54 protein-coding genes and 1 tRNA gene (1 of these 55 only partly in view) are annotated in these 57,267 nt (G+C 59.2%); 43 read left to right on the top strand and 12 right to left on the bottom strand.

Translation table 11 applies throughout. The features are described from left to right. The 16 genes from DW003_RS06925 to hisE form a co-directional block, all read left to right on the top strand. On the top strand, positions 1 to 471 hold a 471-nt coding region (locus DW003_RS06925), incomplete at its 5' end, for an SIS domain-containing protein (RefSeq protein WP_370448112.1). A gap of 94 nt (positions 472 to 565) precedes the next feature. Then, on the top strand, positions 566 to 982 hold the full coding sequence (locus DW003_RS06930) for a PTS sugar transporter subunit IIA (protein WP_117637123.1): 417 nt from the start codon (positions 566 to 568) through the stop codon (positions 980 to 982). 16 nt (positions 983 to 998) lie between these two features. Continuing rightward, positions 999 to 1,469: a PTS sugar transporter subunit IIB gene (locus DW003_RS06935; protein WP_117564885.1), complete on the top strand. Its 471-nt coding sequence runs from the start codon at positions 999 to 1,001 to the stop codon at positions 1,467 to 1,469. Between the two features lie 8 nt (positions 1,470 to 1,477). Further along, positions 1,478 to 2,269 carry a PTS sugar transporter subunit IIC gene (locus DW003_RS06940; RefSeq protein WP_117640903.1) on the top strand — a complete coding sequence of 264 codons (792 nt, stop codon included), beginning with the start codon at positions 1,478 to 1,480 and terminating at the stop codon, positions 2,267 to 2,269. Next, a complete protein-coding gene (locus DW003_RS06945; RefSeq protein WP_118388242.1) occupies positions 2,259 to 3,095 on the top strand; it encodes a PTS system mannose/fructose/sorbose family transporter subunit IID in 837 nt (278 codons plus the stop codon). The genes DW003_RS06940 and DW003_RS06945 overlap by 11 nt, the downstream gene beginning before the upstream one ends. Before the next feature lie 83 nt (positions 3,096 to 3,178). Then, on the top strand, positions 3,179 to 4,015 hold the full coding sequence (locus tag DW003_RS06950; RefSeq protein WP_118388244.1) for a sugar phosphate isomerase/epimerase: 837 nt from the start codon (positions 3,179 to 3,181) through the stop codon (positions 4,013 to 4,015). 169 nt (positions 4,016 to 4,184) lie between these two features. After that, positions 4,185 to 5,900: an ATP phosphoribosyltransferase gene (gene hisG / locus DW003_RS06955; protein ID WP_118388246.1), complete on the top strand. Its 1,716-nt coding sequence runs from the start codon at positions 4,185 to 4,187 to the stop codon at positions 5,898 to 5,900. Positions 5,901 to 6,005: 105 nt separating this feature from the next. Then, positions 6,006 to 7,442, top strand: a complete 1,437-nt coding sequence (gene hisD, locus DW003_RS06960) for a histidinol dehydrogenase (protein ID WP_118388248.1) — start codon at positions 6,006 to 6,008, stop codon at positions 7,440 to 7,442. A 1-nt stretch (position 7,443) separates the two neighbouring features. Continuing rightward, entirely contained in the window at positions 7,444 to 8,559 is a 1,116-nt protein-coding gene (gene hisC, locus DW003_RS06965) for a histidinol-phosphate transaminase (protein ID WP_187361912.1), read from the top strand. Continuing rightward, positions 8,560 to 9,147: an imidazoleglycerol-phosphate dehydratase HisB gene (hisB, locus tag DW003_RS06970; RefSeq protein WP_118388252.1), complete on the top strand. Its 588-nt coding sequence runs from the start codon at positions 8,560 to 8,562 to the stop codon at positions 9,145 to 9,147. A gap of 137 nt (positions 9,148 to 9,284) precedes the next feature. Beyond that, a complete protein-coding gene (locus DW003_RS06975; RefSeq protein WP_233545541.1) occupies positions 9,285 to 9,986 on the top strand; it encodes an imidazole glycerol phosphate synthase subunit HisH in 702 nt (233 codons plus the stop codon). Then, positions 9,983 to 10,726 (top strand): HisA/HisF-related TIM barrel protein, encoded by a 744-nt coding sequence (locus tag DW003_RS06980; protein ID WP_118388256.1) that lies wholly within the window; start codon positions 9,983 to 9,985, stop codon positions 10,724 to 10,726. The genes DW003_RS06975 and DW003_RS06980 overlap by 4 nt, the downstream gene beginning before the upstream one ends. A 3-nt stretch (positions 10,727 to 10,729) precedes the next feature. Continuing rightward, positions 10,730 to 11,512 carry an imidazole glycerol phosphate synthase subunit HisF gene (gene hisF, locus DW003_RS06985; protein WP_117759418.1) on the top strand — a complete coding sequence of 261 codons (783 nt, stop codon included), beginning with the start codon at positions 10,730 to 10,732 and terminating at the stop codon, positions 11,510 to 11,512. A 147-nt stretch (positions 11,513 to 11,659) separates the two neighbouring features. Next, positions 11,660 to 12,001: a phosphoribosyl-AMP cyclohydrolase gene (gene hisI, locus DW003_RS06990; protein WP_089573591.1), complete on the top strand. Its 342-nt coding sequence runs from the start codon at positions 11,660 to 11,662 to the stop codon at positions 11,999 to 12,001. After that, positions 11,998 to 12,225: a hypothetical protein gene (locus DW003_RS06995; RefSeq protein WP_089573590.1), complete on the top strand. Its 228-nt coding sequence runs from the start codon at positions 11,998 to 12,000 to the stop codon at positions 12,223 to 12,225. Before hisI ends, DW003_RS06995 begins: the two co-directional genes overlap by 4 nt. A gap of 15 nt (positions 12,226 to 12,240) precedes the next feature. After that, positions 12,241 to 12,558: a phosphoribosyl-ATP diphosphatase gene (gene hisE / locus DW003_RS07000; protein WP_117646209.1), complete on the top strand. Its 318-nt coding sequence runs from the start codon at positions 12,241 to 12,243 to the stop codon at positions 12,556 to 12,558. Between the two features lie 27 nt (positions 12,559 to 12,585). Here hisE and DW003_RS07005 read toward each other — a convergent pair whose 3' ends face one another. From DW003_RS07005 to DW003_RS07015, 3 genes are all read right to left on the bottom strand, one after another. Continuing rightward, a complete protein-coding gene (locus DW003_RS07005) occupies positions 12,586 to 13,497 on the bottom strand; it encodes a PHP domain-containing protein (protein WP_118388258.1) in 912 nt (303 codons plus the stop codon). A 120-nt stretch (positions 13,498 to 13,617) separates the two neighbouring features. Next, on the bottom strand, positions 13,618 to 13,968 hold the full coding sequence (locus DW003_RS07010; protein ID WP_233545542.1) for a nitrous oxide-stimulated promoter family protein: 351 nt from the start codon (positions 13,966 to 13,968) through the stop codon (positions 13,618 to 13,620). A gap of 68 nt (positions 13,969 to 14,036) precedes the next feature. Continuing rightward, positions 14,037 to 17,603: an ATP-binding cassette domain-containing protein gene (locus tag DW003_RS07015; RefSeq protein WP_118388259.1), complete on the bottom strand. Its 3,567-nt coding sequence runs from the start codon at positions 17,601 to 17,603 to the stop codon at positions 14,037 to 14,039. A gap of 382 nt (positions 17,604 to 17,985) precedes the next feature. On the opposite strand from DW003_RS07015, the gene larC reads away from it, so the two are divergent. The 6 genes from larC (at position 17,986) to DW003_RS07045 (ending at position 23,398) form a co-directional block, all read left to right on the top strand. Further along, complete coding sequence (gene larC / locus DW003_RS07020) at positions 17,986 to 18,471, top strand: nickel insertion protein (RefSeq protein WP_118289223.1); 486 nt, start codon at positions 17,986 to 17,988, stop codon at positions 18,469 to 18,471. Between the two features lie 55 nt (positions 18,472 to 18,526). After that, positions 18,527 to 19,075, top strand: a complete 549-nt coding sequence (yfcE, locus tag DW003_RS07025; protein ID WP_118289222.1) for a phosphodiesterase — start codon at positions 18,527 to 18,529, stop codon at positions 19,073 to 19,075. A 2-nt stretch (positions 19,076 to 19,077) separates the two neighbouring features. After that, a complete protein-coding gene (gene mazG, locus DW003_RS07030) occupies positions 19,078 to 19,938 on the top strand; it encodes a nucleoside triphosphate pyrophosphohydrolase (protein WP_118289221.1) in 861 nt (286 codons plus the stop codon). A 188-nt stretch (positions 19,939 to 20,126) separates the two neighbouring features. Further along, positions 20,127 to 21,416: a phosphopyruvate hydratase gene (eno, locus tag DW003_RS07035; RefSeq protein ID WP_118388261.1), complete on the top strand. Its 1,290-nt coding sequence runs from the start codon at positions 20,127 to 20,129 to the stop codon at positions 21,414 to 21,416. A gap of 195 nt (positions 21,417 to 21,611) precedes the next feature. After that, the gene (locus tag DW003_RS10075) at positions 21,612 to 22,373 is read left to right on the top strand and encodes a septum formation initiator family protein (protein WP_233545543.1); all 762 of its coding nucleotides are present in this window, start codon (positions 21,612 to 21,614) and stop codon (positions 22,371 to 22,373) included. Positions 22,374 to 22,393: 20 nt separating this feature from the next. Next, on the top strand, positions 22,394 to 23,398 hold the full coding sequence (locus DW003_RS07045) for a hypothetical protein (protein ID WP_118388263.1): 1,005 nt from the start codon (positions 22,394 to 22,396) through the stop codon (positions 23,396 to 23,398). A 141-nt stretch (positions 23,399 to 23,539) separates the two neighbouring features. Here DW003_RS07045 and DW003_RS07050 read toward each other — a convergent pair whose 3' ends face one another. From DW003_RS07050 to DW003_RS07060, 3 genes are all read right to left on the bottom strand, one after another. Next, on the bottom strand, positions 23,540 to 24,826 hold the full coding sequence (locus DW003_RS07050; protein WP_233539713.1) for an ATP-binding protein: 1,287 nt from the start codon (positions 24,824 to 24,826) through the stop codon (positions 23,540 to 23,542). Positions 24,827 to 25,315: 489 nt separating this feature from the next. Further along, a tRNA-Leu gene (locus DW003_RS07055) sits at positions 25,316 to 25,400 on the bottom strand. A gap of 31 nt (positions 25,401 to 25,431) precedes the next feature. Next, the gene (locus DW003_RS07060; RefSeq protein WP_089573579.1) at positions 25,432 to 26,055 is read right to left on the bottom strand and encodes a hypothetical protein; all 624 of its coding nucleotides are present in this window, start codon (positions 26,053 to 26,055) and stop codon (positions 25,432 to 25,434) included. A gap of 163 nt (positions 26,056 to 26,218) precedes the next feature. Here DW003_RS07060 and DW003_RS07065 point away from each other — a divergent pair, with 163 nt between their 5' ends. Next, positions 26,219 to 26,506 carry a PTS sugar transporter subunit IIB gene (locus DW003_RS07065; protein WP_055252380.1) on the top strand — a complete coding sequence of 96 codons (288 nt, stop codon included), beginning with the start codon at positions 26,219 to 26,221 and terminating at the stop codon, positions 26,504 to 26,506. Positions 26,507 to 26,517: 11 nt separating this feature from the next. Next, complete coding sequence (locus DW003_RS07070) at positions 26,518 to 26,892, top strand: VOC family protein (RefSeq protein WP_117779021.1); 375 nt, start codon at positions 26,518 to 26,520, stop codon at positions 26,890 to 26,892. A 75-nt stretch (positions 26,893 to 26,967) separates the two neighbouring features. Here DW003_RS07070 and DW003_RS07075 read toward each other — a convergent pair whose 3' ends face one another. The 3 genes from DW003_RS07075 to DW003_RS07085 are packed head-to-tail and all read right to left on the bottom strand — an operon-like array spanning position 26,968 to position 29,593. Beyond that, a complete protein-coding gene (locus tag DW003_RS07075; RefSeq protein WP_118388265.1) occupies positions 26,968 to 28,263 on the bottom strand; it encodes a cell wall metabolism sensor histidine kinase WalK in 1,296 nt (431 codons plus the stop codon). Beyond that, on the bottom strand, positions 28,247 to 29,032 hold the full coding sequence (locus tag DW003_RS07080; protein ID WP_118388267.1) for a response regulator transcription factor: 786 nt from the start codon (positions 29,030 to 29,032) through the stop codon (positions 28,247 to 28,249). Before DW003_RS07080 ends, DW003_RS07075 begins: the two co-directional genes overlap by 17 nt. 18 nt (positions 29,033 to 29,050) lie before the next feature. After that, positions 29,051 to 29,593, bottom strand: a complete 543-nt coding sequence (locus DW003_RS07085; protein WP_089573575.1) for a DUF4342 domain-containing protein — start codon at positions 29,591 to 29,593, stop codon at positions 29,051 to 29,053. 499 nt (positions 29,594 to 30,092) lie between these two features. On the opposite strand from DW003_RS07085, the gene DW003_RS07090 reads away from it, so the two are divergent. Then, positions 30,093 to 30,767, top strand: a complete 675-nt coding sequence (locus DW003_RS07090; RefSeq protein ID WP_199665670.1) for a type IV toxin-antitoxin system AbiEi family antitoxin domain-containing protein — start codon at positions 30,093 to 30,095, stop codon at positions 30,765 to 30,767. Between the two features lie 18 nt (positions 30,768 to 30,785). Continuing rightward, positions 30,786 to 31,673 carry a nucleotidyl transferase AbiEii/AbiGii toxin family protein gene (locus DW003_RS07095; protein WP_118388365.1) on the top strand — a complete coding sequence of 296 codons (888 nt, stop codon included), beginning with the start codon at positions 30,786 to 30,788 and terminating at the stop codon, positions 31,671 to 31,673. A gap of 69 nt (positions 31,674 to 31,742) precedes the next feature. Here the strand turns inward: DW003_RS07095 and DW003_RS07100 are convergent, their stop codons facing one another. Further along, positions 31,743 to 33,182 carry a hypothetical protein gene (locus tag DW003_RS07100; RefSeq protein ID WP_118388269.1) on the bottom strand — a complete coding sequence of 480 codons (1,440 nt, stop codon included), beginning with the start codon at positions 33,180 to 33,182 and terminating at the stop codon, positions 31,743 to 31,745. A gap of 289 nt (positions 33,183 to 33,471) precedes the next feature. Here DW003_RS07100 and DW003_RS07105 point away from each other — a divergent pair, with 289 nt between their 5' ends. The 9 genes from DW003_RS07105 (at position 33,472) to DW003_RS10100 (ending at position 43,880) form a co-directional block, all read left to right on the top strand. Continuing rightward, on the top strand, positions 33,472 to 34,389 hold the full coding sequence (locus tag DW003_RS07105) for a hypothetical protein (RefSeq protein WP_117767002.1): 918 nt from the start codon (positions 33,472 to 33,474) through the stop codon (positions 34,387 to 34,389). A gap of 38 nt (positions 34,390 to 34,427) precedes the next feature. Further along, a complete protein-coding gene (locus DW003_RS07110) occupies positions 34,428 to 35,912 on the top strand; it encodes a VirD4-like conjugal transfer protein, CD1115 family (RefSeq protein ID WP_158573195.1) in 1,485 nt (494 codons plus the stop codon). A gap of 114 nt (positions 35,913 to 36,026) precedes the next feature. After that, positions 36,027 to 36,629: a ClpP family protease gene (locus tag DW003_RS07115; RefSeq protein WP_118388272.1), complete on the top strand. Its 603-nt coding sequence runs from the start codon at positions 36,027 to 36,029 to the stop codon at positions 36,627 to 36,629. 74 nt (positions 36,630 to 36,703) lie between these two features. Then, positions 36,704 to 37,537, top strand: a complete 834-nt coding sequence (locus tag DW003_RS07120) for a hypothetical protein (RefSeq protein ID WP_118388274.1) — start codon at positions 36,704 to 36,706, stop codon at positions 37,535 to 37,537. Positions 37,538 to 37,624: 87 nt separating this feature from the next. Further along, the gene (locus DW003_RS07125) at positions 37,625 to 38,062 is read left to right on the top strand and encodes a hypothetical protein (RefSeq protein ID WP_118388276.1); all 438 of its coding nucleotides are present in this window, start codon (positions 37,625 to 37,627) and stop codon (positions 38,060 to 38,062) included. A gap of 568 nt (positions 38,063 to 38,630) precedes the next feature. Next, a complete protein-coding gene (locus tag DW003_RS07130; protein WP_118259909.1) occupies positions 38,631 to 39,854 on the top strand; it encodes a DNA cytosine methyltransferase in 1,224 nt (407 codons plus the stop codon). Next, positions 39,847 to 41,655: an McrB family protein gene (locus DW003_RS07135; protein WP_118388278.1), complete on the top strand. Its 1,809-nt coding sequence runs from the start codon at positions 39,847 to 39,849 to the stop codon at positions 41,653 to 41,655. Before DW003_RS07130 ends, DW003_RS07135 begins: the two co-directional genes overlap by 8 nt. A gap of 3 nt (positions 41,656 to 41,658) precedes the next feature. Then, entirely contained in the window at positions 41,659 to 43,110 is a 1,452-nt protein-coding gene (locus tag DW003_RS07140) for an LlaJI family restriction endonuclease (protein WP_118388280.1), read from the top strand. Positions 43,111 to 43,685: 575 nt separating this feature from the next. Then, complete coding sequence (locus DW003_RS10100; RefSeq protein ID WP_118388284.1) at positions 43,686 to 43,880, top strand: DUF4357 domain-containing protein; 195 nt, start codon at positions 43,686 to 43,688, stop codon at positions 43,878 to 43,880. Between the two features lie 35 nt (positions 43,881 to 43,915). Here DW003_RS10100 and DW003_RS07155 read toward each other — a convergent pair whose 3' ends face one another. Next, a complete protein-coding gene (locus tag DW003_RS07155; RefSeq protein WP_117766982.1) occupies positions 43,916 to 45,841 on the bottom strand; it encodes a hypothetical protein in 1,926 nt (641 codons plus the stop codon). A gap of 248 nt (positions 45,842 to 46,089) precedes the next feature. Between DW003_RS07155 and DW003_RS07160 the strand changes: the two genes are divergently transcribed. The 3 genes from DW003_RS07160 (at position 46,090) to DW003_RS07170 (ending at position 48,172) form a co-directional block, all read left to right on the top strand. Further along, positions 46,090 to 46,431 (top strand): hypothetical protein, encoded by a 342-nt coding sequence (locus DW003_RS07160; protein WP_118388286.1) that lies wholly within the window; start codon positions 46,090 to 46,092, stop codon positions 46,429 to 46,431. Between the two features lie 127 nt (positions 46,432 to 46,558). Then, positions 46,559 to 47,383: a hypothetical protein gene (locus DW003_RS07165; RefSeq protein WP_118388288.1), complete on the top strand. Its 825-nt coding sequence runs from the start codon at positions 46,559 to 46,561 to the stop codon at positions 47,381 to 47,383. A 114-nt stretch (positions 47,384 to 47,497) separates the two neighbouring features. Further along, entirely contained in the window at positions 47,498 to 48,172 is a 675-nt protein-coding gene (locus DW003_RS07170; RefSeq protein WP_147352190.1) for a hypothetical protein, read from the top strand. 72 nt (positions 48,173 to 48,244) lie between these two features. Here DW003_RS07170 and DW003_RS07175 read toward each other — a convergent pair whose 3' ends face one another. Then, positions 48,245 to 49,831 (bottom strand): hypothetical protein, encoded by a 1,587-nt coding sequence (locus DW003_RS07175; protein WP_118388292.1) that lies wholly within the window; start codon positions 49,829 to 49,831, stop codon positions 48,245 to 48,247. Positions 49,832 to 50,053: 222 nt separating this feature from the next. Here DW003_RS07175 and DW003_RS07180 point away from each other — a divergent pair, with 222 nt between their 5' ends. The 5 genes from DW003_RS07180 to DW003_RS07200 form a co-directional block, all read left to right on the top strand. Beyond that, positions 50,054 to 50,791 carry a hypothetical protein gene (locus DW003_RS07180; protein WP_118388294.1) on the top strand — a complete coding sequence of 246 codons (738 nt, stop codon included), beginning with the start codon at positions 50,054 to 50,056 and terminating at the stop codon, positions 50,789 to 50,791. 42 nt (positions 50,792 to 50,833) lie between these two features. Further along, a complete protein-coding gene (locus DW003_RS07185) occupies positions 50,834 to 51,040 on the top strand; it encodes a hypothetical protein (protein WP_118259925.1) in 207 nt (68 codons plus the stop codon). A gap of 61 nt (positions 51,041 to 51,101) precedes the next feature. Next, positions 51,102 to 52,871: an AAA family ATPase gene (locus tag DW003_RS07190; protein WP_118388296.1), complete on the top strand. Its 1,770-nt coding sequence runs from the start codon at positions 51,102 to 51,104 to the stop codon at positions 52,869 to 52,871. A 624-nt stretch (positions 52,872 to 53,495) separates the two neighbouring features. Further along, positions 53,496 to 56,840, top strand: a complete 3,345-nt coding sequence (locus DW003_RS07195; RefSeq protein WP_118388298.1) for a CAP domain-containing protein — start codon at positions 53,496 to 53,498, stop codon at positions 56,838 to 56,840. Positions 56,841 to 56,936: 96 nt separating this feature from the next. Further along, positions 56,937 to 57,267: the 5' portion of a hypothetical protein gene (locus DW003_RS07200; protein ID WP_118388300.1), read on the top strand. The gene runs 35 nt beyond the window's last position; the window shows 331 of its 366 coding nt (coding positions 1–331); its start codon is at positions 56,937 to 56,939; its stop codon lies beyond the right edge, outside the window.

The following is a 57,267-nucleotide window of genomic DNA, read 5'->3' on the forward strand; positions in this document are numbered from 1 at the left end:
CGCTTCGAGCCGCGCGCCGAGGAGCTCGCCAAGAAGTACGCCCTGGCCCCCTACACCATGTTCATCGGCTCCGGCGCCCTGTGGGGCGAGACGATCCTGTTCTCGATGTGCATCCTGGAGGAGATGCAGTGGAAGCGCACCCGCTACATCACCTCGGCCGACTTCTTCCACGGCACCCTCGAGCTCGTGGAGCCCGGCGTCCCGGTCTTCCTGTTCATGGGCGAGGACGAGAACCGCAGGCTCGACGAGCGCGTCCGCGCCTTCCTGACCCGCGGCGTGACCGGCGACACCGACATCAACGTCATCGACACCGCCGAGTTCGCGATCCCCGGCCTTGACGACGAGTTCCGCGTCATCGTGTCTCCGTGGATCCTTTCCTCGCTGATCACCGATCGCCTTGCCGCTTACTACGAGACGGTCACCAAGCACAACCTCAACTATCGCCGCTACTATCACCAGTTCGACTACTAATCGGTGATACATAAGCTACTGATCAAGAAGCACCCTGCCCGGGCGCATGCGTCCGGGCATTTTTATGCCGAAATTCGCAAGAAAGGGGAATCGAATGAGACAGTTTATCGTGGCGTCCCATGCTCATTTCGCGTCTGGAATCGTCGAGAGCATCGGCCTGCTCTCCGGCGAGCGCGAAAACGTCCATGCGCTGTCTATGTATGTCGACGGAAACGAGGACCTGGTCAAGGAGGCTGCAGCGATTCTGGACGGCTTTGCCGCGGACGATGAGGTCGTAGTTTGCACCGACCTCTTTGGCGGCAGCGTCAACAACGAGTTCACCAAGATCGTCCAGACGCGCCCCAACACGCACCTGGTGACCAATATGAACCTGCCACTCCTTATTCAGCTGCTGTTCGTGCCCGACTCCACCCCGATCGATGAGGCCATTCGCCAGATCGTCGAGGCGGACGACACCAAGGTCAAGTACGTCAACGACCTGCTGGGGCAGGCCGAACTCGATGAGTTTTAATCGTTAGGAGCACATCATGATTCAGATGATTCGTGTAGATTATCGACTGCTGCACGGCCAGGTTGCCGTTAGTTGGACCTCGGCTCTGGGTGCCGACTGCATCCTGTTGGTGAGCGACACGGTCCTCAATGACAAGCTTCGTCTGCAGGCCCTGTCCCTTGCAAAGCCGGAGGGCTGCAAGGTCGTCGTCAAAAACACCGAGGATGCCGTCAAGGCGCTCCAGAGCGGTGTGACCGATAAGTACAAGCTCTTCGTGGTTTGCGAGACGATCCAGCAGGCCGGTGCCGTCGCCAAGGCGATGGGCGTCAAGAAGATCAACCTCGGCAACGTTGCCTTTAGCGAGAATGCCCGCCAGGTCTCGACGAGCGTGTTCCTTACGCCCGAGAACGAGGCCTACGTGAAGGAGCTGCTCGGCGAGGGCTACGAGCTGTTCATTCAGATGATTCCGGCAGATGCGAAGACTGACGCCGCGAAGGTCATCGGTTAGGGGCCATCATGGTTATCAAGACAATCCTGATTTTCCTTATTGCCCTTTTGGGTTATTCCGAGTGGCTGACGGGCACGAGCTACCTCCAGCGCCCGATTGTGCTCGGACCTCTGGTTGGCCTTGTCATGGGCGACATGGTGACCGGCACGATCATGGGCGCCACGATGGAGCTTGCCATGGTCGGCGCCATCTCGGTCGGTGCGTATAACCCGCCCGATACGATTTCCGGAACCATCCTGGGCGTATCGCTTGCCATGCAGGCCGGTGCGGACGCTTCGGCGGCCCTGACCCTGGGCATTCCCATCGCAACGATCGTCCTGGCGCTCGATACCGCCCTGGGCCAGCCGGTGATGCTGCTGCTGGTGCACCGTATCGACAAAAACGTCGAGGACGGAGACACCAAGGCCATCACGCGCAACATGCTTATCGCGGGTTATGCGCAGAGCTGGTGCGGCCTGCTGATTATTCCCCTGGCATTCTTCTTTGGCGCCGATGCCGTCGCCAGCCTGCTCAACATCATCCCCGATTTCGTTCAGACCGGCATGGATGTCGCCGCCGCCTTCTTGCCCGCACTCGGCTTTGCGATGCTGGCGCAGATGATTATGAACAAAACGGTGGCTCCGTTCTTCTTCGCTGGCTTCTTCCTCGTCGCCTACTTTGGCATTAGCACGACGGGCGTGGCGATCTTTGCCGCGATCATCGTCGTCGCGATGACGGTTTTGGGCGAGAAGAAAAAGGCGGAGCAGCCCGCAGTGGCAACCGAGGATCCTGCGATTGGGAGTGGGTTCGATGAGTTTTAAGTTTGAGTCTTCTTATGACGGGCTGATTTCCCGCGCAGACCTTAAGAAGCTGTTCTGGCGCTCGATTCCCTATGAGCATTCCTGGAACTACGAGCGTATGGGCCATATCGGCTTTATGTGGGCCCTTATGCCGATCCTTCGCAAGCTGTATCCGCAGGATGCAGACTTTAAGGCCGCACTCAAGCGCCATATGGAGCTCTATAACGTCACGCCGTACATCTCGACGCTCCCCATGTCCATTGCTGCCGCAATGGAAGAGGTCAACGCTACTGACGATAGCTTTGACACGAGCGCGATCTCTAATGTCAAGCTTGCTTTGATGGGACCGCTGTCCGGCGTGGGCGATGCCTTCTACTGGGGCACGCTGCGAATTTTGGCAACGGGTGTCGGCACGTCGCTGGCGCTGCAGGGCTCTATTCTTGGCCCGATTTTGTTCCTGCTCGTGTTCAACGTCCCTCACTACATCATCCGTTACCTGCTGACGTTTGTGGGATATCGCTTTGGCTCGGACATGATCAGCAAGGTCCAGGAATCGGGCATTATGGACACGATCGTCAAGATGGCCTCTATCATGGGCGCCATGGTGATCGGTGCTATGACCATGGAGATGGTCACCGTGGACATTCCGCTCATGGTCGGCGCGGGCGATGGCGCTCAGACGCTCGCCGAGCTGCTCAACGGAATCTTCCCGGGCTTTGTCACGATGGGGCTGTTTGGAACCGTCTATCTCATGCTCAAGAAGAAGATGAATCCGCTGCTCATCATGCTCGTGATCCTACTCGTGAGTATCGCCGGCGCGTTCTTTGGAGTGCTTGGTGTCCAGTAGGGTATCCGTCATAATTAAAACAATGTAAGAGGGGGCGTCGCGCACACTGTGCTGCGGCGCCCCTTTGCTGAAAGGTGGACAAGATGGAGTATCCGCAGCTTGCCGTCATGAATATCAGCCATCGCTATTTTGACCTTGAGGAATTCTTTTCATCGGCAGCGGCCTCGGGCTACACGTGTTGTGAGCTTTGGACCGGGGCGATGCATCTGTATGTCGATTGCCATGGATACGATTCGCTCGAGCAGGTGCGGGAGCTGTCGCAGCGGTACGGAGTTCGGATTGTGGGACTTTGTCCCGAACAGAACAACCCCAAGCCGTGGAATATCGCGGCGCGTGGGAATGAGGCGCGTGCCCGCACGCTCGCGTACTTTAAGAACGTTGTGGATATCGCGGCGGAACTTGGAGCCGAGCAGGTCATGGTCTCGAGCGGCTGGGCATTTTTGAACGAGCCGATCGAGGACGCGTGGGGTCGCAGCGCCTCGATGCTGCGTGCGATTGCCGAGCATGCGGGAGAACGCGGCGTGCGACTGGTGCTCGAAGCCCTACAGCCGGTTGAGTCGATGATCGTGAACTCGGCGGCCGATACGAAGCGCATGATCGAGGCAGTTGATCATCCGGCACTTAAGGCGTGTCTGGATATGGGCGCCATGGCGGTGGCGGGGGATACCATCGACGATTACTTCGATCTGCCTGGCGATGATGTCGCCCACGTGCATTTTGTCGATGTTGCGGCAGATGGCACGACGCATCTTGCCTGGGGTGACGGCGACCGCGATATGCGCGCTGACCTGGATAGGCTGGTGGCGCGCGGCTATCGCGGAGTTGTTTCGGCCGAGACCTATGACGGGCGCTATTTTGCCGACCCCGCAGCTGCCGATGCGCAGGTAATGGCAGAGTATCGTCGTGCGATTGGCGCCTAGGTGGGGTTGGGCTGCGGCAATCTGCCCCATGTTTCCAAATGAATACGGTGTGAGCGGCTGCGACGGATTTCCCCCGCAAACACTCTAGTATGCTAAAGTACCCAGAAGACCGGCGGAGCTATGCCGGTCTTCTGTTCTATACGAAGCACAGCATGAGGAGGCTCACCAGATGACGGCCACACCGTGGGGATTCCGGGACATATTGCCCGAGGAGGCTCAGGCGCGCGAGGAGATTGCGCTGACGGTGAAGGGCTGCTTCAGGGAGCATCATTACCTGCCGGTCGAGACGCCGCTGCTCGAGGACAAGGGTTCGCTCGAGGAGGGCGGCCGCATTGCGGACACGCCGTTTAAACTCTTTGACGATGATGGCCGCCTGCTGGTGGTCCGTCCCGACAACACGCTGCCGATCGTGCGTCTGGTTTCGACCCGCATGCGCGCGGCCGACTTGCCCTTGCGCCTTCGCTACGAGGCGCCGGTGGTTCGTGAGTGCCAGCGCAACGCCGGCGGCTCGCGCCAGTTTACACAGCTGGGCTTTGAGCTTATTGGTGCGGGCGATACTGCGGGCGATGTCGAGATTGTCTCGCTCGTGGCCGAGGCGGTGCGCAAACTGGCGCTGCCCGATGCGCGCATTATCGCAGGTAGCGTGCGTCCGTTTAAGGAACTGCTCGCGGTATGCGAGGATCGTGAGCTGGCCGCCGAGGCCCTGCGCTGCGTGCACGCCAACGACTTTGTGGGCCTCGATGCCCGCGTGGCGGCAAGCGCCGAGTCCGAGGCCGTCAAGGCCGCCATTAGCGAGCTGCCGCGTCTGCACGGCGGCGCCGAGGTACTCGACAGCGTGGATGCGCTTCTGGCTGCGGCGGGCATTGTCGCGCCGCTCACGCGTGAGCTGCGTGCCCTGGTCGAGGGCCTGGCTCCCGAGGACGCCCAGGTGCTGTCGTTCGACTTCTCTATCATGAACTCTTTTGATTACTACACGGGCTTGGTCTTTAAGGCCTATGCCGGTGACCTGCCTGATCCGGTGGGTTCGGGCGGACGCTATGACTCCATCTTTACCGGCGCATTTGGCGACGGTATCGAGGTGCCGGCGGCGGGCTTCGCCTTTTCGCTCGAGCGTCTAGAGGCCGCGCGCACCTCGGCCGAGGATGCCGCTTCCGACGGCGATCATGCCGTGGGCCGTGGCGCCGAGGGCCCGCTGCGCATCGCCGTACCCAAGGGCTCGCTCAAGGCCGACACGCTCGACGTGCTCGAGGCCGCGGGCCTGGACGTCTCTGAACTGCGTGACCCCGGCCGTCACCTCATCGTGCGCGGTCGCGACGCGCGTGCCGGCGAGGGCACGGTCGGAGATATCGAGTTTGTCATTGTGCGCCCCAGCGACGCGCCCGCCTTTGTGGGCTGCGGCGGCGCCGACTGCGGCATCTGCGGCTGGGACTCGCTCATCGAGGCCGACCTCAACCTGCTGCAGCTGGTCGATCTGGGCTACGGCCTGTGCACGTTTATCGAGGCGGAGCCCGCGTGGCGCGCCGGTCAGGCCGAGCGCAACTATGCCCGCCGCGGGTCGCTTCGCGTAGCCACCAAGTACCCGCGCATCGCGAGCGTCTGGTATGCCGAGCGCGGCGTGAACGCCGATATCGTTTCGCTGCACGGCAACATCGAGCTGGGCCCCATCGTCGGCATGACCGATCGCATTGTGGATATTACCGCGACGGGCGCCACGCTGCGCGACAACGACTTGGTCATCACCGGCCGCATTATGGACTGCACGGCCCGCTTCTTTGTCAATCCGGGTGCCGCGCGCCTGGATCCGCGCGTGCGCAACTTGGCCGATCGCCTGGCTGCTGCCGTGAAGGACAAGCATTTTGAGCCCGTTGCGGGCTCGGCACAATAGCGCGAGCACGCACGGGCGCCCCAACGTACGGGCTGCGGGTCGACTGGCGCCGCCGCCCGGCATCTCGTTTTCCAAACGCAACCTCGACCGATAGGGGATACCGATATGAAGACCATCAAGCTTGCTCCCGGTGAGCGCCTCGTTACCAACCAGCTCAACCGCAAGGGCGTGCTGCCGCAAAACATCGTCGACGCCGCCCGCGATATCGTGACCAACGTGCGCGCCAACGGCGATGCCGCGGTGCGCGATTACTGTCAGCGTTTTGACGGCGTTGAGCTGCAGAGCTTCCGTCTGCCGCAAGAGCAGATCGATGCTGCGCTCGAAGGCCTCGACCCGGCCTTTGTCGCCGCGCTCGAGAAGGCTGCGCGCCAGATCCGCGAGTTTCACCAGCGCGAGGTCGAGCAGAGCTGGTTTACCACGCGCCCGGACGGCACGATGCTCGGCGTTAAGGTGACCCCGCTTGCCGCTGCCGGCATCTACGTGCCGGGTGGCCGCGCGCAGTATCCTTCCACCGTGCTCATGAACGCCATCCCCGCCAAGGTGGCTGGCGTTAAGCGCGTGGTCATGGTGACCCCGCCGCAAAAAGATGGCCTGATTAGCCCGTATACGCTCGCGGCAGCCAGGCTTGGCGGCGTGGACGAGATCTATATGGTGGGCGGCGCCCAGGCCGTGGCCGCGCTGGCGTACGGCACCGAGACCATTCCGCGCGTCGACAAGATCGCCGGCCCGGGCAACGCTTTTGTCGCCGCGGCCAAGCAGATTGTCTCGGGCGACGTGGGTATCGACATGGTCGCCGGTCCCTCCGAGGTCTGCGTGCTGGCCGACGCCACGGCCAAGCCTATGGTGGTCGCGGCCGACCTGATGGCCCAGGCCGAGCATGATCCGCTGGCGGCCTGCTATCTGGTGACCTGCGACGAGCAGTTTGCGCGTGAGGTTGAGGCAGGTATCGACATCCTGGTGGCACAGTCCCCGCGTGCCGAGATTACGCGTGCCTCGCTCGATAACGAGGGCACCATCGTGGTGGCCGCCGACATGGCCGCTGCCGTCGAGGCGGTGAACACCGTGGCGCCCGAGCACCTGGAGCTGCATTGCAAAGATGCGATGGGCCTGCTCGGTGGTATCCGCAACGCCGGCGCCATCTTTGTGGGCGCTTGGAGCTCCGAGCCGCTCGGCGATTATGTTGCCGGCCCCAACCACACGCTGCCGACCGGTGGCACGGCCATGTTCTCCAACCCGCTTTCGGTCGAAGAGTTCGTTAAGCGCTCGAGCGTCATTTGCTATACGCCCGAGGGCCTGCTCTCCGACGCTCCCGCCACACAGCGTCTGGCCGAGGCCGAGGGCCTGTGGGCGCACGCGCTCTCTGCCGCCCTGCGCCGCCGCATGCTGAAGCAGGGCGAGGATGCCGTGAGCGCCGAGTCGCTGGCGGCGGCCGACCTGACTAAGGTTGCCTGGCCGGGCGACGCCGTGACGACGGTTGCCGAGGGTGTGGACCTGGCGGCTACAAGCGCGGATGGCGCCGGCGCGACTGGCAAGGAGGCCTGATATGGCCGAGCTCACGCCCCGTATGAAGGAGCTCGTCCAGCCCTACTTGGCCGGCATTGAGCCCTACGATCCCAACTTTACGCCCACGCGCATCAACCTTTCGGCCAACGAGAACACCTATCCCGTGCCGGCCGGCGTGCGCGAGGCGATCGATACGGCCCTGGCTGCCACGCCGCTCAACCGCTATCCCGATCCCATGTCGAATGACCTGCGCGACGAGCTTGCTGCTTGGCATGGCGTGACGCGCGAGCACATCTGCGTGGGAAACGGCGGCGACGAGCTGCTCTATAACTATCTGCTGGCGTTTGGCGGCGCGGGACGGACCCTGCTCAACTGCCCGCCGTGCTTTAGCGAGTACGCGTTCTTTGCGTCTCTGTGCCAGACCGAGGTGCGCGACGTGTGGCGCGACCCCGCGACCTTTGAGCTCGACCAGGCAGCCGTGCTCGCGGCAGCGCCGGCGTGCAACCTGGCAATCGTGACCTCGCCCAACAATCCCACGGGTGACGTGGCTCCGCTCGACTTTGTCGCGGCGCTGTGCGATGCGTGCCCCGGCATGGTCATGGTCGACGAGGCCTACGTTGAGTTTGCGGACGAGTCGTTTGGCGCGGCCACCACGGCGCAGGGACTTATCGCCGAGCATCCCAACCTGGTGATTCTGCACACGCTGTCCAAGGCGTTTGGCGCCGCCGGTACGCGTCTGGGTTACGTGATCGCGGCGCCCGAGGTTATCGAGGTGTTCGCGGCGATTCGCCAGATCTACTCGGTCAACGTGCTGAGCCAGGCGGCAGCACTTGCCTGCGTGCGTGCCCGTGATGCCTATGCGCCCGTGGTGGCGCAGGTCGCATCCGAGCGCGAGCGCGAGCTGGCCGCTCTGCGCGCGATGGCTGCCGAGGGCCTGCCCGTGGTGGCGTGGCCGAGCGCGGCGAACTTTGTGCTCGTACGCACGCCGCATGCCACGCGCGTGCGCGAGCGTCTGCGCGATGAGTATTCGATTTTGGTGCGCGACTTTAGCTATGCGCCGGGGCTCGCGGACTGTCTGCGCATTACCGTGGGTACGCCGCGGGAAAACGACGAGGTGCTGGCTGCGTTTGCCGCGCTGGTGAAGGAGGAGATGTAGATGGGCCGTTATGCCGAGGTAACCCGTAAGACGGGGGAGACCGATATTGTCGTCAAGCTCGACTTGGATGGAACCGGTACGTGTGATATCTCGACCGGCGTGCCGTTTTTCGACCACATGCTCAATGCCTTTGGCCGCCATGGCCTGTTTGATTTGACGGTGCATGCGGTAGGCGACGTGGAAGTCGACGCGCACCACACCGTCGAGGACACGGGTATTGTGCTGGGCGAGGCGTTCTGCCAGGCGCTGGGTGACAAGGCGGGCATTACGCGTTTTGCCGATGCGGCGATTGCTATGGACGAGACGCTCGTGATGGCCGCCGTTGATATCTCGGGTCGCGGCCAGGCCTATTGCGAACTGCCCGTACCGACTGAGCGCGTGGGCAGCTTCGATACCGAGCTGGCCGTCGAGTTCTTCTACGCCTTCGCGCGCGACGCCAAACTCACGCTGCACGTGCGCGAGCTGGCGGGCGGCAACTCACATCACATTATCGAGGCCGCCTTTAAGGCCGTGGGCCGCACGATGCGCCACGCCTGCGAGCTCGATCCCCGCGTGCAGGGCATCCCCAGCACCAAGGGCTCGCTGTAACCTGCCAAAAAGGGACAGGTTTATTTTGGCAGGTTTTATCTGCGGAAATGCCGTCTTATGTGGTGGGTGAACGTTTAACCGACCAAAATAAACCTGTCCCTTTTTGGCAGGTTTTGAATGGAAAAAGGGAGGGTCGCGTGGGCGAACCGAAGATCGTGGTGGTTGACTACCACAAGGGCAACTTGTCGAGCGTCGTGCGCGGGCTCGCGCGCGCCGGTGCTGCCGCCTGCACGTCGGACGATCCGGAGCAGATCCGCAACGCCGACGGCCTGGTCATCCCGGGCGTGGGTGCGTTCTATGACGCGATCGCCTTTATGCGTCAGAGCGGCGAGGCGGACGCGGTGCTCGACGCCGTTGCTGCCGGAACTCCGCTGCTCGGCATCTGCCTGGGCCTTCAGCTGTTTTTTGAGCGCGGCAATGAGGGCGTGCCGGCGGACGAGGATGCGGACGTGGACGACGATGCCTCCGAGCAGGTCGGTGGCCCCTGGGTCGATGGCCTGGGCATTATGCGCGGTTTGTGCACGCGCCTGGAATCGAGTCGCCTGAAGGTGCCGCACGTGGGCTGGGACCAGGTGCACATGACGCCCACCGGTGCGGCCGACCCGCTGCTCGCCGGTTTTGCCGAGGGCGCCAACATGTACTTCACCCACAGCTATGCGGTGGCCGACGACGCCGATGCCGCCGATGTGCTGGCGCGCACGCACTATACGCGGAGCTTTCCGTGCATCGTGCGCCATGGCAACGTGTGGGGCTGCCAGTTCCATCCCGAGAAATCCTCCGCGCTGGGTCAGCGCATCCTTAAGAACTTCGTGAGCATCGTCGAGGGGGCCGGCCGATGATTCTGTTTCCCGCAATCGATTTGATCGGCGGCAAGGTCGTGCGCCTGGAGCGCGGCGACCGCAGCCGCTGCAAGGTATATTCCGACGACCCCGTGGCTGTCGCCCGCTCGTTTGCCGAGCAGGGTGCGAGCTGGGTGCACGTCGTCGACCTGTCCGCTGCTTTTGGCGAGGACGAGGGCGCGTGCGCTGCCAACTCGGCAGCGATTAAGGCCATCTGCGGCGTCGACGGTCTGTCCGTGGACGTGGGCGGCGGCGTCCGCTCGCTTGCACGCATCGATGAGCTGGCCGGCTATGGTGCTCGCCGCATCGCACTGGGCACCGTGCTGGTGACCGAGCCGGGTTTTGCCGAAGTGGCAGCCCAAGGCTTTGGCGAGTTGCTGGTGGCAGACATCGCCGCACGCGACGGCCAGGTCAAGGTGAACGGCTGGCGTGACGGCGCGGGCGTGGCACTCGACGACGCCGTGGCGCAGCTCACCGAGCTGGGCTTTAAGCATCTGGTGTATACCGATATCGCGCGCGACGGCATGCAGACGGGCATCGATGTGGCAGCATATCGCCATGTTGCCGAGGTTGCGGGCTTTCCCGTCGTGGCCTCGGGCGGCATCTCGACGCTCGACGATATCCGCGCACTGGCCGCGGTGGGCGAGGATGCCATCGAAGGTGCCATTACCGGCCGTGCGCTCTACGAGGGCAATTTTACGCTGGCCCAGGCGCTGGCCGCCGCCCGAGGGGAGGAGTAGCCCATGCTTACCAAACGCGTGATTCCCTGCCTGGACGTCAAGGACGGCCGCGTGGTCAAGGGCGTCAACTTTGTGAGCCTGCGCGATGCGGGCGACCCGGTGGAGCTGGCCCGCGCCTACGACCGCGAGGGTGCAGACGAGGTCGTCTTCCTGGACATTACCGCGACGAGCGACAACCGCGCGACGACCATCGAGATGGCGGCGCACGCGGCCGAGGAGCTCGCTATTCCCTATACCGTGGGCGGCGGTTTCCGCGACTTGGCGGGCATGCGAACCATGGTTGCCGCCGGTGCCGACAAGGTGTCGCTTAACTCTGCCGCCGTGCGCGATCCGTCGTTGATCAGCCAGGCCGCCGCGGCGTTTGGCAGCCAGGCCGTGGTCGTGGCGATTGATGCCAAGCGCGTGGGCCTGCCCGGTCAGCCGGATGCCGACAAGTGGGAGGTCTTCACGGCGGGCGGTCGCAACGCCACGGGTATCGATGCGGTGGCGTGGGCCGAGGAAGCGGCTCGTCGCGGCGCCGGTGAGATCTTGCTCACCAGCATGGATCGCGACGGCACCAAGGCTGGCTTCGACCTGGCACTCACCCGCGCCGTGGCGCGCGCGGTGCCGATCCCGGTGATCGCAAGCGGCGGCGTGGGCACGCTCGAGCATTTTGCCGAGGGCGTGATCGAGGGCGAGGCCGATGCCGTGCTGGCGGCCAGCGTCTTTCACTTTGGAACTTTCAGCATTCGCCAGGTGAAGGAGTATATGGCCAGCCAAGGCATCCCTGTGAGGCTGGACTTCTAGTGCTGCGGCTTGCCCAGGCACCGCATCTTGCCGCTCAAACCGTCGCTCGCGTACCAAAGTACGCGTCGCTCCTCTTTCGCGGCAACCTGCGGCACCTGGACAACCCTCGCCGACCTGTGGGATTTCGTTTGTTACTTGGGAGAAATGATGACTGAGGTAATAAATGCTACCGAGCTTAAATACGACGCCCGCGGGCTGATTCCTTGCGTGGTTCAGCAGCATGACACCGGTGAGGTGCTTATGGTTGCTTGGATGAACGAGGAATCGGTGGGGCTGACGCTCAAGACCGGGACCACGTGGTTTTGGAGTCGCAGCCGTCAGGAGCTCTGGAACAAGGGCGCGACGAGTGGCAACATGCAGGAGGTCAAGGAGCTCTGGGCCGACTGCGATAGCGATACGCTGCTGGTCAAGGTGGACTCACCGGGCCCGGCCTGCCATACCGGCAACCGTACCTGCTTCTTTAAGCGCGTGGAAGGGGGAGTGCGATGAAAGTCGTGACGCCGTTCGAGGTCGCCGAATGCAACACCGAGCTCCTCCGCGCGGGCGTGCCATGCCGCGTGCACCTGACTGATGCCTGCGGGGCGCAGTCGCTTTGGCTCGAGGCCGAGAAGGAAAGGCTCGATGAGGCCCATGCCGTCATCGTCGAGTTCTTTGAGAAAAAGGGCGCAAAGCCTCGGTTCGATGAGGCCGGTACCTACTTTACGCTGCAGTAACGAGAGGAAATAACCATGGGAGTCAGAACAGCTAACGTGCAGCCGGGAAACATCGGTGAGACGCTGACGGGACTGGCCGAGGTGATTCACAGTCGTCGCGACGCATCGCCGCAGGAGAGCTATACCGCGCGTCTGCTGACCGACGTCGAGGACGAGCTTCTCAAGAAGCTTGCCGAGGAGGCGAGCGAGGTGATCATGGCCTGCAAGGATAACGACCACGATCACATCCGCTACGAGGCCGGCGACCTGATCTACCACCTGCTCGTGACGCTCGAGCGCTACGGCATCACCCTCGACGAACTGGCCGGCGAACTCAACGCCCGCCGCCACTAGTCATTGGGGACGTTCTTAAACGACTAGTTAGGCGAGGGGCGTGGATTCCCATTCGCCGGTGGGGTGGGGGATATCGAAGGCCCGGTAGCCGCAGTCGTAGGCGTGGGCCTGGGCCTCGCGGATGTTCCAGCAGATGTCGCAGGCGCGGTGCGCGTCCGAGCCAAAGGTGATGGGCACCTCGGCATGGGCGAAGCGGCGCAACAGCCCGGTCGCGGGGTAGTAATCGTCGAGCCCCTTGCGCGGTGCGGCGGTCGAGACCTCAACGCGGCGACCCGTATCGTGGGCGCATTCGGCCATCTGCTCCCAAAACGGCGCGGGGTCAAAGTCGGGTGCAAAGCCGTCCTTCGAAAAGCGCATGACCAGGTCGGGATGGGCCATCGCGTCAAAGTTGAGTGAGCTTTCGCAAGCACGGCACCAGTCGTCGACGTAGCACTCCCACACGCCGCGCACGCCTAAGTTTTCCCAAACATGCAAGTTGGTATCGTCGTCGATCCAACCGCAAAGGGAATCGGGTGTATCGGGGCACGCGACGTCCTCTGTCCCTGCCGTGCCCGCGGCGCCTGCCGCAATATCGCCCGGGTTGCCAATCCAGTGCACGCTGCCCAGACGTACGACGGCGCCCTGGGACCAGTGCTCTACCAAGGGCTCGCAGCCCTCGTACCAATCGCATTCAAAACCGTAGATAAAGGTGAGCTCCGGCGCAATCTGCGCGGCGAGTTTGCGGGCGTCCTCAAAGGCCAAACGATGTGCCGGCAAGTCGCCCTCGACGACCTGCACCTCGCAGTTAGCATCCATACTGGCGGGCAGGGTAAGGTGGTCGGTCGAGACCATGACGCGGCAGCCGGCGGCAGCAGCGGCACGGACGTTGTCCTCGAACGAGGCGTGCCCGTCCGAGAACGAGGTATGAGTATGGCAATCGACCAGCGGGCAGGCGGGCATGGCGACTCCTTTGCATTTGGTGAATCCGCTCCATTGTAATGGTGCAGCTCTCAACACGCCGCGCACGCCGGGTGCCGAAATCGAGTGGAAAGGCGGGGCGGCGCGTGCCGGCGCCGGCGACTACTTGCTTCGTGCCGCCGCGCGTTTGGCCTGCACTGTTACCATCGCGTGTCTCACGGCGGTGATGGGGCGATAGCGGATCATACGCGGTCCCGACCAACGCATAACCTCGCGGATCTTCTCGCGCATGGCAGGCCGGTAACAATGCGAAGGACATGCCGAGCAAAATGTCTTGGTGCCCATGTGCGGGCAGTGCTCAATGCGCGCGATGGCGTATTTCTGCAGCTCGGCGCATTCGGGGCAGAGCGTAATGGTTCGAAGGCCGAGTTTCACGCGCACGGACTCATCGCCGCCAGCCTGTTCGACCACATGCCCGCCGCCATGATGCCCACGACACCACAGCGCAATCATCTGCGACACCATTTAGGCCTCACGCTCACGTTTGCGTGCTAGCTCCGGTGTGTCGACTGGGCGCGCCATTAGCTCAGCCTCCCATGCTCGACCGAAAGCGAGAAATCGGCAAACGCGCAGGTGCTGGCACGGTGGCTCACGAGCACAATGGTCTTGCCGCGGCGCTTGAGCTCTTCGATTGCCTGCATCACGGACGCCTCGTTGAGAGCATCGAGCGCGCTGGTGGGTTCGTCGAGCAAGATGAAGGGTGCGTCGTTGAGGAAGATGCGCGCAAGGCCGATGCGCTGGCGCTCGCCGCCCGAAAGCGAGTCGCCCAGCTCGGCAACGGGCGTGTCGAGTCCCTGCGGCAGACGGTCGATGAGCGTGGTGAGTGAGGCGGAGCGGCAAGCGTCGAGCAGCTCGGCATCGGTGGCGTTGGCGTGCGCGACCAGCAGGTTCTCGCGTACGGTGCCGCAGAACAGATGCGTGTCCTGGGTCATATAGGCCTCGTGGCTGCGCAGGCTCGCCGTGTTGATGTGGCGGGCATCGACGCCGCTCACCGTGATGGTGCCGGCTGCGGGGTCCCAAAAGCGCATGAGCAGCTTAAGCAGCGTCGACTTGCCCGAACCCGAGCGCCCCATGATGCAGGTCATGGTACCGGGCGCAAAGGTGCAGGTCACGTCGTCGAGGATGAGACTCGCAGCGGTGTCGTTCGCGACCTGCTCTGTGGCGCCCGCACCGCCCGCGTCCACGCCGCCCACATAGCTAAAGCTCACATGCTCGGCTGCGGCGCCGGCAAACTCAACGTTCTGTCCATCGGCGACCTCGGCGCACTGGGGCTGCTCGTCGAGCAAATCGAGCACGCGTGCGCCCGAGGCGAGCGTCTCCTGCAGTGAGGCGCCCAGGCGGCTCACGGCCATCACCGAGCCAAACGACGACACAAAGGTAAAGACGGCGACAAACGCCGCGGCAAAATCAATCGTTCCCGCAGAAACCAGCTGCAGCGCACGCTCGAGCATCACCAGATTGGCCGCAAGAATAAGCGCATCGGCTACGGCCTCGCTGGCCGCCTGGCGGCGCTTGAGGCGCGCGTCCACGGCGCCGACTTGCTCGGTCAGCTTGCCCAGGGCACGGCTGCGATCGGCGCCACCGGCAAACTGGATAGTCTCGGACGCGCCGCGTAGACTGTCGAGCACAAAGGCACCCAGCTTACCGGCGCCCTCGCGGCTCTGGCGGCCGGTGGTGCCGCACGCCTTGGCCGAGGTCAGGGGCAGCAGCACGCCCAGGACCGCGTAGGCCACGAGCGCGATGCCCGCGAGCTCGGGGCTCACAGCCAGCAAAAAGCCCTCAAACACAACGGTGCAGACCAGAGCGATGGCAATGGGCGAGATGGTGTGCGCGTAGAAGACCTCGAGCAGCTCGATATCCGAGGTGACCAGGCTCACGAGCTCGCCCTTGCCGCGGCCCTCGAGCTTGGCGGGGGCGAGCTGGCGCAGGGCGCCAAACACCAGGTCGCGAATGTGCGCGAGCAGGCGGAATGCGATGTAATGGTTGCAGAGCTGCTCGCCGTAGTGGAGCGGCCCGCGTGCGATGCCGCAGGCGGCACAGGCCGCGCATGCTGCGATCAGACCAAGCCCCAAGGCGTTGCGGCCCAGCGCGGCCATAAGGCCAAGGGCGCCAAAGGCCGGCACGAACGCGGCGGTGAGCATACCAATGCTGCCCAGCGCGACGGCTAGCACAAGCCAGCCGGCAAGCGGTCGGACGAGCCCCATCATGCGCCATATGATGGACGGCGCCGAGCGACGGGCGCGGCCGGAGTCAGGCGCCGCGGTAGCGGAAGATGAGCCGGCACCGTTGAGGCCATCGGTACGGGCAGTACTGCCGCCAACAGCCTCAACCGCGCCGGCATCCTCGGCATCATCCTCCGCATACGCATATGCCGAGAGCTGCTCCTGGCTGTTCCACATGCGCGCATAGGCGCCCGCGTCCGACAGGAGCTCATCATGGGTGCCGCGCTCGGCAATGCGACCGCGCTCCAGCACCAGAATCTGATCGGCGTCCACGATTGTCGACAGGCGATGCGCCACCACGATTACGGTGTGCTCGCCGGCGAGCGATGCAATGACCTCGCCGATTGCGGCTTCGCTTGTGGCATCGACGTTGCTCGTCGCCTCGTCAAGCACATAGATCGGCGAGTCGTGCAGCAGGGCGCGTGCCATGCACACGCGCTGGCGCTGGCCACCCGAAAGGTTGGTGCCGCCCTCGTTAATCACCATGTCGAGCCCGCCGTTGGCCTGCACAAAGGCCGCCACGCGCGTGCGGCCGAGCGCGCGCAAAAGCTCGGCGTCGGTGGCGTTGGGCTGGGCGAGCAGCAGGTTGTCGCGCAGGGTGCCGGCAAACAGGTAGCCGTTGGTGGGCACCAGGGTGACGGCACGCATGAGTGAGGCGGCCGTGGCATCGCGCAGCTCGACGCCGCCAATGCGAACGCTGCCACGGTAGGCACCCTTGCGGCCCGCGATAATCCCCGCGAGCGTGGACTTGCCGCCGCCGCTTTCGCCCACGAGTGCCACGAGCGAGCCGTGCGCAATGGTCGCGCTGGCGCTGTCCAGCACCGTGCGGTTGCCGTATGCATAGCTCACGCCCGCGAGCTCGATATCGCCGCGACCGTCAAGCTCAACATCGCCGCGCTCGGGCTCGGGCGTATCCAAAATGCCAAACATGCGGCGCGAGGCGGCCATGCCGTTCATGGCCGTGTGGAACAGCGATCCCAGGCGGCGCATGGGCAAAAAGAACTCCTGCGACAGAAAGACGATGAGGAAGGCAGCCTCAAAGCCAATCTTGCCCGTGGCGAGCTGCAGCGCGGCTACGATAATGCCGAGCGCGGCGCCCATATAGACGACCAGGTCCATAACGCAAATGGAGCGCAGCTGCATCACCAGCAGGCGCATGGTCGCTGTGCGGAAACGCTCGGACTCTGCGTTGATGCGCTCGTGCCAGCTGCGATCGGCCTGGTAGACCTTAAGGGTGGTGAGACCCTGCACGGCCTCCAGGAACATGCCGCCCAGATCGACATAGCTGCCCCAGTACTCGGCACCGATCTTTTTGGCGTTGCGCATGACCATCATGATGGAGACGGGGATGACCGGAACGCAGGCGAGCAGCAGCGCGGCGGGAAGACCCGCCTGGCCCACGAGCAGTACAAACAGCGTGATGGGTGCCAAGCCGGCAAAGAAGAGCTGCGGCAGGTAGCCGCCAAAGTACACCTGGAGTTGCGTGGCGCCCTCGACGCTGGTCTGGACGGCCTCGGCGGTGGGGACGGTCTCGGTGTAGGAGGGGCCGAGTGCGGTGAGCTTGTCGTAGACGAGCGAGCGCACGCGGCGGACGGCTTTGAAGGCGGCCTTGTCACCGGAACGCTGCGCCAGATAGATGGCGGCGGCGCGCACGATGATGGCGCCGGCGAGCGGCGGAGTTGCCTGCGCGAGCGCGTCGACGGCGAGTGCAGCCGGCAGTCCGCCGGCAACGATGCCGCCCAGAATGCGCGCGAGGATCCACATCACCGTGATGTTTGCCATCAGCGCGATCCATTTAAACAGGACGCTCGCCACAATGTAGGGCGTTGCCTGCGGAACCAGGGAGAAGAGCCGCTTCTCGAACATGAAACCTCCTATGCCGTAACGGTGCCGGGCTGGGTCCTCGGCAGCCGCTTAGTTAGCCAAATGCAACTAGAGTAACATCGTGCAGCGGGTAAGTATGCCGAGGGTAATTTTTAGCCGATGAACTGCGTAGAAAGTTCAAAATTGTTGAGTGCGGCGAACTTTGTGGTGGACGGAATGCGGGCGCAATTTTGATCGTGTGCGGCCCGCTCCAAAACGTGTACGTCAGCCTCCAAAACCGACAAAAAATGACATGTTTGGAGGCTGACGTACATGTTTGGATAGGGGCAAGGGCGACGACGGACGAAAGTCACGCCTGTGCCACGTTCGATGTGCTAGCGTTTGGGTGAATAAAACGAGCCCGTGCGGAAAGGATCCGGACCGTATGCAACGTGGAAGTACATCTCCGCTGTCCCGCGAGACCGATGCGCCCGAAACCATCGTCAAGCTGGAGTGCGACATCGATGATGCGTCGCCCGAGGTACTCGCCTATGCCGCTGACCGCCTGCGCGAGGCCGGCGCCCGCGAGGTGCACTGGCTGCCCCTCTACTGCAAAAAAGGCCGCCCCGGCTGGCAGTTGCAGGTGATCTGCTCACACGAGGATATCGAGCGCCTGCAGACGATTATCTTTTTGGAGACCACGACCAACGCCATTCGTCGCCAGGTGATGGAACGCGTTTGCCTGCCGCGCCGATTCGAGCAGGTGACAACGCCTTGGGGCGAGGTATCCGTTAAGGTGGCGACCCTGCCCGATGGCAGTGAACGTGCGGCTCCCGAGTACGAGGACTGTGCTCGCCTTGCCCGCGAGCACAACGTGCCGCTCCAACGCGTGATGCAAGCGGCCCAAGCCGCGGCGTTGCGATTTGAGTGATGCGGGCGAGTGACGCGCCGCGCCAATCCAATTAACCCCACCGAAAGGACTCCCCATGAAATACCTCATCGCTTCCGACATCCATGGCTCGGCATACTGGGCCGAGCGCCTCTGCACTGCCATCGAATCCGAACAGCCCGACCGCATTGTGCTGCTGGGCGACCTGCTCTACCACGGCCCGCGTAACGACCTGCCGCGCGACTACGCCCCCAAACGCGTGATTCCGCTGCTCAACGCCCTGGCCGACCGCATCATCGCGGTGCGCGGCAACTGCGACGCCGAGGTCGACCAGATGGTCCTCGACTTCCCCGTCATGGCTGACTACGCCACACTATTCGACGAGACCGGACGTGAACTGTTCCTGACGCACGGCCACGTCTTTGGCGCCGGCATGCATAACAGCGTTGACCACGCGCCCGCGCTGCCCGAGGGCTCCGCGCTCGTCTACGGCCATACGCACATCAAGGTTAACGAGGAAAGCGCCGCGCACCCGGGTCTGTGGCTCTTCAATCCCGGCAGCGTGAGCATCCCCAAGGACGGCACACATAGCTACGGCGTCTACGAGGGCGGCGCGTTCCGCCATGTGATCATGGGGGAGGACTAACCATGGCCGAGCATATGGCTCAGCAAAATGCCGAGGGTTCGCGCGACCTGTCCACGCTGGTAGACGCGTCGGCCGAGCTGCAGCATCTGGTGCAGACCATCTGGCGCCTGCGTCAGCCCGACGGCTGCCCGTGGGACCGCGAGCAGACGCACCGCAGCATTGGCAAGAACATGATCGAGGAAGCCTACGAGGCGCTCGACTGCATCGAGGCCGACGACGCGGCACACCTGCGCGAGGAGTTGGGCGACGTGCTCATGCAGGTCGTACTGCATGCGCAGATTGCGGCGGATGCCGGCGAGTTTTCGCTGGCCGATGTGGCGCGCGATATCGACGCCAAGCTCATCCGTCGTCACCCGCACGTGTTTGGCGATGCGGATGCCGACAACTCCGACGAGGTGCTCAAGATTTGGGACGAGGTCAAGCTTGCCGAGAAGGCCGCCAAAGACCAGGCCGTGGCGGCAGGCGGGGCCGCACCCGAGGGTCTGCTCGACGGTGTGCCCACGCACCTGCCGGCGCTGATGCAGGCTCAGAAGGTGTCGCGCAAGGCGGCTGCCGTGGGCTTTGAGTGGGAGACGGTCCAGGACGTGTGGGACGAGGTCGCTGAGGAGCGTGCCGAGTTTGAGGCCGAGGCTCCCGGCTCGCCCGAGCGCGAGATGGAGTTTGGCGACCTGCTCTTTGCCCTGGTCAACGTTGCGCGCAAGGAGGGAATCGACGCCGAGAGCGCCCTGCGTGCCAGCACGGCAAAGTTCCGCCGCCGCTGGGCCGCGATGGAGCAGATGGCGGCCGACGCCCACGTGGATCTGGCCGAGCTTTCGACCCACGGCCTCAATGACCTCTGGGATGCCGCAAAGGCAGAGGAGTAAGACTGCGGGGGCGACGGGACGGACTTTCTCATCGCCCCCATTATTTTTCAAAAAGATTGTATCCCTTGGCTAACTTAGGGCATAATGCAAAAAGTGCGATAAGGCTAACTTATGAACCTGCGCGCCACTGTAGCGTGCAAGCCGTGTCGCCAAGCATTCAACCCGTTTCCAAGTGAGAGGGAGACAACATGAGCGATATTTTGGATGTCTACGGTCGCGAGGTACTCGACAGCCGCGGCAACCCCACCGTCGAGGTCGAGGTCGTGCTCGAGGACGGCAGCTTCGGCCGCGCGATGGTGCCTTCGGGCGCTTCGACCGGCGCCTTTGAGGCATGCGAGCTGCGCGATGGCGACAAGGGCCGCTACCTGGGCAAGGGCGTTTCGCAGGCCGTCGAGCACGTCAATAACGAGTGCGCTAACGCCGTCGTGGGCCTCGACGCCTTCGACCAGCGCGCCGTCGATGCCGCGCTGATTGCCGCGGACGGTACCCCCAACAAGACCAAGCTCGGTGCCAACGCCATCCTGGGCGTGTCGCTGGCCGTCGCCCGCGCCGCTGCCGAGTCGGCGGGTCTTTCGCTGTACCAGTACCTGGGCGGCGTCAACGCCCATCTGCTGCCCACGCCCATGATGAACATCCTCAACGGCGGCGTGCATGCCGACAATAACGTCGACTTCCAGGAGTTCATGATCATGCCGGTGGGCGCCCCGAGCTTTGCCGAGGGCCTGCGTTGGTGCGCCGAGGTATACCACACCCTCAAGGGCGTGCTGCACGAGGCAGGCCTGGGCGGCGGCGTGGGCGACGAGGGTGGCTTTGCCCCCAACCTCAAGACCAACGCCGAGCCGTTCGAGTACATCACCAAGGCCGTGGAGAAGGCCGGCTTTAAGCCCGGCGTCGACTTCATGTACGCCATGGATCCGGCCTCGACCGAGTTCTACAACGCCGAGACCGGCATGTACGAGCTCAAGGGCGAGGGTGTTGAGTACACGAGTGCCCAGATGGTCGATTACTGGGAGAAGCTCGTCGACACCTATCCCATCATCTCCATCGAGGACGGCATGGCCGAGGAGGACTGGGACGGCTGGGTCGAGCTTACCCGTCGAATTGGCAACAAGATGCAGCTGGTGGGCGACGACCTGTTCGTCACCAACACCGAGCGCCTCAAGAAGGGCATCGAGTTGGGTGCCGCCAACGCGATTCTGGTCAAGGTCAACCAGATCGGCACGCTCACCGAGTCGCTCGAGGCCATCGAGACCGCCAAGGAGGCCGGTTACGCCTGCATCGTGAGCCACCGCTCCGGCGAGACCGAGGATTCCACGATCGCCGACCTGGTCGTGGGCGTCAATGCCGGCCAGATCAAGTCGGGCGCCCCGTGCCGCAGCGACCGTATCGCCAAGTACAACCAGCTCATCCGCATCGAGGACGAGCTCGAGGGCAGCGCGCGCTACGCCGGCAAGGCCGCGTTCTACAACATTCGCTAAACGGGTGAATTTGGCGAGGGGGAGGCTGACTCGGTTCCGCCCCGCCTTGGCTGGATGCTGCAAAGCGCTATGGGCGCTGGGCCATATGGCTCAGCGCCTTTTTTATGTCGAGCAAAGGCTGGCGAAGGCGGTGCGGGTGCTCGTGCTATAACTAAAGGACTTAGCGCAAACAAACCTCAACCGCACAAGGCGCACATGGATCAGATTTACGACAACAGGTACTATTCTGCCGGTTCGCGCGAGCCGTCGCCTCGCCGTGCGCGCACGGTGCAGCTCGGTGGGTCCGCCTACGCCGGCGTCGACCGCTCCACGCAGCGCCCGACAAGTACCTCGCGCCCCAATGCTCAAGTGAATACTTCGACAGATGGACCGGTGCGCCCGGCACGTTCGTCGCATGCGTCGCGTCCCTCGACTCAGGCACACGACAAATCGAGCAGGCCCTCGAACCGTTTTTCGGGCTCGGACTTTATGCGCTACGCCAACGACAACGCGGTGGTCAAGGCGATCTATGACTTTACGCATGGCTCTCTGCGTCCGCTGTTTATCGGTATCGTGGTGGCGCTGGTGCTCGTGAGCCTGTATTTTCCCGTGCGCGATCTGTACGTGGCAAAGCGTTCGAGCGATATCTTGGCCAAGCAGGTCGAGATTCGCCAGCAATACAATGATGAGCTGCAAAAAAGCGTCGACAAGCTGCTCTCGGAGGAGGGTATCAAGGACGCGGCGTCCGAGGACCTGGGCCTGGTGATGCCCGGCGAGAAGAAGATTGACGTGCTGGGCTTGGATGACGATTCGGACTCGTCGTCGAGCAAAAAGTCCTCAAACGCCAAGAAGGCCAGCGAAGTTGCCAAGGAAATCGAAGAAGTCGGCAAGGACGCGCCGTGGTACATCCAGGCGCTCGACATGCTGTTTGGGTTTAACGGCGTCGAGGGCCAGACGGTCGTGTCCAACGGCAAATAGCGCCCGGAGGGGAGCCCGCAATGACAAATTGCAAACGCTATAAGGTGGCCGCGATCGACCTGGGAACGGTGTCGTCGCGACTGGTGTTGGCCCAGGTCGAGGGCGGAGCGATTGTGGAATCGTCCAAGCATACCGAGATTACCGACCTGGGCGAGGGCGTGGACGCGACGGGCCGCTTTTGCGAGGCGGCCGTTGAGCGTGTGCTCGCTGCGTGCCGCATGTTTGTGGACGAGGCCCGTGCCTTTGGGGCCGCGTGCGTCTGCACCACGTGCACGAGCGCCGCGCGCGATGCGTCCAATGCCGCGCTGCTGCTGGACGGCCTGCGCGAGCTGGGGCTCGAGCCGCAGGTGATTCCGGGCGAGGTCGAGGCGCGCCTGACGTTTTTTGGCGTGGCGCACGACTTTGCAGGCGAGCGCATCATCGTTGCCGATTCGGGCGGCGGATCCACGGAGCTCGCGACGGGCGTCTATGCGCCGGAGCGTGGGGTCTTTGCGCTGGAGGGCACGCGTTCGCTGGACATTGGCTGCCGTCGTTTGACGGAGCGCTTCTTCTCGGTGCTGCCGCCTGCGGACGGCGAGCTTGCTGCCGCCGCCAACTGGGCGGGCGAGCAGTTCGCTGCCTATTTTGAAGGCCTGCCGAGCAATTTTGAACGCGCCGAGCGCTTGGTCGCGGTGGGTGGCACCGTCACCACGCTCGTGGCGCTCGTTCATGAGCTGGAACCGTACGATTCGAGCTTTGTGCACCTGCGCGAGCTTTCGCTGGATCAGGTTTCGGCTGCTATCGAGCGCATGTCCACGCTGGATGTTGCAGGCATTGCCGCGCTGCCGGGCGTGCAGCCCAAACGCGCGGGCGTGATCTTGGCTGGTGCCGTGGTGATTCGCGAGCTTATGCGAGCCGGCGGCTACGACACGCTCACCGTAAGCGAGAACAGCCTGCTTGCCGGCATGGCCGCCACCATTAACGAGGTTCTCGACGGTGAGCTACCCACCATCGGCTGGACCCCCAGCCTCAGCGCCCTCCAATAAGTTGCGGTGAAATATGGACTAAAATCGCCCTTTCGGGCCCCAAACAGTCCCTATTCCACCGCAACTCAACAGCCGGCACTTAGGGACGTTCCTTTTCTGCCGGCACCTGGGGACAGTCCTTGCGGGGCGTCCCCACAGCGCCTATGCCAGCTTGTCGATTTGCCCAATCTCCCAAAGCGGAATATTGACGAGCATGCCTTCATCTCTATATGCCGCCAGGGAGGTCCTCACACAACGCATGAGCTTGAATTTTTCGCAGGCTATTTTCAGGCTCTTTGCTTTGAGGTTCTCCGCCGCCTTGACCTCAAGCGGAAGCACGGTTCCCGCATGGTCGATGGCAAAGTCGGTTTCGGCATTGCCGGAGGTAGAGGACCAGTACGCAGGACTTTTGCCTTGCAGCAAGAGTTCCTGTGCGACATATTGCTCGGTGAGCGAGCCCTTAAACTCAGTGAAAACAGCGGATCCGTTTAGGACGATGGTCGGGGGGAGGCTGGAGAGCGCTCCAAGGATGCCGGTGTCAATGCAAAACAGTTTGAAGCCCGAGAGATCCTCATAGCTCAAGAGCGGTGCTCTGAGGGCAGAAACGCGCGGAACCTTATGAACGATTCCGTAGTCCGCGAGCCACTGGAGGCTTTCCTCAAAATCGCGTGCGCGCGCTCCGGGGCGAAGGGCGCCATAGACAAACTTCTTGTTCTCCTTGGCAAGCTGGCCGGGAAGGGATTTCCAAACCAACCTCATGCGCTCGACGATGCGGGCGGGTGCATGTTTGCCAAAATCGGATTCGTAAGCCTCGATGATTTGCTGCTGAAGCCTTCGGGCTTCGATGAAGTCGCGTGTCTCGGCGAAAGCGGAGACAACTTCGGGCATACCACCGACAACAAGGTATTCCTTGAGCAAGTGCTCGAGCTTTTCGGTAACGTTTGCTAGAAGGTTCATGTCTGCGGCAAGGATGGCGTCGGCGAGCGGGTTGCCGTCGACGGCACGAACGAACTCGGCAAACCCCATGGGACGCATGGTGAGCTGGTCGATTTTGCCGACGGGAAATGACTCGTTTTCGCGTCGGAGCGCGAGACCCATATAGGAGCCGGCTGCTACGATGTGGTATTCGGGTGCAAGTTCGTTGAAGTACTTGAGCGAGGTGATCCCGTGTGGCGCCTCTTGGATCTCGTCGAAGATGATGAGCGTGTCTGCCGGCGTTATGGTTTGGCCACTTAGGAGTTCTATCTGGGAGATGATGCGCTTGGGGTCGAGGTCCCCATCGAACAGCGAACGTGCGCTCGGCTCGAGCATAAAGTCAAAACGAATGACGTTTCGATACTGCTGGCTTGCGAATTTGTTAAGAAGCCACGTCTTTCCTGTCTGGCGGGCTCCCTTAAGCAAGAGAGGTTTGCGATTCGCCCTTGATTTCCAAGCGATAAGTTCACTCATAAGCTGTCGTTGCATATTGCCTCCCAACCCTCTCGGCTAGTATAAGGCCATATGCGCGTTTCCCTTGGAAAATGTGCGAGACAACCACGTTTTTCCATCGAAAAATGTGCGAGACAACCACGTTCTTCCATCGAAAAATGTGGGAGTATCAACCTAAGCTGCGGTGAAATAGTTCTTAAATAGGCTGGTAAACAGCATAAACAAGAACTATTCCACCGCAACTCACCATCTGTATCGGCATCCAAAAGAAACGAGCCCGCATCCCCAGGGGACACGGGCTCGTAAACAATACATGGTAGGGGCGGTGGGACATCTGCGTATTTGCTGCGCAAATCCGCACCGGCTTCGTCTGCCTGCCGGCGTCCTCGCCGGCTCGCTACGGACGCTGCGCGTCCGCTTTACGCTCGCCCCTTCGCGGGTTCGAGTCCCACCGGCGTCTTAAAGAAATGAGCCCGCATCCCTGGGGGACACGGGCTCGTAAGCACTACATGGTAGGGGCGGTGGGACTCGAACCCACAATCCTTGCGGCGAGAGATTTTAAGTCTCCTGCGTATGCCAATTCCGCCACGCCCCCGTGAGACTAGAAGTCTAGCACAAGCCGTCCGTTACGCGTTGACGGCCATCGAGTGCTGGCCTGACTTTTCCAAGTACTCGGCAAACTTGGCTTCGTCGCCCTTGTTCTGGTACTGCAGGGCCAGCAGGTACTCCAAGCGGCAGCGCTTGACCGGGTCGTCGCCGACATCCTCGAGCATGCGCTCCAGCTCGGGAATGTCGTTGTGACGCTTGAGGATCATCGTGTCGTACATCAGCTGGCACTCGTGCGCGACCGCCTCGGCCTGACCGCCCTCAAAGCCCTTGATTTCGTGCAGCAGCTCCTTGGACTTTTTGCGGTCCTCCTGGCCAACGTAGTAGTTAAAGGCCTTGATCACCAGGTCGACGCGCTGCATCTTGGGCAGGTTGAGTCCCAGCAGCAGGTCGAACATCTCGCCGGCGCGCTCGTGGTCCTCGCGCAGCAGATAGGAGTTTAGACGCAGGTAGTCGCGGTTGTAGCGCGGGTACAGCATGCTGGTGAGTTTGCCGTCGAGCAAACGATCGAACTCGGCCCACTGTTTGGCGGCCATCAACTGTTGCAGGCGTTTAAACGTAGTGCGTTTTTTGACGCTAAAGAACACCGATACGGCGATACAGATGATAACGACGGCGGTCCAGAGTGTGCGGGAATCGGGCATGTTAGGATCCTTAGTCGCTCATAAAGCGAGCGGTATGACAACACGTACTAGATGTATTATACGCAGCGCACAAGCAAACTGGCATAAAAGCTCATCGAGGCTGAGTGCCATCGCTCGCTGCGGTACACTTACCTAAAGTAAACCATGAAGGGAGACATTACCTATGAAGAAGATCGTTTTGGCTTGCGGCGCTGGCGCTGCTACTTCCACGCTCGTTGCCCAGAAGGTCGCCACCATGCTCGACGCCAACGGTTACGCCGGCAAGTATGAGATCGTGCAGTGCGCCATCTCCGAGGCCAAGGACGCTTGCGACGAGGGCGCCGACCTGCTGATCGCCACCACCGTTGCCCCCGAGGGCCTCACCTGCCCGTACGTGAGCGGCGTGCCCTTCATGACCGGCATGAACCGTGTCGCTGCCGAGAAGGCCGTTCTCGACGTTATGGCTCAGTAGGCGCTGCCTGTATGAATGAGCAGAACGCCAACCCGGTAGAGCTCTTTGGCATGCGCGTCGCCCACGTGGGCATTAACGCCACCGACCCGGCCGATGCCCTGGAGATCGCGGAGCTGTTCTCGACGATGATGGGCCTACCTGTCATCGAGACCCCGGTTTCGTACTTTAACGATTCGCTGATCGAGGTCATGAAGCAGAACGGTCGTGGCACCAAGGGCCACATTGGCTTTGCCGTCAACGACATCGATGCGGCCGAGAAGTGGTTTGCCGAGCGCGGACTCGAGGTCAACGAGGAGTCGCGCGTGCTGCTGCCCGACGGCGGCACCAAACTCGTGTACTTTAAGCGCGAGTTCGCCGGCTTCGCCGTGCATCTGTGCCGCGAGTAGCGCACAAGCTGCTATAGCTAGCAAAAAGGGATAGGGCCGCATGGCCTTATCCCTTTATTTATGCCGAGGGGCTTTCTATCGTGGCAGGCGAATCGTAAAGCGGCTGCCGACGCCCTCGACTGAGGTCACGCCAATGACACCACCATGGCTATCGACGATCCACTTGGCAATGGCAAGCCCCAGACCCGAGCCCTGCGCGCCGGCATCGCGTGCGTTGTCGGCGCGGTAGAACCGTTCAAACGCGTGAGCTGCGGATTCCTGGTTCATGCCGATACCCTCGTCCTCAACACTTATGTCGATCGTGCCTGCGCCCGCATCCGGCGCTACGCCAAACGAGATGGGCGTGCCCGCGTCCGAATACTTGGCGGCGTTTTGCACGATCACGCGCAGAGCCTGCTTCACGAGCGCCACGTCAACGGGCGCGTCGCAGCGCGGGTCGCTGACAAGCGCAGCGTCGTACGCCAGTCGATACGTGTGCGCGGCATCGATCATCTGTGACTCCTCGCATACCTCGCCGACCAGCGCGGCCAGGTTGGTATTCGCACGCCGCAGGACCGTGCGTCCGGCGTCGCCGCGTGCCAAAAACAGCAGCTGTTCCACGAGCTCTTGCATGTGCTCGCTTTCGGCCTTGAGGGACGCGATGGATTCTGCCAGCACGTCCGGGTCGTCTTTGCCCCAGCGGTCGAGCATGTTCACGTAGCCCTGAATCACCGCGATGGGCGTGCGCAGCTCGTGGCTCGCGTCGTTGACAAAGCGCATCTGCTGCAGCTTGGCCTCTTGCATCTGGCGCAGCAGGCGGTTGAGCGCGACCTCGATGCTTGCCAGGTCGGCGTCGCCGGTGGTGACGCTCGGCGAGTCGACGCTTGCGCGCTCGATGGCCTGCTCGAGCGTTTCCATCTTGCCGCCGGAGAGCTGCATGCGGCCGAGTTCGTCCACGCGCAGGGCCAGGTCGTTGAGCGGCGCCATGGTGCGGCGCACGCGGCGGGCGCCGCCGAGCATGTTGAGCACGCTGATGACCTGCCAACCCACAACGACAAGGTAGAGAGGCCATAGCGTGACGAGGTCCTGCGCGAGGGGGAAAGTCTTGGTGGTACGCGCAAGCTCGACGGTATAGGTGAGCGTTGTCAGGTCCCAGCCGCGCGCGGGCGTCAGCGACATGCTGCGAACGGTGGCGCTGGGGATCCATCCTGCGGTAAACGCGCCGTTGGGCAGCGTCCGGTTGTATCCATAGACGAGGATCGCCACCGCAATAACCAACAGCAACAGATCGAGCCAGACGTAGCTCATCAGGCGGCGCCACATATAGCTCCAGTTGATGGCGCGGGCGATGGAGGTGACGCGCTTGGCCTCGGCATTACGCGCGGCAGACATAGCCCACCCCGCGCACGGTCTGGATGATGCGGGCGCCGCCGGCGTCTTCGATCTTGGCGCGCAGGTGCGCGATGTGCACGTCGACGTTGTTGGTGTCGCCTACGTATTCGTAGCCCAGCGCCTCGTGCGCGATGCGCTCGCGCGTGAGCACGGTGCCGGCATGCGCCATAAGCAGGGCGAGGACGTCGAACTCGCGGGCCGTGAGCGCGATGGGCGAGCCGCCGACCGTGACTTCGCGGCGGTCGGGGTCGAGCGCAACCGAGTCAACGGTAAGCGCGGCGTGGGAGGGCGTGGCAGCGGTCTGGGTCGTGTCGGTTGCCGGGGACATTGTGGCGATACCGGCGCCCGCGCCGCCTGCCGCGCCCGCCCCAGTACCGGCGCCGCCAACGCCCGAAGCCGCCCGCACGGCCTCCGAGCGCTTCAGTGCCACGCGGATCCGTGCGAACAGCTCCTCAATCGCAAATGGCTTGGTCAGGTAATCGTCAGCACCGGCGTCAAGCCCTGCCACCTTGTCCATCACGGCATCGCGCGCGGTGACCATAATCACCGGCACATCCTTGTGCTTGCGGACACGCCGCAAGACCTCCATGCCGTTGAGCTGCGGCAACAGCACGTCGAGCAGAATCAGATCGTAGTCGCGCTCCAGCGCCAGGTCCACGGCAGTGCGGCCATCGGCGGCGTGTTCCACCTGGTAGCCCTCGTGCTCCAGCTCGAGCGTCACAAAGCGGGCGATTTTCTCCTCGTCCTCTACGATCAGGATCAGTGCCATGCGTGCCCCCGTCTGCGATTACTTGTCGTCGTTGAGATTTTGCTTGATGTCGTCCGCGGCGTTAGCAGCGCTATCCATAAGGTTGTTGATGCTGCCGGGCACGTCGCCGTCGCTGTCGATGCGGTAGCGCATGCCAAAGAACAGGCCAATCAGCATCAGCCATATCGTGGCGCCCCAGGCAAACAGCGCGACGATGGGGATCAGGATGGGAATGTTGAGGATGATCGCATCGCGGCGCGTGGCGATAAACTTGGTGTCCAGACTCAGGCGGAAGAGCTTTTTGAGGTACTCCCACACGCTGTCCATCTTCTTGGAGAAGTCGGTCTTTTCGCTCGACTTTTCGTAGGCGGCCTGCGCGGCGACCATCTCGGCAGAGGGCTCATCGACTGGCGCGGACTCGGTGGCGGCATGCGCCGACGTGGTCTGGGTCTTGCCCTGCGACTCGAGCCAAATGATGGCATCCAAAACGTTGCCGTCGGCAGCGTCGAGCGCCGCCTTGGCATCGGTGTAACTCACGTTGCACTTGGTGCGGATGGTTTCAACTTTTTCGAGGTCGTCCATGACCTGTCCTTTCGTTCGATGGGCGCGACGCCGGGCAATTTGCTCGGGTGCGAGCGTTGCGTTCGGCGGTCTGCGTTGCGCCGCCCCGCCCTTGGTCGAACTCTATAGTGCAGGTTATAGATTAAGCGATTCTTGAGCCAAGATTAATGTTGGATGAGTTTTTGGGTGGTGCGGAGGCGGGCAGGGGCAGAAAAGGCAGGTTTTGCGTGGCGTGAAGGAGGGGCGGTCTGATCTTTGGGATAGCTGATAGCGAGGTCTAATACTTTTCCGAGAAGTGAATGAGTGAAAACGGACCCCCGAAGCATCGACACTTTAGAGGTGCCGCTTCCTGCGGTTTCAATGCTGAAATCCCACGATTTTGCCGCCGAAAAATGCGGATGTTTCAGGGGTCCAAAAACAGCCGTTCACTTCGCGGAAAAGTATTAGACCTCAATAGCGGGGGATGGGGTGCCGGTGCAAAACGGCGTCAGAAATGGGGTAAACAAGGCAAACGGATCTAATGGATCAAAAATCACGTTGCAAAAGTATGAAAATATCCTACAATTGCAGCATGAAGTACTTTAGCAACATAGCGGCGATAAGCGAGCTTTCCGAGAGCGAGGGCGTGTTCACCACAGCCCAGGCGGCTCGCGTGGACATCTCTCGAGATGCGCTGGCGCACTCATGCCGCGCAGGGCGTCTTGAACGGATATGCCACGGCGCCTACCGGATGTCTGGAACGCAGCGCCGAGACACCGACGAACTCAACGCCTTTTGGAAGCTCACCAATCCCTCCCTTTGCGCGTGGGAGAGAAAACGTCAGTGGGATGGCATCGCCGTGAGCGGTACGACAGCGGCGAACCTACAGCAAATGGGCGATTTCTATCTGTCCCCCTACAGGATGACCGCGCCCATGCGTATCAATACAAGAAACGAATCCCTTTCTTTTGTAAAGCGCGAGATTGCTGAGCGGGACATCGTTTGGCTCGACGGCCTGCCGGTAACTAAACCCGAGCGCACGCTTGTCGATCTTTGCCTCGATTGCGAGGATCCCTCATTAATTATCGATGCCTATCACGATGCGCTTGGACGTGGACTCGATATACAACGGCTGAAGGATCTTGTAGAAGAGAACTCTAAAACCGCCAAACGACGCGAGCTGATGGCGCCTTTGCTGATGGTACTGAACGGGTAATGCGAAACGGAGGACATGGTGAAGTACAAAACGCCTGCCGCATTGGAGATGGCTGTTAGGAATGCCGCAAGAGAATCACCAATGGATACTAATCGGGCAATCGTTGGTTTCTACTTTCATCGCTTCCTATGTCGCGTTTTTTCAGAAGATGACTGCCGTTTTGTGCTTAAAGGTGGTCAAAGCGTCCTGGCGCGAACGCTCGATGCGCGTGTCACAAGAGATATTGACTTGGTTGCTCAAGAGGAGAGCCTCGAAGAGGCTGTTGCCGATCTGGTGCGGGCGGCTTCGATTGATCTGGAGGATTTCGTTTCGTTTGTCTTTGATCGTGCAGAGCAGATCAAAGAAGAAGATGAGTATCGGTGCGGTGCTAAGGTATGGTTCACCCCCTTTATGGGAACCAAGAAGCTACAGCCAATTTCAATTGACTTGGTAATTGATGAAGTGCGGGGACTTGAGCCTGAGGTTCTCGCGCCGATCGATCGTTTGAATATCGAGGGGCTCCCAGTCTGCGACTATCGAGTATGCCGAGTGGAGAGCGCCCTTGCAGATAAATTGCTCGCAATGATAGAGATGCATGAGGGCCGTGCCTCTTCGCGAATCAAGGATATAGTCGACATCTTGGTGTACGCGAAAACTTGCTTCATCGATGGGGCTACACTTATCGAGAGAGTCGAGAAAGAAGCGTCTGTCCGCAAGGTGGCAATGCCGGAAGAGTTCGTGGCGCCTCTCTGGTGGAAACAAAATGGTTCTGCGCAGTATGTAAAGATGGCTAGGCAGGCGGGGGTACTTGATCTCGCGGGGAGTATCACTGGAGCAGAAGAGATCGTCAATCGGTTGTACGTACCGTGCTTTGACCGTTCGGCGAATATGTGCAAATGGAATCCTCAGACCACGGGATGGGAATAGTCTAGATAGTTTAGCCGGCGGCAGGACCAGTTCCTGACGCCGGCTTAAGACGTTTCTACTGCCTATGCGCTATTCGCAGGCCTGGTCGACCACCTGAGTGACGGCCTTCTTTGCGGTTTCGAGGTTGCGCTGGGCTTGGGCGACAGCGGTCTCGGCTTGTTTCTTTGCTTCTACGACCTCGGCAAAGCGATTGATGGATTCGCTGTACTCGCGCGTGCGCGGGTCGAGCGCTGGCGGGACTTCGATCTCGAACAGGTCGGTAGGGCGGATGGCGCGGATGCTGGCTGCTTCAGTTAATGCTTGAATCAGCTTCGCCCCATGGCCTTCGGTAAGGTATCCAACGATTATCTCCGAAAACACTACGCGCTCCTCTTCGGTCATCGTTTGGAACGACGGGCGAATGACGGTGGTGTTATGCGAAGCAACCAGGTGTTGCTTCGCGTCATCGGCGCTGACGACGAGCAGGTTGGACGCGCCGTAGCGACCCAGCATGCGTGGCATGACGATATCTCCAGCGCGGAGCTCATATCGATCGAGAACGCTGGGGTTCACCTTTACGATTTTGGAATCCGAGCCATTTGCACTCTCTACAGCATCTGCGGGTAGAAGGTTGCCGTCTTGAAAATCTTGAGATGAGATTCGGCGCACCTCGACTGCGTCAATGTCGTTCGATGTCGTGCTCTCGCGGGGCATGAATGGCGCGACTCGCGTAAAAGAGTCACCGAGTGTGGCGCTGTAGTTTCGGGTGATGGCGATGAGGCTGATTTTGCCTTTTGAGAGAGCGGCGTGGTGTTGGAGCAGCTCGCGCGTGGCAAAAGTGGACGTTTCGATTGGCGTCGATCTTGGCGTATTGGTATCAATGCGGGCCCAGTCAGGAGAGATAGAAAAGGTGATATCAGAGTAATACGATGTTTTAGTCACATATTGAAAACGCGGTCCGGGCTCAATTGCGCTGCGAAATGCAACGCTGCGATTTCCTGAAGACAGTATGAGGAGCGCGCTTGTCATGTAGGGCCTGGGCTCGGAAAGTGGCAAATAAACGACGCTCTCGATGAGCCCTTCGCGTATCAAAATCGTGCGTGCTTGTTCAGCTTTATCAAGTAAATCGGCGGGAAGTACCACGGCTGCTCGAGTGCGGCCCGAAAGGGCGAGAGCATACAGGCACCAAATAAAAGGACCCCAGTCGCAAAAATCAAGGTAGCCAGGCTCTAAATAATCGATGAGCGCGGCACTGTCTTTTTCGATATCGTGCTTATTTGCGCGGTAGTAGTTTGATGCATCGACAAACACCGGCGCTGCATCATCATCGCTTGCATTCTGCTTGCCGGGTTCAAGCTCACAAATATCGGGCACGCCGTTACCGTTTAGGGTAAAGCACTTAGCGAGATCTTCGGCATCCACAGCGCCAGGCAGACGGACAGTGAGCAGGCGACTGCCTTGTTCCAGGTTAAGCGCGCGCGAGAGGGCGGCGGCGGTGAGGCGTGGCAATGATGATGTAGTTTCACGCATGTATAGAGCCCTTTCTTCTTAGTGGGTTTATATTAGCAGAAAAAATTGAAAATTTCTAATGACGAGAACATTGCACTGTGCTATCCTCGAAGCAATCCAAAGCCAACTCAATATTAACTGCTTGATACAACCGCTATACAGCCTTTAGGCAAACTGCGCTATCGAGCAGGGCAATTTCACTTACGAAGCAGCAGGTTAGGTCAATAACTACTACCTATGCCTCAGAACATTCTAAAACTTAGAACAAACTTACCGACAAACATTTGCAACCGGACAGGAAGAAGCATCCATGAAGAACGAAGACAACATTTATGAGGTATTCCTCAACACGCTCGACGAAGACCTCCGTGGCATGTGCGAAAAGAACGTGAAGGCAGAGAAGCCGTTTCCGTATCCGTACTGCGGTGAGGAGAACGTTGAACGCCTCGCTAAGGCGCTTGTTGGCGTACTGGAAAAGCATTCACCCGATATTCCCGGGCTGGTGCCCGAGCAGTATCGAGACGATGTGCACGAGGCTCGCGAGCTTTTGGCCGCGGCGGCGCTCGCTTTGCTGTCGCTGTACTTTCCCCAGCGCGATAACTGTATGCGCTGCATGGCCATCTTAATTAGCCTGTTTCGGCACGGAAGCAATCCGCGCTTTAAATCGAGCGGCGTGCTCATGTTTGAGCAGGTTTCGACAGGTATGAAGTACTCGTCCGAAAAAGGGGGACGCATTCCGTCTCGCTTTGTGCGAAGCATCGACTACAAAAGACCCAGCGACCACGTGCATCGCGATGGATCGCATGGATTTACGGCGGACGAAGACGATGCCGTCATGTTTTTCGAACGTTACCGCGTGATTCAGCAACGCGTATTCGATGCGAGTTCGCGTTTCAACTTCGAGCTATGTGTCAAACGCCCGTTTGAGGCGCTTTCGGACAATCGGCAGAACTTTTATTACAGGGAGGAAAAGATGGAAACCGATTTGGCAACCAAGGTACAGAGGCTTCGGGACCGCTACACCCTCAACTACGCTCAGGCCAAGGGATACGACCTGCTCGACAAGCTGATGATCGAGTCGTTGCTTGCGTATCTGCGCGACGGGACGGTCTCAACCGTGGCGCGCGAGAGCTATGTGGCGCAGGCCGAGCGACTGATTGACGGCGCGGTCAAGTTGCCATGCGCGACAAGCCCCAAGGAGGGCGAAGGCATCGGCCGTATTTCCTAGCAACTACGCAGAACCATCGACAAGAAAGGGGCCGTGACATGTCGGTCATTAAGATGTACGGCTACGAGGCCGCACAGCAAACGGAGTATCAAGCCAAGAAGTGGGCGACCAAGGAGGAAATGCAGGCGCTGTCGTCCGGCGATGAGCAGCGCGATGTGATCTTGGCGCACGGTGCCACGGTTGCTTTTTACGAGGGCGATAAGCACTGGGAGACGAGCGTGTCCAACAACGTGTTTGTCTTTGGCGGAACCGGCAGCGGCAAAACGGCGAGTTTCGTTTTGCCCAACCTGCTCAATCACCACGAATGCTGTTATGTGGTCACAGACACCAAGGGTGAGCTGCTGCGCCGTACGGGGAAAGGCTTTGAAGAGGACGGCTACGAGGTAACGGTTCTCGATACTGTTAATCCCGAGCGGTCGGCCGGATACGACCCTCTGCGTTACGTGATGGATGTCGAGGATATCCCCACCACAGTGGCGGCAATCATGGAGGGGGTCGATCCTGATGGGCGCAGCTTTAGGAACGACCCGTTTTGGGACAACGCGAGCGATCTGCTGCTCCGAGCGATTATTGGAATCCTGTTCCTTTTGGAGTGCCTTGCCGGCACATTTGCGCCGGGTGGGGATCCCACGGCTCCGCGCCGCTACCTTAAGATAAACAACGTCTTTAAGCTGGCCGCGCTCATCAAGGTCACGGGAGATGGCGAGGGCCGATTTCCGTTGGACTACCTTGTGGGGCAGGTGGAGTCCAAGGAATTTCTTGGCAGGTATGAGTCGGCGAACGCGGACCTGTATGGCGTTGAGCAGTACCGCGATTTTCGCGGAGCAGCCGATAGGACGCTTAAGAGTATTCTGATCACACTCAATGCGACCATCTCGCGGCTTAAGACTCCCCAGCTCATGCGCGTCTATGAGAAAGATGAAATGCGTCTTGACCGTATCGACGAGGGCAAGCGCGTAATCGATCTTAAGGTGAGCGACAACGACTCGACCAATGCATGGCTTGCCAACGTTGCCCTTAAGCAGCTGTTTAACCTGGCCCAGCGCCGCGCCGACGCCAGCCCTAGTGGGCATTTGCAGCGCCGCGTGCAGTTTATTCTGGATGAGTTTCCCAACGTGGGCCGCATCCCCGATTTTGAGCGGAGTATTGCGACCGTGCGCAGCCGTGGCATGAGCTTTTTGATGTGCGCGCAGTCGTTGAGCCAGCTCGATGGTGTGTATGGCGAAACCACAGCTCATACCATCCTCGATAACTGCGACAGCTTGGTCTACATGGGCGGCGGCAGCAACATCGCGACACAGGAGTACATAAGCAATCTGTGCGGCGAGTCGGTTCTGGGCACCAATTACGTGGGCGCCGAGCGTACTGCCGTCGATGTGCGCGGTTGCGTGATAACCCCGGGCGAGGTGGGGCTTATGCCGCGTACCGACTGCCTGGTCAAAGTAACCGGCATGCGCCCCTTCCGTGCCAAGAAGTATTTTTGCGGCGACCATCCCAATGCGGCCAAGTGGCTGAGGGATTAGTCCTTGCAGCTTCGCGCGTTCAATCTTGCCTATTTGACCGCACGGCTTCCATTGGCCGCTAGCCGTGCGGCCTCGTTTTACTTCCTTACCGATTCCGTTTAGAAGGGAATTACCATGTCCGTTATGTATCGTGAGCCTAGCATTATCAAGAAGTCCAAGGACGGTCGCGTTGCCGCCGTCGATATGGCAAGTGAGCTGCTTAACAGCCGCGTGCTGCTGCTGGAAGGCGAGGTCAACGATGTGACCTGCAATGGCCTTATTAAGTCCATGCTGGTGTTGGAGCATCAGAGCGCCACCGAGCCCATCACCCTCATCATCAACAGCCCGGGCGGTAGCGCTACGGCGGGGCTGGCGCTCATCGACACCATGCAGTCGCTCGACTGCCCCGTGATCACGGTGGGCGAGGGCGTCGTGGCCTCGATGGCCGCGGTGATCTTGGCCTGCGGCGACCACCGCCAGGTATACCGCCACACGCAAGTGCTCATCCACCAGTTGATGGGCGGCACGGGCATGGCGCAGCAGACCGATATCGAGATCGTGGCCCAGCACACGGCGGCCATGCGCGCCGAGCTGGACGAGCTGCTGGCCGAGCATGGCAACCTGAGCGCCCAGGAGTTCCACGAGCTCACCGAGCGCGACTGCTGGTGCAACGCCAGGCGCGCTCTGGAGTTGGGTCTGGTGGACGAGGTGATTGCTCCGAGTAAGAAGGCGCTCTAGCGGGGCTCATGTCTTGTGGGCATATAGAGCGGGGCGAACGATCGCGTAGTTTAACGGCCAGAAAGAGGTTGAACATGAGCAGGATTTGGGATGTCGACGGCATTGAGTGGGAAGACCTGCCCACCGTGAGCGACCTGCTGTGCGCTGCGGACACAAAGATCCTGGCGCGCGAGGTTGCCCTGCGATACGGCGGCAAGCCGGACGGCCGCGGCCGTGTCGATAACGAGCGCAGCTTAAAGCGCGCCCGCCGCAAGGTCAAAAAGCTGCGCAAGGTTGACCCCGAGCCCAGCGACAATATCGTCCTGCTGCCCAAGCACGTCATCAATCGTCGTGGTGCAGGCCACGGCTTTGGCTATTACGACGTGGAGCCGTGCATCTTTACACGCGGCGGCGTTCAAATGCTAGGTGAGGATGTGCTTGCCAAAGTACGTCCGTGGGAATTGATCTTGATGGATGATGAGTCCGCGAGCGAAATGCTGGGCTATCGCGTATGGCTCGGCGGCGAGTGGGACCTGTGCGAGCGCTACCGCTTTTTGGCCGTGGTGTGCGTTCGCATGCTGAACAGCATCCGGGCGCAAAAGGAGCTGCGCAAGTGCCTCGTGCAGGGCGAGACAGCCTGTGATATGGACGAGGACGAGGCGATCGAAGGGATTCGCCGCGACGTGCTGTATCCCGAGGAAGTGATCAACGCCAAACTCGGCGGCTATTGGGATGCGAGTTTGGGACTCAACCTGCCCTGGAAGAACGAGCACCGGCAGACTTGCACGCGAATCGACAGGGCTATCGATGACCTGTTTTCTAAGGAAACGAAGCGCTGCGCTGCCGAGCTTGGGAAGAAACTTGAGCGAGGGTATGAGGAGCGCGAGGATCAATTTGACGAGGATTTACTGAACGGGATGTCCTTGTGAATGGTTGCTAGCGGTCAGACAAAAATCTGTCCGGACGGAATGGTAGAAAGATAGCGCAAATGGAATCTGTGCATTAAGGAGTTGGCAATGGAAATCGTCTATAAGGAACTGTTTCGTGTAAACCGTCCTATCTATGGTCCTGGACCAGGAGGTTTCTTCATTAAAAGATTCAAGAAAAGCGGATACAGCGAGGCTGAATTATTCGATTTAATTTCAGGAATGGACTTCTCTCTCGCTGGAGCTGACGAGGACATCAGCCTGAAAAAGAAATGCAAAACAATCGAACGGGCGGTTGCTGAGACGCATTATACGAGCTGGGTCCTTAGCCTGATCGGCATCATTGTCTCTCTTATGGCCGGAGGATATCTGTCTGCGTTGATAGCCAGCAATCCACTTTCTGCCGGAATTTTCGGGGCGCTATTCCTGATTGTCTTGGGAATATATGCATGGTTTCGGTTTTGCTTTGAGCGAAATCGGACCGTGCTATTGTGTGCATTGGAGCACATAAAGACGCTTCAGCCATAGTTGCATGAAATCAAAGACAGAGGTAAGAAACGCGTGTCGCTGCCTATAGGCATAGGGGACACCGTTGGTATTCTTTCGCAAATTGGTTTATTCGGCCTCGGCCCCGTCCTCTTTTAGAACTAAGTCTTTCCCTTTAGCTCGTCCTTCCTCTCTCCAGTTTAGACATATCTAGATACATCATCTTGTCCCACTCGCAATCCACGTTGTACTTGAGCCTCACCGTCACGAGCGTGAGGGTGAGGCTGCAGCTCAACACCGCACCGCCGGATCCGCGCTCTTCGGACTACTTCAAAGCGAGCATCAACAGTTGCTGAAGCACGCAGGCGACCGTCTGCTGCTTCGCGCTGCTTAGGCACGCGCGATTGGGGGCTAGCGACTCTGACTGAGGCGCGCGGGGCGTGAGCGCGGGTGGTGCGGCCCACGGTTGGTAACAACGGTAGTAACTGCCATTCGGAGGCGAGAGGTGGATTTCTAGAAATAAGGCGAATTAAAAAGCTCTGCTTTTTTGAATGGTAAAGTCTTGTGTTTGTAGAATGTTGCTATTACTGATTGAAATGAGATAGACATCGTGGAGACTCGTCAGACAAAGCCTTATCGCATCGCCTCTCTCTTTGCGGGATGCGGTGGTCTTGACCTCGGTTTCGCCGGGGGGTTTGATTTCCAAGGCAAGCATTTTGCTCGTTTGGCCACTGAAGTAGTCTATGCCAACGATTTCGATCGCGATGCCGTGACCTGTTTCAATGAGAACATCCCGAATTACGATGCCGCCGCTAATTGCATCGAGAAGGATATTCGCCAAGTTGAGCTTGACGAGATACCGGATTACGATATTCTCCTTGCCGGCTTCCCTTGCCAGCCCTTTTCCAATGCCGGCCTTCGCGGTGGCGTAAACGATAAATACAACCGTGGAACCCTTTTTGAGGAATGTGAGCGCATCCTAAAGGGGAAAATTAATGCGGGCAAGAAGCCCAGGGCATTCGTCTTTGAGAACGTGCGCGGAATCATGTCTTCTAAGATGGATGACGGAACTCCCGTCATTGCTGAGATTGAGAACCGCATGAGGATACTTGGCTACAACGTCTGTCACCGGCTTGTGAAGGCGAGTAACTATGGTGTGCCCCAGAACAGGTTCCGACTCTTGATTATCGGCATAGATAGTTCTCTGAACAAAACGTTTGATTTCGATGAGATGGATCGCGTTGTCGACTCGGAGCAGCTGCCTTCCGTTTCTGCTGGGCGGCCTGAGAAGTTGCTCCTGGGGTCCATCCTTCAAAATCCCTCGGTTGAACACGAAAATGGGGATTTCTGGTCGTATACCGATGCCACTCAGGCCATGATTGAGCAGATCGGTCCCTGCGCTCATGGCGATAAGGCTTTTAAGTATTTTACCGAAGACATGACCATTGGCGATCTCCCCGAGGTGGTCTTTGAGGGCCGGTCGTGGAAGGATATTCCCTACGAACTTCTTAAGCCCAGGTTTAAGAAGATTGCCGACGATCCAAAACGCTATCACGCCCCTAAGTTTTTCCGCAGGTTCGCTTTTGGCGAGATTAACGGTACGATTACGGCCTCAGCGCAGCCGGAGAATTGCGGCATCACTCATCCCGTTGAGAACCGCCGCTATACAGTTGGCGAGATTGCGCGAATCCAGTCCTTCCCGGATTCTTACGATTTCAGCAAGATCCCCTTGCAGTCACGTTATAAGGTTATCGGCAATGCTGTGCCGCCAGTGCTTGGCTGGGTCATTGCCAAAGCCCTGACGAACAAGCTCCTGGAGGCTGACGGTGAGTAAATACTTCTCAATCGATGCAATTATGGCAGCGTTCTCCCTACTAAACACAGAGCTTTCAGCTGGGACACATTTTAGCGCGCTGCAATATATGTTCGCCCTTGACAACTATGCTCACAAGTTCGGTAGAGACTGCGATACCGATTCCGATGAGGGCACATTTGTTTCTTTCGCCCATAAAGTTGGCGGACTTGAAGATGGGGAAGTCCCTGACCACATTGATGGCTTTACCGGCAAAAAGCCGAAAAAGGACAAAGATTCTGCCCGAATCCATTCAAATTTCATTAGCGCAGGAGCTGTTCAACGTTCCGAGCGCGCAACCCGCGAAGACCCCGAGCTTTACCCCAGCGGGGCAAAAAGCTATCTTTTTGCTATCTCCAAGAAGGTGCTTCTTGCTGATTCAATTTGTTATGAGCATTTGGACGCCTATCTTCCATCAAAGGAAATGAAAACTGCGTTTGCCGTGTGGGTTGAACGCAACTCCGCCTTCAAAGATGACTCTTCTTTTGCGGAGGCCCTTAAGGACGCCCTTGGGCAAAGCTATACTGGCAATTTGATAAACGCTCTCTGGAAAGAGGGTGCGCCGTTCCCAGATGATATTGGCATTGGCGATGATGTTTTTTCAAATGTTAAGCCGCGTATTGATTGGGCGACGATTGGGGAGTACTTTCCGGTGGGCGAACCGAACAGCGCTCATTCCGAACCAGACAGGGCGAATCTAGTAAAAAACAGTTCTGAACTTCTCGAAAAAGTGGCGGGCTTGCCTCGCAATTTGATTTACTTTGGTGCTCCTGGTACAGGAAAGTCCTATCAACTGAATAAGCTTGTCAGGGATGGCTTTGCCAAGAAAAACATTCGGCGAGTGACCTTCTATCCGGACTATACGTACTCGCAGTTCGTGGGATGTTTTAAACCATATAGTGAACCTGGCAGTAAGGAGATATCCTACGAGTTCGTTGAGGGTCCATTCCTGAAGACTTACCTCGAGGCAATAGCACACCCCTATGACAACTTCGTCCTGCTAATTGAAGAAATCAACCGCGCGAACCCCGCCGCTGTCTTCGGTGACGTGTTCCAGCTGCTTGACCGCGACAAGAGCGGGAACAGTGTTTTCCCAGTTGCAGCGCCGAAGGAGATGGCTGGCCGCATCGGCAGCTATCTCAATGTGCTCAAAGACGATGCCGATGTTCGAGACGCTATCGAGGGGTATTACGACCCCGATATGGACTTCGATGACTTTAGGGAGATAGCCTGCGAGGAGCTCTCCCTACCGCCCAACATGTACATCTGGGCGACCATGAACAGCGCCGACCAAGGGGTGTTTCCGATGGACACCGCATTTAAGCGGCGTTGGAACTTCAGGTATATTGACATCGATGCTGGGGCCGGCAAGCCTCTCGAAGACGGGAAGAAGATATCCGAGATAGAGGTGACGATTACGGTAAACGGCACCGATTCTCAAATCGTTTGGGATAAGCTGCGCCGCAAGATTAACGGACTGATGAAGGACCTCAGGATCAATGAGGATAAGTTCTTGGGCCCCTTCTTCATCTCGCCCAATGACCTCAATGATCGATTCAGCGATGTGTTCAAGGACAAGGTTCTTCTCTATCTATGCGAGGACGTCGGGAAGTTGAAGCGCGGACGGCTTTTCCGCGATGAGACGGCGACCTATTTCGAGCTGTGTAAACAGTTCGACCGCGATGGAGTTGCCATTTTCAAGGGCATCGAGCTCGCTGATGTTGTCGCTGGCAAGCCATCGGAGGGCGTTGCTGCCGAATCTGAAGAAGAGACCGAGGAATAGGCAATGAAACCGGTGATGGTCCGCGAGCTGAGGCCCTTTTCGCTTGCTTGGCTTGCTGACGAGCTGGGATGTACGGTTGCGAGGGCAAAGACCCTCGTTGGCGACATGATGGCGCGCGGTATTGTGCGGTACCGGACGGGAAAGAAAGCCGATCCCGAGGAAGCCGATGTGGAGAACGCCGCTCCCTCTGAAGTCTACCAGTTTCGCTTCGTGGGCCTGGTGATGACCGAGGGCGTGGTGATTATTGTCTATCCCAAGTACTTCCACGACCGGATACCTGTTATTGATGAGCTCAGGTTGATAATGCGAGTTCTCAAGCGTGATGCGGGCATCGCGGTGCTGACGAGTTTGGAAGACGCCGATGAGGGCGCTAGCGACAAGTTGTCCGTAATGCTGGCGCTGTTGGAGCTGTACGGCGAGTACGGTGAGTACTCAAACTACGTGGAAGATCGCGAACTCAACGGTAACGGAAACATTGACTGGAACCGTACAATTGACGGACACTTGCCCGTTCTCTCGAACGGTCGACCGATATACATGGTGTACGAGACACGCAAGACGTATCGCGATGACTCTGACTTTATCACGCGGCTGCATCGCGCCGTGCTGACCGAGTGCTCGCGTAAGTTCGGGGAAGTGGGTATCGACAAACTGCTTTCGCTCGATGAGGTGTGTCTTTCGGACGAGGATATCGAGGCTTTCGGCGATGTTGAGATGCTAGGTTGGCGTCTGGAGTGCGAGCGCGCGGCCCAGTTCTTGGACTGGAAGCTCTTAACGCTCGATTTGCTTGAGCGCTACCTGCTGCTGCGTGAGAGCGAGGTGCGCAGTGATGAGGTCCAGGCACTGGGGACAACGAGCTTTTACCACCTGTGGGAAGAGGCCTGCAAAACGGCTCTCGGCGATGCGCTTGGTAAGCGGCTGGGCGCGCTCGGACTTACGCTTGAGGGTAAGTGGGCGGCTGATAGTCGGAAGAAGTTGATCGAGATAATTCCACGGCCCCTGTGGGAGCGCTGGCGCGGCGATGGGTTTGCTGAGCCCGAAGGTACCGATACGCTCATCCCTGACGCCATTGCCATTGCAAATGGACCCGATGACGAGCGGCTGTTCTGCATCTGTGACGCGAAGTACTATGTGCCGAGTGCAAATGGCAAGATGGAGCACCAGCCGGGGCTGGAGTCAGTGGCCAAGCAGTTCCTGTACCAGAGTGCATACCGGGAGTTTATCGAGGCTTGCGGGTTCGATCGGGTGGTGAACACGTTCCTAGTGCCGGGGACCGTTGATAGGCCCGAGCTGATGGCGAGGGCGTCGTTTCCGGGCGTGATTGCGGAGGAAGATAAGCCGCTCGACAATTTCATTAACATGTTAATGCTGCCAGCGGGGGTCGTGTTCGAGGCGTATCTTCGCGGAGAGGTATTGAATACTTGCCGACTACTTGCGGTTGATGGCGCTTGCTAGCGGGAAAGCCAAGTCGGTTAACTGGCAACTGAGGCTAGGGGGTGATCCTTTCGACACTCAACTAGACTGGGCAACGAGCGCTGATTATGCGCGGATTGCCAAATATGCTGGCATCGGGCGGGGAAAGACTACGATAAATCGCCTCTTCCGTCTTGTGAAGAATCCGGGTCTCTTTCGTCCGAGCTGTCGATGCCAATCTTTTCAATGGCGGTCAAGCCTCGGTCGGTGCTGCATCTGGGGCAGCCGGTAGGTGGCCTCAGAATAACTATGCAAGCTCTTGTCATCGCGCGAGAAAAACTTGCAGATTGGGATGGGCGGCGTCCGCGTCCAATGCCACTCCGTGGCCTTCGGCTCTGCTGGAGGCCACGGGATAAAGCCCAGTTCTGCTTTTGCGGGTCATACCCTTTGTATGCACGGTAAAGCCCAGGTCATCGATCATGCCGGTGCTGCAGACACATGCGTCGGGCGTGTTCCATGTGTCCTGGACGGTCAGGTCGGTTGAGACGCACACGGGCTCATCAATTCCAAGCAATGGAATGGGCTTAGCCATCTGATCGGCGCTATTTATCTGCGCAATGCCGGTCAACGACGGGGTCTGGACTCCTGAGGCCCGTCGCACAGCACCAATTGTGGATGGCGTGCTGCAAGCGGATGTGGTGACGAAGTCGCCCTCGACTGCCGGTTGGGTTGTGCTTGGCTGCTCGAACAACGGCTGGAATGTCTGGAAGGACGAGAGCGGCAAGACACTCGACGAGCGCAGGAAGATATAGGCGCTCCTCGATGTCTGCTGACTCTTTAGTAAAGGTTAATCCCAGTAGCTGGATAGGCCGGGAATGGGGACGTGCTTGATTGACTCGATTCCCTTCTTTCTGGTCTTGTCAGCCTCCAGCTCTAATGAGATGACCGTGGCAACCAGGTCGAACTTAGAAAGCGCCCAACCGTTATCCGATTTGCGGCAGCTGCTAGCGTTCTTTCCAGCGAGTTTGTCCAAGAGCTCTGGAAGAGTGCCTAATTGCGCTGACTGAGTCGTAATAACAACGACTTCATTGCCATCCGCCAGCGAACCGTTCCAAATCACAGGATGAGGATAGCCGAACGCTTCAGGCGTTTGGGTGCAAGGCTGGTTCTTGGGCCGATTGATTGCTTTGAGCCACTTTTCGTAGAGTGCTTTCGATACAAGGGGGGACCGTTGATAATAAGGTCCAAGGGTGTGGTCAACGGCATCGGCTAGTTCTTGAAAATATAGCTGTCGCTTTTTGTTAGCGGCCATCGGGTTATGTCCGTCTTTCCCGCTTGCGGTATCTGCTTTGCGTCTTAAATTAACGGCAGTTGCATGGGGCAGTTTTTTACCAAGCTTGTTATTTGTGTTGCGCGCGGGATTGCAATATAGGCCCGTTTCATTGTCGTAACCAGAACAATACTTGCTATTGTTGCCAGTTGGAAAAAAAGGCTTGTTGCATGTGCTGCATTTTGCTGGAAGCGCCCCGGATCGGAGGGCTTCGCATAGTAATTGTGCATAGAAAGCAGGAAATGATTTTGGAAGAAAAGAATGAATCAATGAGTGGGAGCGGTCTATCAAATGCTGAAAATGGAGGGCTTTCTGCATCTCCCTGCTGTCGTTGATATCGACAACAAGGTCTTTTCCGTCATTTACGATATACCGCATAAGGCCGACTGTGCTTTCGGAGTTCCTCGATAACTCAACCTTGTTGTAAAGCCCGCTATTTATTAGATTGAGCGCCAGAGCGTTGAGGCTCTTAAGGTTCTGGACTATCGGGCCGGCGATTGCATGTTTCGTACATTTTGAGGACGTTATCTCCCCAAAGCGGCGAATTTGGTTTGCGCCATCCAGAATCGATTCCCCGCTGGAAAGCAGCTTCACGAATAATGAGACGTGACGGCTTAGGTCATCCTGATAAGAGGCTTCGTTGATCTTCTTGGATAAACTAAGACACTCAATGATGATGTTGCCGAGTACGGCTATTGCCAACTCATGGATATCGATGGCTAGCTGAGGCTCAGTTAATTGACCGAGGAAGTGCGCCTCATAAAACTCCCTTTTTGTTTGTGGCGCCTTAAGCGCCATCGGGTGATTGACAATCGAGTGTTCACTTCCGCGGGCGAGCAAAGGCCCACTATTTAGGCCAAAGACCATTTCAATGTAATTGGCTAGGTCTGACGCAGTGGAATCAGTGGTGCTACAGCTGCTCAGCAGCTCAAGCGCCGGCATAGTAACTTTCGCGATGTTCCCGCACTCTAGTGCCCAAAGAGAAAAAACCCTTGAAGGCAAATAGGCATCGGGTATTTCATCAAGATAAGCCGAATCGATGCACAAGGAACAAATGTTAAAAAAGAGCCGGTAGATACTGTCCGAGTAACCGCCGCTTGTTGCGGAATCAAGCGATTGTTTGACTGCCTTTCCGAGCTCACGGGTTATATTTGCCTTTTCGGCATGCCATTTGTCGAGGTTTTCGCCTGCGTCAATAATTCCCGAACATAGCGGAGGAAAACACGTGGCCGCTGTTTTAGAGTCTGAGGCTTTGAGGTATTGAGCTTCTTGAAGGTGTGCTTTTCGCTGGAGCGATAAAAAGATACGGTGTGGAACAGGCACTGCATGGGTGTCGCGATACTCGGTATACCAAGAGGACAGCTCGTTATAGAACTTTTCCAGATCAATTCTTAGCAACGCGTTTAACAGTTCTTTAACTGTCCAATGCTGCTCGAATTCCACCTCTTCAAATTCTTGATCCTTATTGGGGTTTAAAAGTGATGGTTGTTTACAACGGAGATATAAAGAGCTGTCTCTACCGAATCGAATGAAGCTAGCTCTAACGCGCCAGTTCAGAGTAATTAAATTGGCACCCTGCATATTTTTTAAACCTGCACAACTTTCAAAATCGAATAAACCTTGTGCTATTGTGCCACTTTGTCGTGTTCAATGGGTGTCGAGCAAAAAAGAAGTCCAAAGGAGGACGGAAAATGTTTGACGATACCCTGTTTGAACTGGTGAATTCCGCCAGGCGCGATGAACTCGAAGATCTCGTTTGCGAAGTTATGACCATCTGTGATGAGCTGAAGGCTTGCCTTTCCGATGCACGTGGGCTTGGCTATATTGAGGCCTGCGCTCGTCAAAGCGCTTGTGAGCTTATGCTCGACAACTGCCGTGAGGAGCTTGCCCGCTTGGGCTTTGAGCTTGAGTGGGGTGCTGAGGACTATCCGGTAGTCTCGCTGGTTCACCAGTTTGAATTTACGTGCATCCCATCGCGTGGTGTCGCTAGCGCCGAGTTCTCGAGCCGCGACGATCTTGATATCGCCTGCTAGCCCAATTTCTTCACGAACGGTCAAATTGACCTGCTGTTTTGCTGGGGCAATTAGATAACCCCTGTATTTGCATCAATCACCCCAAAACCCAATCGCCAGCCAATCAGGCCTCTCTGAAAGGAAGATCATGAACACTTCTATCCTAATTTCGTCCAGCGCCGTTGAGGCTGCACCCCGCACCGCCAAAGGCGAGGTCGTCAAGCTCGTGCAGGGCGCGCTGCTTGCTGCCGTTGCCGCGATTGCCATTGTCGGCATCGCCTCTGTCGCCGCCCCGCATTGCGTCTGGAAGGGCGAGGTCACGCTGTTCCTGAATGAGTCGTTCCACACCGCCTATCCCGTTCCTGCGATTGCGGAGTATGCGTCGGCGGCGCCCGGGTCCGATTGGGCGTCGCTGCTCGTGGCCGTGCTCATTGCGGCGTACCCTGCCTACCATGCCGTCTGGCGTGTCCGCGAGGGCTTTGGGCTCAGCTGCGAGGCACCGGTGTTCAGCAAGCGTGTGTCGCGCCTTCTCGCTGCGGTAAGCGCTTGTTTGCTGCTGGCTATGCTGTTCATGGGCTATGGAACGAGTTGGCTCATCAACGGCAGCGCGATGGGTGACCAGAGCCTTGTTGAGTCGGGGCACAATGTATGGACTGTTTCCATCATGATCATGCTGGGCTGCGCCCTGATGTGCCTGTTCAAGTGGTTTCTCGCCAAGGCCCCCGGACGCAATTTTGGCAGCGGCTTCGCTGTCGAGCTGGTTCGCCTTGCCAACGTCCTGCTGAAGCGTGCGAGCTCGAACCTGGTGTTGTGCTATGTGGCCGAGCTGCTTGCCTGCCTGCTGGCGCTGGCCTTCATTGCCGTGGCCTATATCGTCGTGAGCGTGGCCATCGCGCTTGCCCTCGCAGCCGTGGCCTTGGTGGTGTGCCTTGCTGGGATTCCCGTTATCCTTGTTGCCTCGTGGCGCAGGTAGCGGGGCGATCATGCGAGTTCTTGTCACCGCGTGAGAAAAACTTGCAAGAAGCGCAAGTTCTTTTCACGCGATGAGAAAAACTTGCAGATTGGCGTGAGGACGACGGCCCTCCGCGTGAGCGCGGTTTCGATATTGCTTGTTAATGTGTCCGAACGATTGATTGGAGACAAAATGTATCCGGGCTATGAGTGCAACAACTATCCCATAAGCATTACGGATGAGGATGGTCCGTTCCTTATCATGGAGGCGGAGCTGTCTGGTGACGTCGAGCTCAATGATGAGTTTAAGAAAGACGCCAGCTATAGATATTCGTGTGCGACTGTTTCTGCGGCGATTAATCTTTGCAGGTCGATGACGGACGGCGATGCCGATCCCTGGTATGAAAGCTGGGAGAAGGCAGCTGAGCGTTGTCCGCTCGAGAAATGCGAGGAAGCGACAACGCTGTATTGGATTGAGCCGACCGATCCGCACAAGGCGCTGTGCGCCTTCCATCCCCATCCCGATCTTGAGCAGTATGTGGCTGAGACAATTGAGGCTGTTGACACCTATCTGTTGGAGTGCGAGTACTGTCCCTTTACGGTCAGCCACTTAGATCTAAAGGACGTTGACATCCTGCTCAGCGCTGCTTGGGGATTGGCTCGAGTTCTCAAAGATATTTGGGGAACTTGCGACCCTGATGTTATGGAAAAGATTGAAGATGCTACGTACAGTGCGCATATAACGGTTAGGGACCTGATCGCGGGCGAAGAGGCGGCCAAAGCCAGTTCGAAGTCTGTTGAGGATCTCTAGCTGCTGCGCTGAACGGCGTGCCTGATCGGCAGACTGTCGGCAAAAGTCCGGACAGTCTGCCGGCCTCGGTCGCTACATCGTTCCCTTGCTCGCAGCGTAATGTTCCGCCTGCTTAAGGGCGTCCTCGTAGGCGCACTGCTTTGCTTCGTACTCTAGCGCGTAGCGCTCCTGCTCCGCTCGCCCGGGAACAGGCACGGTCATGCTTCGCAGGTCCTTGGGAGATAGCTGTGCAAGCGAGTCTCCGTGCGAGGAGGCCAAGAGCTTCTGCTGTCCTTCATCGGATGACAGGTAGGCTAAGAAGAACCGTGCTAGTAGTTCATCTTTAAAGGATGCGCAGAAGACGACATCGCAAGGGACAATGAGCTTAGGGCATAACTGGGGTTTCTGGGGTGCCGGCTCGCGCTTCATGCTTCCCGGCACTACGAGGGCCAGCTTAAATGGCGGTCCGAAGCGTGAGATCATTATGCAGGTTTCATACTCGCCCAGCGGTTTGAGACGATAGAAATAACCTGGATCCGTATCGCCCATATCGTAAATATCCGTATCGGATACGCGCTCGGGTAGATCTTCGAAACCGATGGTCGTTCCATCGACTAAGTGTTTAAGCGATAAGTAGTAGCAGTCGATTCGTCGGTCCGTTCTGCCAAGACCCATCTGTGGCACCTTTAAAAGGGTGCTACGCGGAATGCCGCGGCGTATGTCCGCTACGGTGCCAAAGCGAACGAAGGACTCCTCTGCAAAAGAGGTGCTTTTAGCTTTCGGAAGTAAAGGCCAGATTTTTTCAGCACCCCGATCGCCGAGATGCCAATGCGTTGCATCGGTTGTTTCGGCATAAGCATGGCTAATCGAGTCTTGGATCTGATGCATGAGCTCACTTGTCATGGGCTTGTCATCAAATGACCGCCCATCAAAGAGGAAATATGGCTCGTTGGGTTTGCGGTCGCCTAGAAATAGTAGGGCATAGCCATCGCTATTGGCTGCGATCGTATTGGGAAGCAACACTATCGCTGTCAATAGTCCAAGCTGGCAGAGCAGACGGCGCCCGTCTGCGGCGCGTGCCAGGTTGAGCAGTCGGTTGGAGACTTGTACGACCGCAATGGAATTCGGACGTTCACATGCAAGGGAAGCTGCGAGAAAAACGTAATACCATTCGCTGACCGAAAGCGGGCTTGGTACATCGACAAGTGTTTGCAGTTGATGGGCCCTCGACGTAAGGAAATCCTGAACATGCTCATTTGCAATTTCGAGCGAGGGCTCAAATTGAGTGAGGGGGATTTGCTCGGGGGGTCTGCAGTAGATGAGCACGGACTCATCGGTACGGGGCATGGCGCCCGATTCTGGCGTTGAGGCAAAGACATCGGCTTTGGTAAACGAAAAAGACGGGTCAGCGGATGTGTCGCGAGTTCCAAATTCGATGTTTTCGGGGTCCTTAAGGTCGATGCCCCAAATAGACCATGCGGATCCATCTGCATAGTCCTGGGCAAACTCAAAATCTCGGCAGCACAACTCGATAAGCGTATGAACTCTTAGCGTTGGCTGGAGTTTTGAGACCATAAAGGAAACCAGGTTTGCAAGAAATGCGCTGCTATGAGGCTCTGGCTCCTGATTGTAGGCATGGTAAAGGCCTAGCTTGGCTTGTTCTGCGCGAGACAGAAGCACGATTGCCTCCTCGGACATACGTTGTGCGATATGGAGTGCGCCGTTGTTGGCAATGGCACGATGCGGTCAATTCATATTATCAGCCTAATTCCGATTAATTTGAAATTGAGTGTTTATAGCTTAATCCGCGAGGGTATCAACTGCGATAAGTTTTTAGAAATAAAATTCTAAAAATGGTCTGGCCTTCGGACCAATATTGCGACAGCAACGAAAGGACAGCTAATGAACGGATACGACATGTACAGGATCGAGCCAGACATCCCCAAGAAGCCAACTGTGATGAATATTGTCGGCATGATTCTGCAAACCCTATTTGCGGTTGTGCTGTACGTTGTCGCCGTCGACATGATGTGCTTGCTGACGACGTGGCTCGGCGGCTTTATGTTCGAGATCGGCGAGGGCAACACGGTGATTCCGCTCCACTCATGGCGTCTGGTGACGTTTAGGGTGTACTGGGTTGTACTGGGCGTGGGCGTCGTTGCAGCGCTTGCCCGCAAATGGATCGTGCTGTTAACGGGAGAGCGTGAATCCGACATGTGCGAGCTGCTCGGTGCAATTGAGGGTGCGGGCGCATTCGCATCCGTCGTCTGCGCGATCGTCTGTTTGCTGGGCTATGCCGCCGCATTTGATTGGTGGGCCGGCGTTACCGGAAAGATGGCTTCGGATTCCCGCGCCAATGATTACCTGCTTTGGGCTGTTGTCTTAACCATTGGAACGATTGTTGAGTGGCGAATTATCGAAGGAGTCTTCAAGGCTTCATTCCCTCATGAGTGCCTGTTTCACGGGCTTCGCTTTGCGTCCGCCTGCGTGGTTACTCCTCTGCTTGCGCTTGTGCCCACCGCACTGACCATCGTCGTGTGCGCGGTGGTGGTAGGCCTATTTGCCGGGATTCTGTTTGCATCGCTTGCGATCCCCGTAGTTTTCGCGTTCCTCGCCATCGCCATTGCAGCCAGCCATTAATGAATCACGCGCGCCGAGGCTCGCATAAAGAAAGGAACGGCCATGTCGCTAATCTCTAGCGCTCAAAAGGTTCTGTTGCTCGCCGTACTTACCGCTCTTGTGGCTGGTGCCCTGATGTACGAAGTCCTGCATCCCACCCTGTTCCCGCTGCTCAAGCAGGGTATTTTGCAGCTGCTCTACCACATTCCGGTCTTTACGCAGCCGGGCAACGTGATCTATTTGGAGTCGGTGACCTCGCTGGCGCTGTAGGAGTTTAAGGGCTTGGGCCCACGTCATAGGTAAGAAAGCAAGTTTTGAAAGGAAAACACCCATGACTCAGAAGCAGTATCGAAGCGTCGATCGCTACCAGGACCTGCTCAATCGAATTGCGCCTACGCGCCTGGTGGAGCAGACGCGCCAGAGCGTTATTGGCCACGAGGGAAGCTTGGAGGCCTTTGTGACGGCGCTGAGCTTTGAGGTCAACCGCTGCGTGATGTTGGCACGCGGCGCCGATCCGCGCGAAGTCCTTTCGCCCGCTGCCATTTTGGTGATGGGTTCTACCGGTACGGGAAAGACCCACACCATCAAAGCCGTGGCGGATGCCGCGGGGCTCAAGCTGTTCGTGTTCGATGTCTCCACCATGACGGGAGAGGGCTGGCGCGGTGCTAGCATGAGCAACTGCCTGTCGCAGGTCGCGGACTATCAGGCTGCCAATCCCGGCGATATCTGCCTGGTGCTCTTTGACGAGTTTGACAAGGCGGTTCGTGCCGAGCCCGATGGGAGCGACGTTGCGTCCAGCTTTAGTCCGTCACAGTCGTTCCTTAAGCTCTTGGAAGGCGGGGAGATGCCGTTTGAATGCGAGAGCCAGAAGGGCACGGCGATGAAATCGCTCAACCTCGATCAGGTTGTCTGCATTTTGGGCGGCGCCTTTATGGGCTTGGACGCTCTGGTGCGCAAGCGCCTGGGTGACAAGTCTGGCACCACGGTCGGCTTCGGATCCTCGTATGCCGCCGTGCGCACCGCCGCAAAATCGGCAAACGAGCTGCGAGACAGTGCGACCATCGAGGATGTTGAGACCTGGGGCATTATGTCCGAGCTGTGCGGGCGCATTGGCTCGGTGATTAACTTTAACGCCCTGAGCGTGGACGATCTGGTCCAGATTGCGTATGAGCAGTACCTGCCCAAGTACAACAACATGATGGGAAATGGCGCCAAGATGGAACTGACGGCAGATGCTGCTCGCCTTGCGGCGAAGCGCGCGGTTAAGGAAGGTGCCGGCGCGCGCGGCATGCTCCGTCAGCTGCGTCCCCTTATGATGTACGCTTGGAGGGACATGCGGGAAGATACCTATATTTCCCGTGCGACCTTGGTCGTGAGCGACGGGGAGCTTGCGGTTGCGTACGAGCACTCTCATGAGCCGCGGGGATTTTTGCGGGAAGAGATGGGGAAGAATTCGCCCTTTCTGAACGGGAGAGAGATTGAAGCCCTTGCGCTGGTGAGCAACTGGATGGAGCATGAGGACGAGGACGAGTATAAGCCGTATCAGCCTGAGTTTGCTTGGCTGGCGGATTTGGTGGACGGCTCGGCGCTCGACAAGATCGTGCAGGGCGGCAAGGCATTCGATCTTGCTGGGGTGTTGTTGCGCGGCGTTCCGTTTGATGGGCCGGAGCGCATTGCCGCCCACGAGCTGCTTAAGGCGTGCGCCTGCTACAACGACGTGCTCTATGCCGACAAGGAACAGTATCGCAACCTTGCCCAGGTGCTTACGCTCACCAAATTGGTGTACAAAAAAACGCCCGATTGCTTGCTGAGCCCGCTCGATGTGGTTATGAACGGCACGACTACGGGCAACGGTTTTCAGGGTCTTGGCGAGTGGGTCGATGCCATGAGCAGGTCCGAAAAGCCTTCGTTGGAAAAGTGGCAGTACCTGGCGGCCGGGGAGGCCCTGCGGATTTACGACCACTTTAGCAAACGCCCCGACCAGGTTAAGGAGCTTGCCGCCGAGGTGTCCCTGATGCGTGTCGCCCTTGCAGTGATGGACGTTGAGGAGCGTGAGGCATTGGAGTGCGATCTTGAGAAGCTGCTCGCTTCGTGCGAGTAATCGCCGACTGCTTCTCTTTCCTTTCTTCTATTTTCTCTGGTGGCATGGACGCCACTGTCTTAACCGCCCTGCGTGAGATTTTGTCCGTACGGGATGGTATTCAACACATGTAACAAAACAAGTGAGGGAGCGGCGGGGGAGAGCGAGGCGGTTTACAGAAATGAACATCCGTTATATGCGTTAGAAAAATAAAATTGTTCTTGCAACATACAAGCGGAGCGCATATACTGCAGTCATAGCGTATGAGATGGGGTCTCTAAAAGAGGCCAAGCACAGCAATTTGAGTTTATGTAGACGGGACTTGAGCATGAGCACCAGCAGTTTCTCCTTTAACAACGATAATAGTAGTTACATTAATCTCGAGACTATCCTTGGTTGCACTGTCGGTTCTCGCGCAGAGAACGGGCTTGTATTTCTAGATGAAGAGAAGCCATGCAGCGAAGAACTCGAGTATTTAGATGAGATTGAGCGCGAGCGGAACTATGAGTTTGGCTTTTGCGGAGATCAGTTTCATCACGATTCAATTCGCTCAATTTAATTACCCCGTTATCACCTCTTTTTAATGGGGCAAGTTGGATCGACTATCTGTGGCAAACAACGGCTCACCGTGGGAAGGAATCGGCAATGAGCAAGAACATGAATAAGGACATGAACGGCAAGGCTTTGGGTAAGGCCAAGGCGGCTGGACGCGTGGCGACAGTTGCTGCGGCGACGATTGCCATGACGGGCGGCTCGCTGCTGTCGCCCCTGGCCGCGGCGGCGCAGGGTGCGGATGGCATTGGCGCTGCGGGCGCAACGGCTGCGGTGATGTCGCCGCTGACGAGCGCTGCGGCCGCCGGTGCTGGCGCGGGTGCTGTGTCTGCGGCGCAAAAGGTCGCCGACCTGCAGGCTGCAGTTGATGCGGCGCGTGCCAAAGCTGCTGCTGCCAAGGCCGATCTGGAAGCGGCTGCTGCTCCCTACGATGCCGCTGCCGCCAACCAGCAGCGGGCGCAGGGCGCCTATGACGCGGCCCGCGGTGCAAGCGATAGCGCGGCCTCTGCTGCCTCGGCCGAGCTGGAAAAGCAGCTGGGCGCTGCGCAAGACAAGGCCGATTTGGATGTCAAGACGCTTGAGGACGCTCAGGCTGCGCTCGATGCCGCCAAGAAGAACCTGACGGACAAGGACGAAGCCCTGACTGCCGCCCGGAAGGCGGCAAGCGATGCCCAGTCTGCGCTCGAGGCCGCACAGGCCGCTGCATCCGATGCCACGCCCGAGGCCGTAGCCGCCGCCCAGGCTGCCGCAGAGCAGGCGGCGATCGATTTGGAGCAGGCAAAGCAACAGGCCGAAGATGCGCAGACCAGGCTCTCGGATGCTCAGGCTGCCGCCGATGACGCCGCTGCCAAGCAGCAGGATACGCAGGTCAAGCTTTCGGCAGCTCAGCAGGCAAAGACCGCGGCAGATGCGGACGTGGACGCCGCACAGGCGAGCTATGACGCGGCCAAGGCCGATCTGGATCGAGCCGAGCAGGGCGCTGCGGGCCCGGAGTACGAGGACGCTAAGGCAAAGGTAAACGCTGCGTCCGAGGCGCTGGCGGCCGCCAAAGCCACGCAGTCGCAGCGCGAGGATGAGCTTGCTGCTGCCGAGCAAGAGGTGAGTGCCGCCGAGGGCGAGGTGCAGACTGCACAGCAGGCAGTTGCCGATCAGCAACAGGTCGCTGCCGAAGCCCAGTCCAAGCTGGGTGCCGCTGTTGCCGCCAAGACAGCAGCCGACGCCGCCCTCGACCAGGCCAAGACCGATCATGCCTCCGCGCTCACGGAGCTGGCCGATGCCCAGGCCAAGCTTTCGGCAGCAAAGGACGAGAAAGACGCTGCCGACAAGGCGCTCGATCAGGCGACGGCTCAAAAGCAGCAGGCCGACCAGGCTGTGGCTCAGGCCCAGGCCAAGCTCGATGCCGCTCAGGCAACGGCGAATGCATCGGCGGAGAACTACCGCCAGGGTGCTATCGCGTTCTTTAAGGGCGTGGGCGCCAACGACGCGGCAGATATCATCCTCAACTGCAAACTCGCTAGCTACAACAAGGTGGGCGAGGAGGCCGATGCGACGAGCCTGGCCAACATGAAGCAGGCGGTCGTGTGGCTCAAGGCGTGCAACGAGTATCGCGCGAGCGTTGGCCTGGGTGAGCTCAAGGTGACGTATGCCATGATGGCGACCGCCATTGCCGATGCGAACTTCTCCGATACGAAGGTCGCGCACGCTCAGCAGTTTAACGTGGGCGAGAATGTGGCGTGGAACTACGGAAGCAATCCGTTTAAGCAGTGGGTCGATCAGGAGAAGGCCGTCTTTGACGCTGCTGCCGCCTCGCTGGGCGCGACGGGCCTTACGGGAAAGGCCGCTTACGATTTTTATACGGCGCATAGTTCCGAGATTGATACCTACGCCGCGAAGCATGGTGATTCGGTCGGCCATTACATCAACGTAATCGATCCCAGCTACACCGTGACGGGCATGGGCGTTTGCACGCGTGGGACGCTGTACGGTCGGAGCACGCAGGCGCAGACATTCGTATATTCTGGTCGATGGTACGAGCCGTACAACGTCAATCCGATGACGGTTGCTGAGTATGAGGTTGCGTTGAACGCGTGGTGCGACTCTTTGGCAAATCCCGAGCAAGGCGTGGATGCGGCGCGCAAGGAGCTTACTGCGGCGCAGGGCGTTGCCAACGATGCCGGCAACAAGGTGGACGCAGCATCGCAAACCGCTGCGGCAAAGCAAGCCCAGGTTGAGCGCGCTGCCGCCAACATCGATGCCGCGGCCACCAAGGTCTCGGAAGCCCAGGCCGCCGTGGCGCAAAAGCAGGCTGCAGCTGACGCCGCCGCGCGTGCCGTCAGCGATGCTCGCGCCGATTTGAGCGCTGCCAACGACGCTGTTGCGGCAGCGCAGGACGCCGTGGCCGCCAAGTCTGGCGAGCTCGACATTGCCAAGGGCAAGGTGGCTGCTGCCAAGCGCGCGCTGGACGCCGCTCGTGCCGGCGTTGGCGACAAGCAGGATGCACTTGCCGCGGCTCAGGATGAGCTGGCGGCGTACTCAGCCGATATCGTCACTGCTCAGCGTGCGTTTGATGCGGCATCGTCTGTGCTCGAAGACGCCCGTGCCAATCAGCGCGAAGCGGAGGCTGAGCTCGCTGTTGCCCAAGGCGATGCCAATCAGGCAGATTTCGATGCTGCTGACGCTCAGGCGGAGCTCGATATGGCGCAGCGGGCTGTAAGCGATGCCGATGCCGTCGTGGCAACGGCTCAGGCAAAATCTGATGCAGCTGCCGCCCGCGCCTCTCAGCTTAAGAATGCCGCCACAGCACTTGCCAAGGCCACTGGGGACAAAGCGATTGCCGATGCCGCGCTCGATGCAGCGGCGATGGCCGTGAGCGATGCCGAGTATGACGTGGTGGAGGCTGACGATGCCGTGGCGGATGCGACTGCCGCCCGCGACGCCTCTGCCGCCGCGGTTGACCGCCCGCGCAGAATCAATCTTGCCGAAGCCATTGTCAACGGCAGCACTGACGATGCGGACGAGGCGCTCAACGCCAAGATCGCTGCGGCCCACGATGTCGCCGAGCGTGCCGCGACCGCCAAGGCCGAGCTCGATGCCGCCGTGGCTGCGACGGATGCCGTGGCGCCGGCATACTTGGAGGCGCTCGCCAACTACACCGCCGCCAAGGTCGAGCTCGACCAGGCTATTGCCGAGCTTAACGCCGAGATCGCTCGCCAAGAGGCCGCCGACCGCGGAAACGGCGAGCAGACCCAGCCCGTCACGCAAGTGACGTACCAGGCCAAGCATGCGGAGGCAAAGACCGAGGCCACGACTTGGCAGACGGCGATGCCCGCCACGGGCGATGCGTCCGAGCTGCTGGGTGAGACCTTCGTGATCGGCGGCACGGTCCTGGTGGCCGCCGGCGTATTCCTGTCCGATAAGCGCCGCCAGCTGATCCGTTAGGGACAGGGAAGCGCGCTGTTTTTGGCGCGCACCGCAGGGGCATGGGCTCTGCGGCGCGCGCCGCCTTTTTCTTCAAGATTGATTAAGGAGGGATATATGCAAATTAGAGGAGAGGCCGCGATCGCCTGCGGATTCATGGCGGGCCTGGCAACGGGGTTGCTGTTCGATGGATGTTTCGACAGCTATATCAATCGATTCCGCGACTCTGGTTTTTCGAGAGGCAAGCCTTGGAAAACAGCGTCGGCTCATCGAGAAGCGACCGCGCCCATCGAGCCCCGCAGTGTGGATACCTCAAAAATCAAGGTAACCGTCACCAAGAACGGCAAGATTTACCACCGTTCTGCGGGATGCAAAAACTTGTCCCGAAACGCCATTAAAACGAGCGTGCCATTGGCAACCGCACTCAAGCGAGGCAAGACGCCCTGCC

The organism is Collinsella sp. AF36-3AT (assembly GCF_003475205.1).
In the GTDB taxonomy this organism is placed as follows: Bacteria; Actinomycetota; Coriobacteriia; order Coriobacteriales; family Coriobacteriaceae; genus Collinsella; species Collinsella aerofaciens_AF.

Excerpts from the sequence above, each read along its gene's own strand:
- DW003_RS06930 (WP_117637123.1), top strand. The coding sequence starts at position 566 with ATGAGACAGTTTATCGTGGCGTCCCATGCTCATTTCGCGTCTGGAATC.
- DW003_RS06935 (WP_117564885.1), top strand. The coding sequence starts at position 999 with ATGATTCAGATGATTCGTGTAGATTATCGACTGCTGCACGGCCAGGTT.
- DW003_RS06940 (WP_117640903.1), top strand. The coding sequence starts at position 1,478 with ATGGTTATCAAGACAATCCTGATTTTCCTTATTGCCCTTTTGGGTTAT.
- DW003_RS06945 (WP_118388242.1), top strand. The coding sequence starts at position 2,259 with ATGAGTTTTAAGTTTGAGTCTTCTTATGACGGGCTGATTTCCCGCGCA.
- DW003_RS06950 (WP_118388244.1), top strand. The coding sequence starts at position 3,179 with ATGGAGTATCCGCAGCTTGCCGTCATGAATATCAGCCATCGCTATTTT.
- hisG (WP_118388246.1), top strand. The coding sequence starts at position 4,185 with ATGACGGCCACACCGTGGGGATTCCGGGACATATTGCCCGAGGAGGCT.
- hisD (WP_118388248.1), top strand. The coding sequence starts at position 6,006 with ATGAAGACCATCAAGCTTGCTCCCGGTGAGCGCCTCGTTACCAACCAG.
- hisC (WP_187361912.1), top strand. The coding sequence starts at position 7,444 with ATGGCCGAGCTCACGCCCCGTATGAAGGAGCTCGTCCAGCCCTACTTG.
- hisB (WP_118388252.1), top strand. The coding sequence starts at position 8,560 with ATGGGCCGTTATGCCGAGGTAACCCGTAAGACGGGGGAGACCGATATT.
- DW003_RS06980 (WP_118388256.1), top strand. The coding sequence starts at position 9,983 with ATGATTCTGTTTCCCGCAATCGATTTGATCGGCGGCAAGGTCGTGCGC.
- hisF (WP_117759418.1), top strand. The coding sequence starts at position 10,730 with ATGCTTACCAAACGCGTGATTCCCTGCCTGGACGTCAAGGACGGCCGC.
- hisI (WP_089573591.1), top strand. The coding sequence starts at position 11,660 with ATGACTGAGGTAATAAATGCTACCGAGCTTAAATACGACGCCCGCGGG.
- DW003_RS06995 (WP_089573590.1), top strand. The coding sequence starts at position 11,998 with ATGAAAGTCGTGACGCCGTTCGAGGTCGCCGAATGCAACACCGAGCTC.
- hisE (WP_117646209.1), top strand. The coding sequence starts at position 12,241 with ATGGGAGTCAGAACAGCTAACGTGCAGCCGGGAAACATCGGTGAGACG.
- DW003_RS07005 (WP_118388258.1), bottom strand. The coding sequence starts at position 13,497 with ATGCCCGCCTGCCCGCTGGTCGATTGCCATACTCATACCTCGTTCTCG.
- DW003_RS07010 (WP_233545542.1), bottom strand. The coding sequence starts at position 13,968 with ATGATTGCGCTGTGGTGTCGTGGGCATCATGGCGGCGGGCATGTGGTC.
- DW003_RS07015 (WP_118388259.1), bottom strand. The coding sequence starts at position 17,603 with ATGTTCGAGAAGCGGCTCTTCTCCCTGGTTCCGCAGGCAACGCCCTAC.
- larC (WP_118289223.1), top strand. The coding sequence starts at position 17,986 with ATGCAACGTGGAAGTACATCTCCGCTGTCCCGCGAGACCGATGCGCCC.
- yfcE (WP_118289222.1), top strand. The coding sequence starts at position 18,527 with ATGAAATACCTCATCGCTTCCGACATCCATGGCTCGGCATACTGGGCC.
- mazG (WP_118289221.1), top strand. The coding sequence starts at position 19,078 with ATGGCCGAGCATATGGCTCAGCAAAATGCCGAGGGTTCGCGCGACCTG.
- eno (WP_118388261.1), top strand. The coding sequence starts at position 20,127 with ATGAGCGATATTTTGGATGTCTACGGTCGCGAGGTACTCGACAGCCGC.
- DW003_RS10075 (WP_233545543.1), top strand. The coding sequence starts at position 21,612 with ATGGATCAGATTTACGACAACAGGTACTATTCTGCCGGTTCGCGCGAG.
- DW003_RS07045 (WP_118388263.1), top strand. The coding sequence starts at position 22,394 with ATGACAAATTGCAAACGCTATAAGGTGGCCGCGATCGACCTGGGAACG.
- DW003_RS07050 (WP_233539713.1), bottom strand. The coding sequence starts at position 24,826 with ATGAGTGAACTTATCGCTTGGAAATCAAGGGCGAATCGCAAACCTCTC.
- DW003_RS07060 (WP_089573579.1), bottom strand. The coding sequence starts at position 26,055 with ATGCCCGATTCCCGCACACTCTGGACCGCCGTCGTTATCATCTGTATC.
- DW003_RS07065 (WP_055252380.1), top strand. The coding sequence starts at position 26,219 with ATGAAGAAGATCGTTTTGGCTTGCGGCGCTGGCGCTGCTACTTCCACG.
- DW003_RS07070 (WP_117779021.1), top strand. The coding sequence starts at position 26,518 with ATGAATGAGCAGAACGCCAACCCGGTAGAGCTCTTTGGCATGCGCGTC.
- DW003_RS07075 (WP_118388265.1), bottom strand. The coding sequence starts at position 28,263 with ATGTCTGCCGCGCGTAATGCCGAGGCCAAGCGCGTCACCTCCATCGCC.
- DW003_RS07080 (WP_118388267.1), bottom strand. The coding sequence starts at position 29,032 with ATGGCACTGATCCTGATCGTAGAGGACGAGGAGAAAATCGCCCGCTTT.
- DW003_RS07085 (WP_089573575.1), bottom strand. The coding sequence starts at position 29,593 with ATGGACGACCTCGAAAAAGTTGAAACCATCCGCACCAAGTGCAACGTG.
- DW003_RS07090 (WP_199665670.1), top strand. The coding sequence starts at position 30,093 with ATGGATCAAAAATCACGTTGCAAAAGTATGAAAATATCCTACAATTGC.
- DW003_RS07100 (WP_118388269.1), bottom strand. The coding sequence starts at position 33,182 with ATGCGTGAAACTACATCATCATTGCCACGCCTCACCGCCGCCGCCCTC.
- DW003_RS07105 (WP_117767002.1), top strand. The coding sequence starts at position 33,472 with ATGAAGAACGAAGACAACATTTATGAGGTATTCCTCAACACGCTCGAC.
- DW003_RS07110 (WP_158573195.1), top strand. The coding sequence starts at position 34,428 with ATGTCGGTCATTAAGATGTACGGCTACGAGGCCGCACAGCAAACGGAG.
- DW003_RS07115 (WP_118388272.1), top strand. The coding sequence starts at position 36,027 with ATGTCCGTTATGTATCGTGAGCCTAGCATTATCAAGAAGTCCAAGGAC.
- DW003_RS07120 (WP_118388274.1), top strand. The coding sequence starts at position 36,704 with ATGAGCAGGATTTGGGATGTCGACGGCATTGAGTGGGAAGACCTGCCC.
- DW003_RS07125 (WP_118388276.1), top strand. The coding sequence starts at position 37,625 with ATGGAAATCGTCTATAAGGAACTGTTTCGTGTAAACCGTCCTATCTAT.
- DW003_RS07140 (WP_118388280.1), top strand. The coding sequence starts at position 41,659 with ATGAAACCGGTGATGGTCCGCGAGCTGAGGCCCTTTTCGCTTGCTTGG.
- DW003_RS10100 (WP_118388284.1), top strand. The coding sequence starts at position 43,686 with ATGCCGGTCAACGACGGGGTCTGGACTCCTGAGGCCCGTCGCACAGCA.
- DW003_RS07160 (WP_118388286.1), top strand. The coding sequence starts at position 46,090 with ATGTTTGACGATACCCTGTTTGAACTGGTGAATTCCGCCAGGCGCGAT.
- DW003_RS07165 (WP_118388288.1), top strand. The coding sequence starts at position 46,559 with ATGAACACTTCTATCCTAATTTCGTCCAGCGCCGTTGAGGCTGCACCC.
- DW003_RS07180 (WP_118388294.1), top strand. The coding sequence starts at position 50,054 with ATGAACGGATACGACATGTACAGGATCGAGCCAGACATCCCCAAGAAG.
- DW003_RS07185 (WP_118259925.1), top strand. The coding sequence starts at position 50,834 with ATGTCGCTAATCTCTAGCGCTCAAAAGGTTCTGTTGCTCGCCGTACTT.
- DW003_RS07190 (WP_118388296.1), top strand. The coding sequence starts at position 51,102 with ATGACTCAGAAGCAGTATCGAAGCGTCGATCGCTACCAGGACCTGCTC.
- DW003_RS07195 (WP_118388298.1), top strand. The coding sequence starts at position 53,496 with ATGAGCAAGAACATGAATAAGGACATGAACGGCAAGGCTTTGGGTAAG.